Consider the following 54,571-nt stretch of genomic DNA (forward strand, 5'->3'; position numbering starts at 1 on the left):
AACCTAACCAACCTAACCAACCTAACCAACCTAACCAACCTAACCAACCTAACCAACCTAACCAACCTAACCAACCTAACCAACCTAACCAACCTAACCAACCTAACCAACCTAACCAGACCCCACCAACCTTACCAACTACACCGGAAAATTCTGGCGCGTGCGTTCAGGCCGTCACCGTATCGGATGCCAAGAGGGTCTGGGACGCATTCCCGTCGAATATCCGCAAGGTGGGAATGGGAGCGGTGGAGAAATGGTTCACCACCCATAAGCCAGATCAAGAGACCGTTCAATTGATGCTTGAAAAACTGGCCGTACTGGCGCAGAGCGAGCAGTGGCGCAAGGACGGAGGAAGTTTTATCCCGGCTCCCATGACGTGGCTGAATCAGAAGCGATGGAAAGATGAGATTGTCACCGGCGTTCCGCAACTGACCAATCGTCCGAGCGCCCCTCCTCCTCGTACAGATCCGATTGCGAGAGGGCAATGGAAGCAAGTGTATGGAGACCCGAAGAAGTACGGATTCGATTAACGGTCTCGAACGTAGTGAGGAGGGATTGCATGAACAGCACGATTGTTCCACCGGTTCCCGACAGGAAACTCCGTGAGCGAGCGGAGCGGAAACGACCAGATGCCGCTCCGACTGTTCCGGGGCCTGTCACCTGTCCGCTGTGTGAGCACGAATGGAACAGTCCTGATCGTCGATTCATCAAGTTCTGTAAGCGATGTCGGCACAAGTTGCCACATCTTGAATTGAAAAGCCTGACGGAAGACGAGTTTATCTACTGTGAGGGATGGTAATGCGACGATCCGCCACCTCGATGTACGGACGGTTTGCCAATTTCAAGCGGACGATCGTGACGGCTGCCGGCGTCGTCAAAGGCGCGCCTCGACGTGAGCCTGGGAAAATGAATCCCAACGAGGCGCGGTATGCCGACCATCTCACGAACCAACCGAATGTGCGTGAGTGGCATTTCGAATCGTTCAAGGTGCGCCTGGCCGATACCACGTTTATCGATATCGATTTTACAGTGTTTCTCGACGACTACTCCATGGAGTTCCATGAGGTAAAAGTTTTTTGGAAGAACCTGGACAAGGTGCATATCGAGGACGATTCGAGAGTGAAGCTGAAATGGGTGCAGGAGAAATATCCCATTCCGCTTCGGATCATGTTTTTGCATCCTACGACAGGGCTGTGGACGCAACACCCATTTTAATTCGATTGGAAGGACGCACGCTATGGATCAAGTGAGCTCGACGGTCTTGGAGGGGAATCTGACCAGAAACCCAGAGTTGCGGTACACGGATAAAGGGACGCCCGTGTGTTCATTTACCGTCGCGAACAATCGTCAGTGGAAGTCTGGCGACGAGAAGAAGGAAGAGGTTTGCTTTATTGATGTCGTGGTGTTCGGGAAGCACGGAGAGACCTGCGCGCAATATCTCGTCAAGGGTCAAGGCGTGATGCTGGTGAATGCGAGGTTGAAGCAGGAACGCTGGGAGATGGACGGACAGAAGAAGAGCAAGCATGTCCTGCATTGCCAGGAAGTGAAGTTTCGAGGAAAACCAAAAGAGGGACAGGCGGACGGTGGCGCGCCTTCCGGCGAGAACCCAGACGGAGCCGGAGAAGAACAGCCATGGTGCTAAGGCAGGTCGTGCATCGCCTCAGTTGGTTACACATGTGGGACGTGGTCGCGCCAATTGTGCGTCACGCGCCTAAACAGATCCGGTGTCAGCTGACGTTTCAGCATTATCGGGCAAGTATCGAGATGGCCATCATCAACGGAAACAGACGAGCGATGGAGATCTCGTGTACCTGTCTTTACCTGTTCAGCTTGCAGCAAGTGTCACGTGGTGGTGTCAACAAATGGTGGTGAGGAGGGACGGCATGAACGTCGTAGAACCGTATTGGGAAATTTATAACGATGGGGCAGATCCAGATAAGCAGGAAGAATTTACCGAAGTGGACGGGATCAGACTAGTGCGGAAGGTGGAACACTACGCGAGAATTTCTCACCGATCTGAAGAGGCTCAGACCGCGATATCATGGGATAGATTTCTCCGCGCCGTCGTCTTGAATAAAGGCGATTGGTCTGTCGTGGAGCATGCCTCTCTTTCCGTCACGTTCTATGTCGACCGTGGCATCACGCATGAAATTGTTCGACATCGGCTCGCCTCCTATACGCAAGAGTCCACACGCTTTGTGAACTATGCGAAGAAAATGTCACCGAGTTTTATCTATCCGAGACCGCAAGACTTGGAACAGGACCCTGACTGGAAGATTGCGATTGAAGCGTGTGAAGACGGCTACCAGAGATTGATCGCGAAGGGCTGGACCGCACAAGAAGCGAGGTCGGTGTTCCCGAATGCTCTTGGTAGCAAGATCGCGATGACCTGTAATCTTCGAAACTGGCGGCATTATCTCCTGATGCGGAGCACGCGCGAGGCGCATCCGCAAATGCGTCAGGTGATTGATCCGCTCTTGTTGAAACTGAAAGCGACAATTCCAATCTTCTTTGAAGACATTGAAGCGGGTGCGACTCAGGCGGACAACCTGAAAAAGATGCGATAGGTCAGGCCATGTACATCATGACATTTGAAGAGTGGCGGGCTGCGAATCAAGACATTGAGGCAGAGGTTTGCTCGTGGACGCACCTGTCAGGTGTGTCCTATGGGAAGCTGTCAGATCAAGGAATGCCTGGGTACGTCGAGACTGAAATCATGAAACGGTACAACGTGCAGGTGTCGAAAGATTGAGCGGCATTGAAAGCCTGGAATGAGGCGGTGATGGAGGATGGGAAATGTCATGCACAAATTGAAACTCGCTAATGATCTCTCGTTGCCACTTGAAGTCGTGACGCAAACGGTTGCCATCCTCGCCAAACGGAGGGCGGGGAAGAGTTACACCATGCGGCGGCTTGCTGAGCAGCTTTTTAAGGCACATCAGCAGATCGTCATTGTGGATCCGAAAGGCGATCAGTGGGGGATTCGATCCGCATCGAGTGGTATAGGGCCTGGCCTGCCGGTGACCATCGTAGGAGGTGAGCATGGCGATGTGCCGTTGGAGCCGACCAGTGGGGAGATTGTTGCCAAGTTGGTTGTCGAAGAGCGCGTCAGTCTGGTCCTGGACCTTTCCATGTTCCGTAAAAACGAAGTGGCAAAGTTCATGACGGACTTCTTGGAGAACTTGTATCGGATGAAGGCGCGCGAATGTTATCGGACGCCCATGATGCTGGTGATTGATGAGGCGGACGCCATTGCTCCGCAGAAGCCACAGCATGGGGAAGAGCGCATGCTCGGGGCGGCTGAAGACATCGTGCGCCGTGGAGGGCAACGCGGGATTGGCTGTGTGCTCGTCACACAACGGTCGGCGGTGCTGAATAAGAATGTACTGACACAAGCTCAGGTGCTGGTCGCATTGCGCACGATCGCCCCGCAAGATTTGGCGGCGATGAAGGCCTGGATCGATGTCCATGGCACACCGGAGCAATGTAAGACGCTGATGGCCTCGCTTCCCTCCTTGCCGGTCGGTGATGCCTGGATCTGGTCTCCCGGATGGCCGACGATCGAGGGCATCTTTGACCGCGTGCATGTGCTGCCGATCGAGACCTTTGACTCGGGCGCGACGCCGAAGCCCGGCGTCAAGGCGATTGAACCGAAGCAGGTGGCGGACGTTGATCTTGAGGCATTGAAGCGGCAAATGGCCGCGACGATTGAGAAGGCCAAGGCCGACAACCCGAAAGAACTGCGGAAGCAACTGGCGGAGCATGCCAAACAGAACGATGTATTGAGCGCCAAGATCCGGGTGCTCGAAGCAAGGGCGCAACCGACTCAGGTGGAAATAAAAGAGGTGCCGGTCATTACGCCAAAGGATTTGGAGAGGCTTGAAAAAGGTCTCGATCGTCTCGCCAATCAGTATCATCAGTTCGCTGGAGCGCAACAAGTGGTGCTGACCGAGCTTGGCTATTTGAAAGATGTGGTGAAGAGCTCCGGAACCCCTCCACGTCAGAGCCAGGCGAGACCTATACAGACACACGCAGAGGCTCCTCGGCCTCCCACGACAAATGTTCCCAAGATGCCAACTATGCGCATGAATGCGCATGAATCCTCAAGCGAAAGCCTCTCCAAAATGGCGCGCACGATGCTGACCGTCTTGGCCCAGCATCCTGACGGGCTGACCAAGGGGCAAATCCTTATCCATGCGGACTACCGTTCGAGTGGTCCGGTATCCAGCACCTTCGCACAGATGATCTCGCTTGGATGGGTCTCGATGGGTGGTGGCCGGATGATGATTACGAGTGCCGGCCTGCAGGCGCTTGGCGACTATGAACCGCTTCCCACCAAGAGCGCGCTGCTTCATCACCTGCTGAATGGGCACAAGCTCTCCACCATGGAGAAGAAGCTCCTTCGGTGTATTGCCGATGCCTATCCACATGCCGTGACCAAGTCCGCCATTCTGACGGCGACACAGTACGCCTCGAGCGGTCCCGTCTCCTCGGCATTTGGGAAGTTAGTAGCGTTGAACTATGTCCATGCTGCTGGACGATCAGAATTGAGACTCGCCGAAGAACTGGTGGGATAAGGAGATCACGTGGACGAATTGATTATTGATAGTTTCGCGGGTGGAGGAGGGGCCTCTCTCGGTATCACCTGGGCGTTAGGAAGACATCCGGATATTGCAATCAACCATGATGCGGCCGCCATCACCATGCACAAGGCGAATCACCCCACGACGACGCATTACATTGAGGACGTATGGAAGTTGTCCCCACGCGAGGTGACAGGCGGAAAACCGGTTGGGTTGCTCTGGGCCAGTCCTGACTGTAAGCACTTCTCTCGGGCGAAAGGTGGCAAGCCAGTCGAGAAGAAGATCAGAAGCCTGGCCTGGGTGGTCGCGAAGTGGGCGGAGCAATCGAGTCCACGGCTGATCATTCTTGAAAACGTGCGGGAGTTCGAACAGTGGGGACCGCTCGTGCCTCGTTGGCAGTGTCAGGAATGCACGTGGAAAGGCACCGAAGGGCAAGCGACTCTCGCGCGGCAACGTCGAGCCTGTCCCCACTGTGATGCGAGTACCCTCAAGAAAACAGACGATCTGATGCCGGATCCGGATCGGTCTGGACTCACCTTCAAACGCTTCACCGGACGGCTGAGAAACCTGGGCTACGATCTGCAATGGCGAGTCTTGAACGCGGCGGACTATGGCGCGCCGACCCATCGACGGAGACTCTTTCTGATTGCCAGGAGAGATGGCTGTGCAATCGTCTGGCCAAAGCAGACCCATGGTGATCCGAAGAAGGCGCATCAGCATGGCCTGCTTCCATGGCGGACTGCGGCAGAGTGCATTGATTGGTCGCTCCCGTGTCCGTCGATATTTGAACGGAAGAAGCCACTGGCGGATAAAACCATGCGTCGAATCGCGCTTGGGATCAAACGCTATGTGGTCGATAACCCGCGACCATTCATCGTGTGCTGCAATCATGGCTGGAAGCACTTTAGAGGTCAGTCGATCGACAGACCGCTCTGTACGCTCACGGCTGCCAGAGATGCGTATGGGGTGGTCATGCCCGTTCTGGAAAAGTGCAAACGGAAGACCGATGCCATCGCTCCCACGTTAATCCAGACAGGATACGGAGAACGTCCTGGCCAATCTCCACGGCAACTGAATATGTTCAAGCCGATGGGAACGGTCGTGGCCGGTGGTTCGAAGCAAGGACTGATCGCGGCATTCCTCCATCGATACTACGGGGGGAGTGTTGGGCAGACGGTCGACCAGCTGGGTCCATCAGAGTCACAGAACGGACACACCTCTGTGGTAGCCGCCTATCTCGCCAAACATTATGGCGGAGTGGTCGGCGTCAGCGTGGATACACCCTTGCCCACGACGACAGCACGAGGAACGCAGAACCAAGTTGTCACGGCCAATTTGATTCATATGAATCATGGTGCCAAGCAATGGTCTGGAATGGATGAGCCCATGTTTACCGCAACTGCGGGAGGGAATCATGCCTTTCTGGTCTACAGCTTCCTCATCAAGTACTTCGGGACGGCGATCGGCCAATCGATTGAAGAGCCGATGCACACTGCCACGAGTAAGGATCATTTCGGAGTGGTGACGGTCGAGATCGAAGGACAGACCTATGTGATCGTGGATATTGGCATGCGGATGCTGACCCCGCGTGAGTTAGCCAAAGGCCAAGGCTTTCCCGATGACTACATTCTCACTGGATCGAATACCAGCCAGGTTGCCAAAATTGGTAACAGTGTGTCGCCTCCACCGGCGCAGGCATTGGTCTCGGCTAATTGGGCCTCTGAGAGGCTGTCGAGTGAGTGTGTCGCATGATCTCCACGCTGATCAATAGGGAGGTGCAATCATGAATCCACCGGTTGAACCGATGTTTCTTGACTTCAAGGCCTGGCGAAAGCGCAACACGGAACTGGAAGAGCCTTTACGCCCAGAGATCGATACTGAGTGCATGGAATGTGCTGATAAATGGGAACCGAACGAGCACTGCGATGAATGCGACGGCACTGGCGAACGTAACAAATTCAATATTGATGCGGACATGACATACCTGATGAAGCAGATCTACGAACGGTATTTAGAGCGCGATTATCGACTGGCGGTGCAGGCGTTCTACGCGCAGCCTGTGGAGGTGGTGCATGGGTAAGTCTACGGAGAAAGAATTCTTACAACGGGTGGGCGAGCACATCATGACGGTGCTCCGTGACGAGGGTGGATATCGGCATGTGCGGTTTGGGAGACCAGGGACGAGGAACGAACAGTTTGACCTCATCACCTGGCCTGGGCACCTCTGCTACACGGGCGACATGGGTACCTATGTGTTTAGCCGGATCAGGGATATGTTTGAGTTCTTCAGGACGGACCGCTTGCAGCCTCGGAACGGGCAGACCTTATTCATCAATCAAGGGTATTGGGCAGAGAAGGTGTTGGCGTATGACAAGACTGGAAAGATCCAGGAATACGACCGTGATCTGGCCGAGCAGCGATTGCGAGAGGCGTTGAAGGAGATGCGCCGCGACAGTACCAGCGAGGAACGCGCCGAGATTTACGACGAGGTCTCCGGCAGCTTAGACGATGGAGAAGTGGCATTCAAGACTGCGCTGATGGACCATTTCCCTGATTCCTGGGAATGGGATCTGACCGAGTACACCTTCAGCTTCACCTGGTGCTGCTATGCCATTGCTTGGGGCATCCAGCAATATGACGATGCGCTGGTCGGAAAGGAGAACGTACCGGTATGAGTTCGACCACTGCGATTGAGTGGACTGACCGAGTCTGGAACCCTATCAGGGGCTGCTCGATGGTGAGCGCGGGCTGTCAGAACTGTTACGCCATGAAGCAGGCGCACCGGTTCAGCGGTCCAGGTCAGCCCTATGAAGGGTTGACCTATGGGCCTCGATGGACGGGGAAAATCAAGTTGGTCCCAGAGGCGCTCGACGCGCCGCTGCACTGGAAGAAACCGCGACGGATCTTCGTGAACTCGATGAGCGATCTCTTTCATGAGGAGGTGCACGACAAGTTTATTGCGGCGGTGTTCGGCGTGATGGCTGCGGCACCGCAACACACATTTCAAGTGCTAACCAAGCGGCCAGAGCGGATGCGACAGTGGTTTAGATGGATCGAGTCGAAGCGCGGAGGACTGACAACTTCGCTCGTCAAGCATGGCGGCGCCTGGCCGAAGGTGGACGAGTATTCCGCTGAGTCGGTGCTCTGTGCCTATTGTGCCCGCGAAGTCTTAGAGCCTTTGTCTAAAGTTACGTGGGCTCCATGGCCGCTCCCCAACGTCTGGCTCGGTGTCTCCGTCGAAAACCAAGCGACGGCCGATGAGCGGATTCCCTTGTTGCTGGAGACGCCTGCTGCGGTGCGGTTCGTCTCGGCTGAGCCGTTGCTGGGGTCGGTGGATTTTAGTGTTCCCTGGCCTCCAGGTTGGCGTGAGCAGGGCGATCCTCAGAGCGATAGATTTGACGGATTGCGATTTGACGACCGGAATTCCTTCGCGCGGCTAGGACGACTCAATTGGGTCATCGTCGGCGGTGAGAGCGGTCCTGGTGCTCGGCCATGCGATGTGAGCTGGATTCGCTCGATCAGGGATCAGTGCCAGAAGGCGGGCGTGCCGGTGTTTGTGAAGCAGTTGGGAGCGAAGCCGTTTGTCGTTGAAGGCAGCCAGGCAGCACAGGAATGGTCCGCGTCAGGCGCGACGTCCGTGATGGACGACTGTGGCGGTATTCATGTGAAGGACAAGAAGGGCGGCGACATGGCCGAGTGGTCTGAGGATCTGCGTGTCAGAGAATTTCCAGGGAGGAAGCTATGAGCTTCGTTGATGATGTGAAACGGAAAATTGAGATCATCTTGTATGTGCAGTTTGTACTAAAGTTCATTGCCATCGTATTGGCGTCTTATTGGATGGCGAATCTCGATTGGTCGCACGGATTACACGGCGTGTTGCTCTATCTGTGGGAGGGGAAGCTATGACCCAGCAGGAGCATTTACTGACGTGTTTGATTGAAGAGTCATCAGAGGTTATCAAGGCCACATCGAAGGCGCTTCGGTTCGGCATCCATGGTTATTCCCATGCGTGGGATTCAACCGGAAAGTTCAACCGTGAGCAGATTCGCGCCGAGTTGCACGATTTAATGGGCGTCATCGAGATGCTGCACGATGAGGTGTTGTACATTCTGCCGTTTGACAGGAGTCTGATTGAGGCCAAGAAGATAAAGGTGCTGAAGTATATACAGCATGCACGGACGAATGGCTCGATCACGTAAGAAATGTCTGGCTCTATTGCAAGAGGTCCATCCATGACGAAGAAGGCTGGAGTTTATGCCGAAACTATACATCGACTTAACCGAAGATGAGCAGTGGTGGAACGGGAATGAGGCACGTCTATACATTGAGCCGTCAGCCAACGCCTCCATTCAGTTGTTGGGGATAGATGGGAACTATGAAAATATTTGCCAGGGGACATTTACGGGTAAAACGGAGCACGATGTAAAGGCACAGGTGGAATCGTGGGCGGCACTGCAGTATCAACGTATTGCCGATGTGCTCAGGGATAATTTAGCGAAGGAGAATACGAAATGAGTATTGAGCATTATCCAGACGAGGCGAACGAGGCTGCAGCAGATGAAGCGTTGTGCGGAAACGCGACGGGTCCTGAGCCGTGGGCGAAGGAGGTCGAGGCACAACTCAAGGCACTACAAGACGTACTCGTTGAAATCAATCCGAACAACCACGACCAAGAGGACACGGTGCCACGCGGTCGGGCTGGCTATGTCGACAGGCGCAATGCCAAGATATTCTCGACGCGCTGGACGCAATGGCAAAGGGAGGGAAGGGATGAGCGATGGTAGTAACCGTGTAGCGTGGAGCATTGACCTGAACGATATGAGCTGCATTGTGTTCGCTCCAACAAGTGCGAAAGCTCGTTACATTGCGGTGCGTGGATATTGGGATGCGTATGGAAAGCGCAAGGGGGAATGGCCGAGAGCGACAGCAAAGCGGGAGCCTCGATTTGACAAGAGCGCAGTCTTATTTCCGCAGAATATTCCGTATTCACGGGATTACGTAGAAGGGACACGATGAGCGACACACAGCAGGCGGCGATACGGTTGCTGGCAAGTTTACCCATGCCGTATCTGGATAATTTACCTGATGCCGTGGCGAGCACACAGTACGACACGGACCTTGAGATTGCCGTACAATTCCTCACCCAGGCTGAACAGCGCGGCATGGAGCGGGCGGCGGGGATCGTGCGTGAAAAATGTGGTGCGTGTTCTGGTACTGGATATGGCCGAGTGAGCTGGGATGAACACGGTAATTTTGTAGATGGCGATGAGTGCGAACATTGCGGACGACCGGCCCAGGCGATTCGCCAGGCGAAGGAGAAGGCATGAGCGAAATCATCATACCATTCAGACCGTTCTTTAGTAAGCCAATGCGAGAGGGCACGAAGGTGATGACGTGTCGATCAAAGCGAATGGGGAAGCATGGCGATACGTTCCTCGCCTTCGGGGAAAACTTTCTCCTGACGCATGTGTTTCGCTGTCGCCTAGGGTACGTGGTCTCGGATGCGTTCATGCAGGAAGGATGCGCCAATCCCCAAGAACTGATTGAAATATGGAACGGTATTCACCCCACCGTTGGCTATGACCCAGAAGTGATTGTATGGGCACATTGCTTTCACAAGGTGCATCCATGACGAACGCACAGGCCGCATTGAAGCTGTCAGAGAAGCTGAGTGACGCCATTTCCATGCTCATCATCCACGGCATCATCACGGATGGGGAGCGCGACAAAGCACGGAAGCGGCTTGATAAATGGGCAGCAGAGAACGGCTTGCAGCGAAAGGGGACATGATGACGGACACACAGCAGGCGGCGAGGGCATTATGGGCAGAATTGTCTATTAACAAGCCAGGAATCACGTATGCCGATAGGGTTTATACTATTGCCATCGCCCTCACCAAGGCCGAACAGCGCGGAGAACAGAGCGGGATGGAGCGGGCGATACCACTGGCGTGCGAGGATTGCGCACACGGATCGCCCGTGGAGGAAAATTGGGATGGCCTGAGCGGATTTTACCACTCCAGCCTGGAAGAGGGACATTGGCAATGTAAGGCTTCGTCGCTGCGCCAGCAGGCCCAGAGGGACAAGGAGGGGACGTGCGAGACACCATGAAGGAAGCAAACCAATTAGCTCGTAAGTTCTACGCACAGCTGGGTTATGTCGTGCCTGTTGGGTTTCGCTTCGATACGGCCACTCACCCTCAAGAACAGGCATGCTGGCGCATGGCTGAATTAGCCTACGATCACATCGAGGGTACTGAGTTGAGTGAGGCATTGGCGGAACAAGAAGAAGAGGAGGAGTTATGACCAACCAACCGAGTGACGCCAAGGGGCCTGAGACGTGGGTGCGGTATACGATCAATAAGATTATTCGCGAGGGCAATGACGATGAAGATTTCTACCTCGCCTCCCAAGTGGAGCCGTGGGCGAAGGAGGTCAAGGAATGGATCGAGGAATTGCAGGAGACTCGCCCATGAGCCTCGATAGGAAAGTGGTCTTACTGCGAGCCGCCTATGCGCTCATACTCAAATGCCCATCCGCTCAGGAAACCACCGTATTTTATGATGAAGCCGATTGTGACGGGCATTGCCTGATGGAGGATATTCAGACGGAAATAGATATGGAGATGTTGAAGTCGAACGCACACAGCGGTTGATCGAAGAAATAGTAGAGATATGGGTTGCCACATGTACCGACATCGGCTAGAAACTAACACACCGGTTAGTATGAAGAAGGAGTTCATGTCTTCCACGCTCCAACACGCGCCATCAGTACTCATGCATCACACCCTCCGTGCCTGGCAAGTGCAGGCCTTCGAGGCGATCACACAATCTGAATCCATAGACTTCTTAGCGGTGGCCACGCCGGGAGCTGGCAAGACGAAGCTCTCGGTTCGGGTCGTCCGTGAGTGGTTGGATCGGCGGATCATCCAGCGTGTCATTGTGGTGTGTCCCACCAATCACCTCAAAGGCCAATGGGCCAGAGCGGCCTCCGCGTCCCTCAATTTGGACCCCACCTTTTCGAACGATCAAACTGTTGAAGCGCGCGACTATCACGGCATCGTGGTCAGCTATCAACAGGTCTGTATGGCTCCGGCGCTCTATGCGAGGCTGTGCCAAGAGAAGCGCACGGCGGTCGTGTTCGATGAAATCCACCACGCCGGAGACGGCAAGGGATGGGGCGAAGGGCTCAGGATGGCCTTTGCATCGGCGGTCAAACGATTGGCCACGTCCGGGACCCCATTCCGATCGGATGACAATCCCATTCCGTATGTACGCTATGAAGAGCAACGCAGTGTGCCAGACTTTACCTATGGCTATGGAGAGGCGCTGAGAGACGGGGTCTGTCGGCGCATTCTATTCCCTGCCTACGAAGGACAATTGTCCTGGCGTTCCTCAGACGGATACGAAGTCAACGCTGCCACGTTTGGAGATCTGCTCAATCCCGTCCACATGCGTGAGCGGCTCAAGACCGCCATCATGCACCGAGATTGGTTGGGCGTGGTCATCAGCGATGCAGACCGTCAACTCTCGACGATACGAGAGCAAGGGGCACGCGATGCGGGAGGGCTGGTAGTGGCCATGAATCAGGCCCATGCCCATCAAGTTGCGGCCTTGATCCTGGAAAAGACTGGGAGACAGCCGAGGATTGCCATCAGTGATGAACCGGCTGCCTCTCACATCATTAAGCAGTTTGCGAGTAGCGGTGATCGGTGGATGGTCGCCGTCAACATGGTCAGTGAAGGCGTCGATATTCCACGCTTACGGGTGGGTATCTATGCCACCAATGTGATGACGGAGATGTATTTCCGTCAGGTTGTCGGGCGCTTCGTGCGGATGCAAGCGGAGCACGGTCGCCGGCAACAGGCCTATCTCTACATTCCCCATGATCCCACGCTCGTGGAATATGCCATGGCGATCGAGGCTGAGCGGGATCACTACGTGCCCACTCCTGAGGAGGATCCCGGTACGCCGGTCATCTGGATCATGTCGGATGCGAGCCCGAGCGCCTATCTGGCGTTGGCCGGTATCGCTCAGGCGGTGTTTACCATCGGGGTCGATGTACCGCCGTCGCCTCCTGTCCCGTTCCCTGATCCTGCCGAACCCTTGCATGAAGTAAAAGGGCAGTTACGGGAGACGCATCGCCGATTGGTGGGACGAGTCTCCAAGCAATTCGGATTGGACCATCGGGCCGTGAATCTCGAACTGCACAAGCGGACGGGCGGATGGATCGATACGGCCACGATGACGCAATTAAAGAAACGGGTCTCTCAGTTGGAGTCCTGGTTGAAGACGGGGTATGACGGAGCTCGATCATGACCGAAGCCGAGATATTGGAACTGATCAAGGCGCGCTATGCACCGGAGTCGTATGCCGTGCTGCCGCAAGTGCGAAACGGCACGGGTTTCACGCGGTCCGCGCGCACAGCCGATGCGATGGTGATGGGGCTCTGGCCCAGTCGCGGGTTGGAGTTGGAAGGGTTTGAAATCAAGACTTCGCGTGCCGATTGGCTGCGCGAGATGAAGGCCCCGCAGAAGGCGGAGGACATCTTCGCGTATTGCGACCGGTGGTGGGTGGCGGTGGCGGATCGGGATATTGTCAAAGAGGGAGAATTGCCGAAGACCTGGGGCCTGATGGTCACGGGAGCCCGCGGGTTGTTGGTGAAGGTGGCTGCGCCGAAGCTCGAGGCGAAGCCCATGGACCGATTGATGCTCGCGGCGATGCTGCGCAAGGTGCAGGCGTATTCGACGGACAATGCCATCATTGAGAAAGCGAAGGACGCGGCTGACAAGATGGGGTACGAACGCGGGTGCAAAACGGCGGAGGGAGTTCAGAAAAATATCGAGGCCCTCGAAACGATGATTCGCACGTTCGAGCGGGCATCTGGCGTCTCCATTCGTCGGGCGTGGGATATCGAAGAGATCGGCAAAGCCGTACAGATGGTTCGGAATGGGGCGCTGGTCAATGGTCGTGAGACCTTGCGCCATCTGGCCGAGTCCTCGAAACGACTGTCCGTGGAAGCCGAGCGAGAACTAGCGATCATTGATGCCCTGAACCTGGCGAGTCACCCACCGGCATGTCCTGAAGGCAAGGAGGCTGATGCGCATGATAGAAGCCCCTGTTGATGTACAACCCACAATCAGGAACGAGCTTGAGCGAGCCTATCGGAAGTGGCGAGACAGCAACCAGAAGGCCTACGACCTCTATGTGCGCTTTGCCAAAGAGGCGCTGCACTGTGGAAAACGATTCTCCATCAGTCTCTTGACGGAACGCATTCGCTGGGAAGCGAAGATGACCATGGGCAAGGACGAGGAAGGCTATCGCATCAACAACAACTTTCGTGCGTATTTGGCGCGTGATCTCATGGAGCAGTGTCCGGAGCTCATCGGCATCATTGAGACTCGAACCATTCGTGGACGCCAGGGAGCCGTATGAACAACACTCGCATGAGCTTGTTGCGGGCGCGATGGCTGCGTTGGTGGCACGTCTGGCGGTACCAAAACGCCTCTTTGCCGGCAGTGAAAGTCAATGGCTACTGCGGAACGAAGAACGGCACACGAATAGCCCATCTGGCATGTACATGTGGGAAGGTCTTTTATGATGACCGCGAAGGGATAGGCTTGAAACCATGACGCGTGACCAACTGATGAAACTGACTCCAGGACCGGCGACGGATCTCGTAGTGGCAGAAGCGTTGGGAGATCTCGTGGTGCCTGGCGATGTCGCGCAGGCGTTCTCTCGATCCTACGATGCGGCCTGGAGGATCGTCGAACATTTTCGCTCGCGCGGGTGGCTGGTCCGGGTTCAGGAAATGCCGACCGGCATGCCATGGCTCCACAACGACAAGCATGAAGTGCATAAGCGTTCGGTGTGCATTCTGTATCCAATGTGTGTTGGAGAAGATCCTTCGGACACACGCATCAGTGCCTACGCGGATACGAGTTGTATGGCGATTATTCGCGCCTTGTTCATGTGCCAGGCGCTTCACCAGTCGGTTGAGGGACAGCCGACTTATTTACCAGGAGGGACTCATGGCGATGATCGACAAGAAGTACAAGATTCAGGCGGTGCAGGCCATCACGAAGGCGAAGCACACGGAGCAGGACTCCGTGTTGTTCCTCGCGAAGGATAAGGCGTTGCCAGCCACATTGAGATTCTATAGCGAGGAATGCACGAGGCTGGGAGCCGCGAATGATCAACTTCAGGGGATTGAACTGCTGATCGGGCGGGTGGAGGACTATCAAGCCAAGCACGCCAAAAAGGTGAAGGTGGCTGACATTGCGCCGGGGAAAGAAGCGAAGCGGGTATTGCAGTAGACCTCATCGGACGGCGCATGGATGAGAGTCTGTGCGCCGTCAAGACATATAATTTGAATATGTCGAGCGAGACATCGATAAAAGGACGTGCATGAAGGCGAACGAACCTTGGATCACCGTCAAGCAAGCCGCGGAACGATTAGCCATGCACCGGAGCATGATCTATCGGCTGTTGAATCAGAAGGTGCTCCATCGCGTCTGGCTCATCATGCCCAATCCACGGGGTCTGCGATCAAAAGGGCGATTTGGCGTGTCCATGGACTCGATTGCGCAGTACGAACACAGTCTACGAATCGTGAATGAGCGGGAAGCGTCGGAGTTTCAGCACGCGAGGAAGGGATAAGGTCATGAACCGTGAACAGACGAAGTATCTGAAGGATCGGCTGTCGAAGCTGAATAGCCGAAAATACGGTGAGTTGTGCTCTAGGAAGAGCACGCTACCTCAGCCGGTCGCCACTGCCAAGCGGATTGTGAAACAGTGGGAGGCAGAGCAGGCGAAAGAGTGTAGCCGCCGCAATGATCGCCTCAATGAGGCGTACTCGACAGCCATTCAGTCGATCATATTTGGTGAGCCAGGAGACGCACTCAAGGCGCTCAAGGAATTTGAACAGTTTAAGCCATGACGAAGAACCCAGAAGAGGTGCTGTGCCGGAAATGCCGGGAGAAGTTAACCAACCACGTGGGTGTGCATGGCTAGATTAACAGGGATGCAGAAGCTGCTCGCGAACTACGAGCATCCAGACGAAGACCCCGAAAACCTCCCCTATCGTTGGGCACTCATCGACGTGATTCTCATTGCCGGACAGGATTTGACCGGACCGCGAGGGCGGGACATGCGCGAACCCTTTTGGTCGCGGTATGTGGTGCGGGCTATGCTGGATGCCTATCAGTGGTTTTTCGACGGTCTCTCAGAGGAGTTTCCTCTGTCATACGAGTGGTGCTGTGCCAATCTGGGGATGCCGCCAGAGGCCTGCCGTCGCTATCTGCGGAAACGGTATGCGCCGTATCTTTCGCGCATTGAACACACAATCAACATGGAGGCAGTGGATGGTCGCTATCGTACCCGGCTCGGCGTCTGGCAACGGGCTCAGTCTGTTCGAGGTCAGCACGGAGGGCGAGGCGTATTCGCCCGTTTCTATTCGAGACGAGGAACTCGACACCCCTGATGTGCGTCTGGCAGCCTTACACAGTATCAAACGCATCATTCGAACGGCATTGGCCGATCGTTCCCCGTTTCATTTTCTCTCGCTCTCCATGCGCACCCAATCGGTCATGCAACGCTATGGGGTAATCACCTTCGAAGGCTTAGTCTCACGATCACGGGTTGAGCTGTTGTCGATGCGAGGCTGTAGCAAGATCATGGTGCGAGAGATCGAGGAAGAGCTATCGAACTGGGGATTTGCCCTTGCTCCGAGTCCACCATGCAAGCATGCACAGAAAAAGGCATTCTAAATCAATCAGTTATGGCGCATTGGCGTCGAGTAGGGCATTTTGAGGGGGTATATTCGATGAATCTCCTTACAGATCAATCAGTTAAGCCTGTCGTCGGGGCGGCTCCGGACGTAGAGGAAGCGCCACCATGGGAAGAGCCGAAGTCTGAGCCAGAGAAACCAGAGAAACCAATCCTCCCTGAGTACGTGCAACTCTTGGTGCGGCTGGAGGGTACGTCATGTATACGGCTCGATTCATTGGGGGGCGGTAAGATTCAATTAGCCTTCTCGGATGCGCAAACGCAGGAAGCCTTTCAGCTCGGGAAGTATCGCGGCAAGAACCTGATTGCCACATTCATGGTGGCGTCAGGGGCTATCGACAAGACAAAGTAATTCAGGATCACCCATGCAACCAAAGACTCCATCTAAACCTCCTGTATCGGAACCTGCCACGAAGAAAAAAGAGAATCGTGGAGGGAAACGTGTTTCGTATAAGCCCATTTGTGGGGGAATTTCGAGGTCGACCGGCAAGCCGTGTCCACGGGTCGCGGGCTGGGGCACGGACCATAAGGGGAGTGGCCGATGTCGGACGCATGGGGGCAATAATAAGATCAAGCACGGGCTGTACTCCAAAGTCATTCCCGCGGACTATCAAGAAACGTACCAGGACCTACTCAAGGCTCCACATCCCAATTCGTTGATGGATGAATTGGCCTATCTGCGCACCGTGCTCATGCGGCTAGAGAAGAAGCACGGGACCAACGAGGACGGGTCTGAAAAGGGCGCGGTGATGATAGGCGAAACGATGGTCGAGCCCTTGCAGATGATCTCAGACTGCATTGAGCAAATCAGTCGTGTGGCCAAGCGCAAACACGATATGGAAGAGGGGCAGAAGATCACCTTCTCTCTCACCGACCTCACGGACTTTTCTGAGGCCATCATGCAGGCCATTGTCAAACATGTCAGCAATCCAGACACACTTACAGCGATCCGGGGGGAATTGGCAGCGATCTTTACTGGCCAAGCATCTCCTGCAGGCGCTTGATCAGGCGGCACACGTCGCGCAGCCCGTTCCTGCCATCATTCGAGACTTGCCGGACTCCATGTGGGAGTTTGTAAGGAAATTCCCGTTGCAGGCGGATAAGCATCCGCTCGACTTCGAACGACATCCCTACCTCGTCCCGATCTATCAATCGATTACGTTCGACAAGCGCCGCCATCCGCACGGCTACAATTTCACGCTCATGACCGGCGCACAGGTGGGGAAAACGATCACCATCATGGTGGCGCTCATTTTCTCAGCCGCCAAGTTCTGGGGTGAGAAGTTTGGATATTTCCTGCCGGACCGCGACATGGCCGACATCTTCAGCTCCGATCGCTTCCAGCCCATGATTCACAGCAATCCCTCGCTCTCGTCGCTCAGCACAGCGGTCAAAAAAATCAAAGGCATGAAAGCCGAAGACCGCAAGCGTGTACGAACGTTTGGGGAATCGACGATCTTCTTTAGCTACATGGGCGGCAAGACCTCGACCGAAGCCATTCCCATGGGCGGGATCTTCTTCGATGAAGTCCGGCGCATGCTCATGAAGGATATCGAACGCGCCGAAGAGCGGGTGAGTCATGCTTATTATCCGCTTAATTTCAAGATCTCGACGGCGGGCTATCCGGATACGACGATTGACGCCTTTTTCAAGAAGTCCACCATGAACAAGTGGCACAGCATCTGTCGCTGTAAGGGGGGCTTGGTCCTGGCGGATGTCTGGCCCAACTGTGTCGGGGAGTCGAATGGCGAGGTGTTCTATCGCTGTCCGAAGTGTGACTACCGGATTCAGAACCCGCAGCTTGGATCGTTTGTGCCAGAACAGCCGGAGTCGTCCACGGTGGGTTTTGCCGTGTCGCAAATCATCTCACCGGCCATGACGCCGAAACGCATTTGGGAGAAGTGGTTGACGGCGACGGATCGACAAGAGTTCTACAACTCCACCCTCGGACTCCCCTGGGTGGATCCGGAGAACATTCTCGTACCGAAGGAGGTGGCGGAGGCCTGTATCGATCCGTCCTTGCATTGGATGACCAGTGCGACGAACTCCGTCATGGGAATTGACCAGCGTGGAGGCAATAACCATGTCGTGATTGGCGGAGTCGGGGCAGCGGGGAAGTTCGAGATTCGGCATCTATCCATTCTGCAAGGAGATGACCCATTTGCCGGGCTGGCTGAACTGATGCAACGGTTTGACGTGGATGTCTGTGTCTGTGACGCGCTCCCAAGCTACAACGAGAGTACACGGTTCGCCAAAGCCTTCAAGAAGCGGGTGTTCCTCGCCTACTATACCGACAATACGCATATGGTGCGCTGGAGCGATCGTGATGGAGAGCTCAAGTCCTTGCAGCACTCCAAGGCGGAATCCAAGTTCGAGTTCCATGTCATGCTCGATCGGTACAAATCGCTGGAGTTCATGCTCATGCAGTGGGTGTTGCGAAGGATTGCGGTCCCCCACCCCCAAGGATTGGTGCAGGAAGTGACCTCCAAAGGCATGAAGCGCATGAGCTATATCTGCATGGGCAACCCGGATACCGGAGAGGAAGGCCTGTTCTACCATCTGCGCTCACTCGCCAAACATCGCACAAAGGTCATGCGCCGGGATTCGGAAGCGGGGCGGGATATCGAGACGGGAGAGTTTCGCATGGTCTTCGAAAACATCGGCATCGATCCCCACTTCGCGCACGCCCTCAACTATGCGCTGGCCGCGTTCCAGCGACGGAAGAGTACCAACGAGCTGTGGTTCACCACGGGAGGTGATGTGAAACCGAAGACGGTCCCCGATGTGCAGCAAGCCAAGCCGACACTCGATCCACATCAAGCCGCTGTCGAGGCGCAATTCAACGCCCGCATGATCCCGATGGTGCAAGTTCTGCCTGATACCTGCGGGGCATGTGATAATTTCGACAGGGCACGCACGTTCTGCACGGCCAGGCAATTCATCACACATGCCGACACACCCGTAGGAGCCTGCATGGACTTCATGGAGAAGAGGGACGAATGAATTCACAGGAACTCTTGCGGCAGGCGAGCCATTCCACGGCACCGGCTGATGAACGAATCGATGCGCGGGCTGAAGTGCAACGCCTGTATGCGCCAACTCGTTCCGATCTGCCCCCACAGAGCCAGGTGCAGGACCTCGTCCAGACCATGATGCAGACGTATCAGCAAGAGGCCCTCTTGAAGGCCGCGAACTCTGAGACCGCCAATATCTTTCCGAACACCAACCGTCCCTTCGCGCCTCCACAGCCACACGAACCCAAGTCCATTCTGGTCGACGAGAACGGCACATTCGGTGCGGTCCCTGGTGGCTACAAGCAGCGTCCGTCCCAGTTTGGTGCGCCGCACCTTCGCGCCCTCGTGGAGAATACGCCGCTCATCAATGCCATCATCCTGCGCCGGATTCGCACGGTCTCACGATTCTTGAGGCCTGCTGAGTCCAAGCGGGATGTGTACTTTGAGGTGCGGAAGAACGATGCCAGGGGGACCGTCTCGCCGCGCAAGGGGCCAGAGGAAACGGCCCTTGAGCAATTCCTCATCCATTCTGGATGGGAGTCGAATCCCGTCAAGATGCGCAAGATGAAGCGAGACTACCTCAGTGCCTTCATGACGAAGAGCATTCGGGATATTCTCACGCTCGATGCGTGGGCCATTGAAACGGTCCCAACTGCCAACGGGAAGATGATCGACGCCTATCACGCGGTCGATGCTGGCACAATCTATCTCGCCTCAGAAGAAGGCTACATGGGCGATGATGAAGTCATGGCGGTGCAAATCGTCAATGGGATGCCCATGACCCATTACCGCGCCGATGAGCTGGTCTATGCCGTCCAGAATCCTCGCACGGACATCCTGCACTACGGCTATGGGTATGCGCCCCCGGAGATGATCATCAAGATCGTGACGGGCTATCTCAACGCGCTCACGTACAACCTGAAGGGGTTCGACAGTAACGCGATCCCCAAAGGCATGTTAACCCTGTTCGGGACCTATGACGAAAAGCAATTGGCATTCTTCAAAACCCAATGGAATAGCATGGTGCGCGGGGTCAATAACCAATGGTCGTTGCCCGTCATGGCGAGCGAGACGAAGGAAGGCGGCGCGCAGTTCACCAAATTTGGCGTGGACTTCACGGACATGTATTTCTCAAAGTGGATGGTGCTGCTCACCTCCATCGTGTGCTCGGTCTATGGCATGGACCCGTCTGAGGTCTACTCTGAGTCGTTCTCTGCCGGCAAGTCGAGCCTGTCAGGGTCAGACCGTGCGGAGCGGATGGCCGACTCTCGGGATACGGGCCTTGAACCGCTCATGACGTTTTTCCAGGACACCCTCACGAACTATATCCTCCATCGTATCACCCCTGATTATGTGCTGAAGTTCGTCGGGATTCAGCCCGGAGATGCGGACAAGGCGCATGAAGTCGATAAGCTCACGCTCACGGCAAACGAGATGCGTGAGAAACATGGGACGGAACCGACCGACCAGCCATGGGGCGAGATGCCACTCAATCCCGCCTTGCAGCAAGCGGCGATGGCCGGTCAACAGCCTGGAGAGTGGGCACCTGGTGACGCAAGCGAGGAGAAACCAGACGACGAGGATACGGACGCACAGGTGATTGAGTCAGGCGATCGAGACGGCACGAAGCCGAAACAGATCGAGGCGAAGAAGGTTGACGGAGGGGATCGGGAGTCTCGCGAAGTCGGGGAGCCTGGGAAGACGGTCAACAATCCTGAGCAGGAGGAACGCGACAAGGACCTCTCCAGCATGGCCCATAAATCGGTGGACGAAGAAATTGTAATCGTAGGCTAAATATGGGTTGCCACATGTACCGACATCGGCTAGAAACTAACACACCGGTTAGTTATTTCAACCACTCAGAGGGAGGATTGTATGGAAGAGGGACAGAACGGAGTTGCAGAAGAGACGGTGCCGACGAAGGAGCCAGTTGTCGGTGAGGGCGAGAGCACGCATGATCTCGCGGGTGCATCCGCTGAAAGCCAGGGCGGTCTCGGTGCTGCGGAAGACGCCGAACGTCCGGTAGTCTCACCGGATGCTGTGGAATCCGCTCCCGCGCCAGTCGAAGCCTAAGGCATCGTTATTTCCTGCCATGAAAGGAACGGGCGAGGGGATGCCAATTCTCTCGCCCGTCAGTCCTCACAGACGATCGTGTTCGGTGGAATCATATAGGAGTTACCGGCATGCTTGTTATCGCCCTGCAAGGCCACATCGGTTCAGGGAAGTCGACGGCGGCTCAGATTCTCGTCCACAAGTTTGGATTTGTGGAGATGAAGTTCGCGAGATGGCTCAAGGACATGATGCGGGCCATTGGGCTGACCGAGGCCGAGATCGAAGGGCCCTTGAAAGAAGTGCCGAACCCCATCCTCTGCGGAAAGAGCCCACGTCAGGCCATGCAATCCCTGGGGACCGAGTGGGGACGGAACATGATCGGCTCGGACTTTTGGGCCAATTTTGCCGTACAGGCCGTGAAGAATAGTGGTCTCCAGCGTATTGTGTTCTCGGATTGTCGATATCCCAATGAGGCGACGGCGATCAAGCGTGAGCTCAATGGCTTGGTCTGGCGGATACACAGGCCAGGCACGCCGGTAGGGACGCATAGCTCTGAGAGCTCTCAAGCTCTCGTGACGCCCGACATGACCATTGAGAACCATGGCACGCCTGAAGATCTCGAAGAAGCCATCAGCATGGTCATGTTGACGCGCGTGCATGGGCAGAAATGGTCATGAAGAACCACCTGCCGACAGGAGCGCATTATTCCGAGGCCTCTATTCTGATATGGACCTGTGTGGCCATGCTGGGATTATGCCTGCTTGTGTTGTTCGTGGTGGCGATAAAGGTGTGCAGATGAGTGAGCTGAGCCTGTCCAGGTGCGCATACCTCAAGCTGTGGCGAGAGACGCATCGGGCGCTGGGGCTCTGCAGTCGATGCAACGAGCCCGCGGTGGTGGGACGTGCCAAGTGTCAGCGACATCTCGACAAAGATCTGGGGCACTACTACGCCAAGCAGGGGCGTCGGCCTGTGTCCGTGCGTGAGGTGATCACGAAAGCGATATTGCTGGATGATCTGAAGGCGGTGGCGGCGCGTCTTGGATGGCGGCGGATCACCTGGACCACGTACCAGCGCGAGGGGTCATTTTCGCCGTCCACGAAGCTGATGAAGCGTGTCGGGATGCCATGGTCAGCCGTCTGCGTGGAGGCTGGCTTGCTGCCCACGGCTCCGGGATGCAAGGGGATTGATCAGCGCCCGTGTCGGCGATGCCAGAAGGTCTGTAATTATTACGGCCCAGAAACCGCGTGGTGCAAGCAATGTCGGCGTACCGTGAGGCGGAGAACACAGGAACCCATGGCCAACTGGTCGCTGACCACGACGTTGCAGTAAGGGATATTGCGGGGTGGAGCAGTTGGTAGCTCGCCTGGCCCATAACCAGGAGGTCGTTGGTTCGAATCCAGCCCCCGCAACCAGAATTCTATGATGTGTCCCAAATGTCAAAGCGCGAACCTGATGGACGCGACGGCGGAACTCGACGAGACCTTCAATGACGGCCAATTAGCATGGCTCAAATGTTTGTGTGGATGGCGTGGAAAATTGGACGCGCCCGTGAAGCAGGAGGAACAGACGATGGGGAAATGGTCGGAAGAGGCTCGGCTTGCCTTTCATGCACGAAAGGCCGCAGCCAAGCATGAAGAAGATTCGACGAGGTCGGTGGTGCCGGTGACGTGCCAATCTATTCCATCTCGATCTTCCAGTTCAGTCACCGTGGACGGAAGTGCCCTCACGATTCTGGATGCCACGCTCGAAAAGCTGAGCGAGGATGTCACGACGCTGATACGCGCGAAAGAGATCGTGGAGCGATATCAGGCATGACGCCCTTCTCCGAACACCCAGGCGTGACCCTCTATCACGGAGACTGCTTTGAAGTGATGGCAGGGATGGAGGCGGAGAGTGTGGAGAGCATCGTCACCGATCCACCCTATGGGATTCGGTTTATGGGCAAGGCGTGGGACGGGGAAGACATTGAGGAGAGGATGCAGAAGCGTCGGACCTATCATCACGATGACGACCCACGCGCGGGCATCAACGGCGGACACAATAGTCGGGCTGCAGAAGCGGGAAAATACGATCGCACGCCTCACGCGAATCGTGCGTTTCAGGAGTGGTGTGAGATGTGGGCGAGTGAAGCCCTTCGTGTGGCCAAGCCAGGGGCGCATCTCCTGGTCTTCGGTGGCACGCGCACTTTTCATCGCTTGGCCTCTGCGATCGAAGACGCGGGATGGGAGATTCGAGACACGATCATGTGGGTGTTTGGCTCGGGATATCCGAAATCGTTGAACGTGGGTAAGGCGATGAAAAGCCAGGAAGACGCGGGAAAATGGAAGGAGTGGGGTACTGGCCTCAAGCCAGCCTGGGAACCGATTATCGTCGCTCGTAAGCCACTGATCGGGACCGTGGTGGAGAATGTGTTGACGCATGGCACCGGCGCGCTGAACATCGATCGATGCCGAGTCGAGACCGGTGAGTCCCTGCATGGGAGAGGGTCTCCTCCTCTGCCGTTCAACGGGCAGAACCATCGTCCGTTCCATGAGTGTGACGCCTCGGTCGTCACCGGCAATAATGGCCTGGGCAGATGGCCGGCGAATCTCATCCACGATGGCAGCGATGAGGTGCTGGCACAATTCCCGGACTCCCCAGGACAATTGGCCGACGCAAGCACCAACAGCGAACAGCGGGAAACCCAGTCCGTCTATGGCGCGATGCGAATGGGACGCGGCGAGGAATCGAGCGCACAAAGTGAGAACAGAGGCGCGGTGGGTTTCAAGAAGCCAGGCGAGCGACGGCTCGACTCAGGCAGTGCCGCCAGATTTTTCTACTGTTCGAAGGCGAGTCGAGAAGACCGGAACAAAGGATGCGAAGAGCTCTCTAAGGAGCCCTTGCTCTGGAGCAATGGCACGAAGAATCCTGGAAGTTTTCAGAGTGACGGCACCAAGCGTTCTGCCAAGAACCATCATCCCACGGTGAAACCCACTGATCTGATGCGCTATCTCTGTAGGCTCGTCACGCCTCCAGGTGGCCTCGTATTGGACCCCTTCATGGGATCAGGCAGTACGGGCAAGGCGGCGCAGGCGGAGGGGTTTCGCTTCGTGGGGATCGAGCAAGATGAATCGTATTGCAATATCGCCGACAGACGCATGGCACAAGGTGTGCTGTTATGAAGGTGACCACGGACAAGAAAGACTTCTCTGTCAAGCTCACTAGGCTGAAGATCAAGCCTGGGGATGTCTTGGTTCTCCGCATAGATCAACGCGACAAGCCAGCGATGGACATTGTGATGAGCATCAATCACTGGTTGAAAACCAACAAGATCAAGTTTGTCGGCATCATGCTGTTACAGACCGATGAATCCGTTGAAACACTCAGCGAGCAACGTATGCGTGAAATGGGATGGATACGGCCGTATGAGGTGATTAAGTGAGCGAGGGGATACGTTGAACGTAGAATCTCCAGGCGTTATTCAACTCAATCCACAAAGCTCTCCTGAATTCAGGGCCAGAAATAAAGCCAAGCTCGTCAAGTGGCTGATGGACCTGTCACAACATCTGTCAAACGGAGGCATGGTCACCGATGCGCATGCGGTGCTCGTGGCCTTCATTGGTCCGGATGGACCAGAGGTGTTATGGAACGGCGTGGCCAATACTGAGCAGCTCAAGGAAGTCGGATTTGCGCTCGGGGATCTCCTTCAGGATTCTCGCTATGCCATCCATAAGGAGAGCACCGTTGAACGTGTGCGTAAAAATAAACAGGCAGATAAAGAGCGAGAGCGAAAGTATCTCGAGGATCATCCATGGCTCTGTACGGGTGATCGATGCACGAGACGTTTCAAGACAGAACGCGGAGCGGAAATTCATGAACGGACGTGTTGGCGCATGAAGAAGCGAGGCGGCTATGCCGGAAGCCAACAAGACTGATTCGAAGAAGCCGCAACGCAAGATCGTTCCTGGAGATCAGGTGATTTGGCAGCCCATGGATACATGCACGGGAGAATTGTGCGGCCCGGCGACGGTGATAGATCGATTCGATGACAATGGCAAGCCATGGCTGTTATTGGGTGAGAATCCACGAGGCACGTTCGCCATTGCGCTCTCATTGGTGCGGAAAGTGAAGCCGAAAGAGGATTGGGGTCCTGCACAGGGTTGTCTCGTGCAACACAATGGTCGATGGATTCCTGCTGATAATTTTCGGGAGATGCCGTGAGAATGTTGGCCTATTGCGCAATGCTGCTTTTTGACTTCTCCGTGATGGCGGGCACTGTCTATCTGATCGAATGGCGCGGATGGTCTGTGTGGTGTCTGCTGTTGGCTTTCATACTGGTTCAGGCATCGAATCCCAAGATATTCCTGGAATGACAGTAATCGAATGAAAGTCGATTTCACACACATGATGCAGCAGAAGGGAGAAGCATGAAGCCGATACACTATCACGAGTGCCTGTCACGATTAGGTGAGTCCTCCTCGATCTTTGGACCTAAGCCCTGCTGTTGCACGATGATACGGGCATCACGAGAAGGATGGGCCAAGGCCGGACGGGAGAATAAAAAGCAGCGGGCCTTGCAGTTCGCGTCATGCACCTATCCGACCCTGCACTCGATTCAACAGCATGTCGATGCACGGGCACGGGCTCGCCAGGCGAAGCAGTGGAGTGAGGCAGACCAACACACGCGATGGCTCATGGATCATTCCGTGACCCTGTATGACCGTCCACACCAACCGACACAATGGCGTTGGGCGCTTCGCTACCATGGCCAATCGGCCAGCATGCTGGCAACCGCGTCATGAAAGTCGACCTCTCGAACATCGGTCCATCCCAGACCAATGAGGCGATTGAACTCCTCTGTAAGTCAGTCGAGGACTCGCTGATTTGGAACGATCACCCCACCGATCGACTCCTGAACGCGGTTGAACGATCGACGGAGAAGGCGGTTAGCGACCCCATTCATATCTTACATGTGGCCATGCAACAGCTTTTCAAACCCCTTCTACGTAAGGCAAAGGGCGATGAAGACGAGAAGGGGCATTGTCGGGAGCTCGATCAGCGCATCCGGTCCGCCCCAGCAGGATCGCTGTCCATGACGGATTATCTCGATATCATCGATTGCCTCATGCAGCGGTATATGCCGGTGGACTTCCTGGCGAACCGCGTGAAGCGCCAATCGGTCAAGCAGTACATGGCTGGGTACATTCGGCATGACGTGAAGGACCTGGCCTCCATCACAGCGGGCAAAGCGGACACGATGGTGAACATGTTGCCGGAGACCATCACCGAAGCCAAGCGGATCTATCAGATCTCCTCGATCGATGAGGCACGCATTCGAGTGGCGCAAGCGTCCGGGTCTCGCCTGGTCTCCACTCTCGCGGCGAGCACGCGATCGGCCATGCAGAAGATCATTGTCGATGCAGAGAAGAGCCGGATTAACCGTCAGGGACCCGTCTATGACGTACATAGTCTGCAACAGTCTCTCAGCGATAATTTCGCCACGTTGAATTTGGACTGGCGGAGAATTGCCGTGACCGAAACGGCGATCAATGCCGCTGATGGATTTCTAATGGCCTGTGCTGTTGGAGAGGTCTTGCGCTGGGCCTCGCATCCTGGGGCCTGTCAGTATTGTCAGAGTCAGAACGGCCTGTTGTTTACGGTGGTCTCAGCCTCGGCCCCACACAAGGACCCCGCCACGCAAGTCTGGCCTGGCAAGCATCTCATGAATATCGGACGGTCTATTGCAAAGATGAAGCGCACCGAGAACGGAATGGAGCCCAGGACCGACGACGAACGGCTAGTGCCTGCGATCCCAGCGCATCCCGTCTGTCAATGTTCGTGGGTTAAACATGTCGAACTCACCGACGATCAGAAGAAGCGGATTGGACGCGCATGAGCGTATGTACCCATGGGTGCTGGAATCCATCTCAATGCCTGACGTGCGTGTGCGACAGGCTGGTAGAACGGCTAGAAGCCATCACACGGGAAGCCGTCGACAAGCTGCTCGCTCAGGTGACGCCTTCACCATTGGTGTCCGCTCCCGCGGCTATTCCGTTCTCGAATGCCCCCATCACGAAGGCTGAGTTTCTGTTTCTGAGTGGTAATGATGCCATCAGGATATCCGATGGGAGACTCTATACCTCGGCCTTTGGACGGTTGGTGATGACGCAATGAACAAGTTCAGCGTTCTAACTAACTGGTGTGTTTATGATGGGCATATTGAGGGGCAGTGGTCCCCACTCATCTACACGGAGGGATGCTATGCGCACGTTCAGTAAACTCATGGGTGCCGTTATCTTGGTGGCCTTGATCTCGCTGCTGTCCATATCCGACAGAGACCCACTCTTTGGCAGTGTGTCTGCATTGGCACAAGAGGTCGCTCCGGGAGCGGCTTCTGGGCCTGATTCGATTACCAGTGTGCCTCCCGTTGTGGCGGAACCATCGACGGTGGCGGCTGTCATCGATATCGTGGACCCTGCGAAGCAATCGTTTGCCGATCGGCTGATTGCGGGCCTGCTTGGCGTCTTTCCCGTGGCACTGAGCTTCTTTGGCTCCTATATCACTCAGGCCATCCAAGCGTTGATGGGGAAGTTGAGCGCCCCGGTGGCCGCAAGTATTTCCACGTTTATGGGTGGACTCTTGGCAATCATCGTGGCCGCGCTCTTCCCAGGCCTTTTGCCGCCTGACGTAGCTGCAGCCCTTGGGGCCGGTGGGGGAGCGAGCGGACACCTACTGACTCAAAAGGCTCCACTAGCGACGACAGTATCGAGGAGCTAATACGCGATGGAGGCGGCTGGACTCGTCGCACTGATTACGGCGTTCGTGGGTCTGATCACCTATGCGTGGAAGGCTCGAGATGAATCCAAGGCGGCGAACGAACCAGCCAAGAAGGCAAAGGAGATTGATCATGCGTTCACGACGCACGATGCCGTGGTGGAGGGTGGCGTCATGCAGTCTACTGCTGATCGCCTCCAACGGATGCAGATCGACAACGACCGCACCGGTAGTCCTCCACGATAGCAATATCCCGGTCGTGGAGGTCTACGACAAGGAGGGGCGTCTCATCGTGGGCTATCAGGGCTATGCAGACGGCTTTGTGGCGAACACGCTCAAGGTCTGTAACGCGATGATGGACAAGGCGGGAGTGCATTGACGCATTGCGCAACTTGTACGTGTCAGCAGGTCAAGCAGTCGTCTCACGTTCCATGTCCTGGTTGTGGGCATCTCACAGGTCGTGAGCTCCTGGAGAACATCGAGAATGGGCAGTGTGAATTGTGCAATATGGCCGCGAAACGAAAGGAAAAAGATGATGAAAAGCGTATTGAGAAATCTCTTCGCAGTGGCAATGGTTCTGCTGGCCTTCGCCGGATTGGCTGAGGCGCAGACCGCGCCCACGTATATCGGAGCGAACTGCCAGCTCGCCTGGTTGCCAAACAGTGAACCGGATCTCGCTGGGTATCGCGCTTTTGCGGTGCAGTCATCCACGACGCTCCCCATGGTCACGATTCCGAAAACCGCGACCAGCCACCCAACGAGTACGACCTGTGCGGCGCTGGGGATTGTGGCGGACGGGGCCTATCGACTCAATGTCCTGGCGTACGATCTTGCAGGGAACGCGAGCAACCCCGCGTATATCGATGGGGTGAAGGATACGTTAGCTCCTATCTCGCCACGACAGCTCCAACTCACCACCTCTGCGCAGCCTGTCGCCATGAGCGTGACGCCGAACCCCTCTGTCCAGCAAGCGACGATCGCATGGGTTCCAGGCACCTGTCAGGGTGAATTTATTGTGTCTCGTCTGGTCAGCTCGCGCTGGGTGGAAATTGGGCGCACATACGACCATTGGCTCGATGTGCCACTGGTCAACGCGGTGAATCAGCCATACGGCGTGTCTGCGGTGTGCGAGGGGTAGGTCTAGTCCATGCCAACCCTCTACGTCAACGTGGCCACCGGAAATGATGCGCGCAGCTATGTGACGGCGCAGAATCCTGCTACGCCATGGGCTACCATCGGTCGTGCCTCACGAGGATCCGCGGTATACGCCGCGAACGCCGCAGCCGCCGCGCAGCCAGGAGATACGGTTGAAGTGGCTGCTGGTGTGTACTGGGAAACAGGCTCTCCAACTGGAGGCCGTTGGGATGTGGCGCTGAGTCCTGCTAACAGTGGCACCATTGGCAGTCCCATTCGGTTTCTCGGCATCGGCAGCGTGTATGTGCGCCTGGTGGCGAACGTGTTTGGCCCGTCAGTGGGGAGCAACGGACGAGACAATATCATCTGGGAAAATTTTATCGTCGATGACCACTACGGCGGGAGCAAAGAAGATACCGGACCTGTGGTGCTGTACAATGCCAGCTATTGTCAACTGCTGCGCTGCGAGGTGCAGGGCATGGGCAATGCGCCGGGCTATCACAACTATCAGCATCCGCAAGAAGGCCACATCGATATTGCGACAAATGGAAATGTGACGCCGACCGCTGGATGGGCGACGTTCTTTTTGTATTATGCCATGCAGGGCCGCACCATTGTGGCGGGCGGTATCACGTATACTATCACCGCTGATGCCACGTCACACTCGCTGATGAATGTCACTCCGCATCCTGGTTCACCGTTGACCAACTTGACCTTCACCGCGAGCGCCTTTGGTGGAAATTATCGGTTGGTTGGACTCGAACAGATCGATCATTGCACGATCAAGAACAACCGCATTCACGGTTCGAAGCTCAATGCCGGTGGCATCCTCGCCTATGATGCGAGCGACAACATCATTGAGCACAACGAAGTGTATGATGTGTCACTAGGTATTTATCTGAAGGGACGACATGACGGGTTTACCATGTCGAACAACATCATCCGCTACAACTACGTCCACGATAATCGGCAGATCGGCATTCGCACCGAGTCGACTAAGATCACCCTGGTCCATCAGAATATCGTGCATGGGTGTCCATCGGGGTACTACCTCGGAGCCTTTGGTCCTGATCGTACACGGGTCATCAACAATCTCGCCTATAATTGTTCTGAGTCCGCGTTTGAGTTGGTTGAAGCGGCTCCCGCAAATTGGTCGGCATCCACGGCCTACGTGTTGGAAGATCGCCGCTACAACGGAGTTAATATCTATGTCTGTACGACCGCAGGCATCTCTGCTGCCAGCGGCGGGCCGACTGGCACCGGCACGGGCATCACGGACGGCTCGGTGGTCTGGGATTATTCTCCATACAAGATCATCTTGAATTGTGAGTTCAAGAACAACATCTCACAGCTCTGTGGCATTGGCTATTCTAGTTGGACAGCGGGGAGTCCCGCCGAACAGCAGTTCACGGCCAATTACAACATGTATCGAGACATCAACGGCAGTCCGGCTGTGGCGGCGAATTTCCATGGCTATGCCACAGGCAACTTCGCCGCGTGGCGTGCGCTCGGGTTGGATGTCAATTATAGCACGGCAGATCCGCTGCTGGTGAATCCCGGTGCGTTTGATTTCCATCTACAAGGGGGATCGCCCGCACGGAACTTTGGCATTGGTGTCTATGGTGTGGGCGGGAATGATGGCGGTGCGGTGCATGCAGGCCCGTATATCACGGGCAATGAGGTCATTGGCATCGAAGAGACCATTATAGTTCCTGCACCGTTGCCAGTGCGACAATTGCGCATGCGGTAGGACAAGGAGACGAGAATGGCGATCTCATTTTACTCTCGATTGAATGGACTGACGCTCTCCGCGGTGGACGATCTACCTGGGACCAATCCTGTCGGCACGCTGAATGGTGCGGCGGTGATCAATGCCACCGCCGCACTGGCCGGCAGCAACGGACTCCAGGTTCTCGGGGCTGGCGATGCGTTCAAGCTAGATGCAGAAACGGCCATCATTAACCCGTTGGTGGGATCATTGGGCTTTCTGTTCCGCGTACAGACGTGGGCCGCTGGCGCAACCATGCTCCGTATCAGAGGCAGTAGTTATCTGTACAATATGGGAATTTATATGATCGGCGCGTCCGGATCTGGCAATTTGCGTTTACGGATCAATGAGGAGGATGCCAGTCAGATCGACTTGGACGGGGCGTACGCTGGCATCCAGCTCAACACCACCTATTATTGCGATGCGTCATGGGATCAGCCGAACAACGACAGGCGCATCCGCCTCTATGACGCGAGCGGCGTATCGCTCAATGTCGTGGAGAATACGTCCGTGGCATTCACCGCGCCGGTCGATCTCACGCATCCGAATGGGTTCAGCATCGGTGAAGCGGCTGGCATGGGAACCCCTGCGATCTACATCGACAACGCGTTTCTTGGGAAGGCCTACGCTGATGCCAATGATTTCCTCTCGAACCGCAATATCACCAGCTACACGCAGTATTCCGTCGCGAGTTCACAGCATGATCCATTCGTGAAGGTGTTATTTAAGGCGGCATAACACGGGAGACAGAGGGTTGCGCACGTCCATACGTATACTAACTGGTTAGTTTGTTCATTCATCACAAGGAGGATTCGAGCATGTACACTACAGCGTTTCGTGATCTCTGCCTCGGGCAATTGGGCGGATTTGTGGGGCTCCTGACGGCCATTAGCGACTGGCGGGCTGGCACCGTGACCGAGGCCAACTATACCGGCTACGGCACTCGTCCAGCCATTACTTATGGTGCGGCGGGGAACACGACTCCTGCCGGAGGACGACAGAAGGCCAACTCTGCGGCCGTCACGTTCCCGCAGAATACGGGATCGAATCAGGACATGATTGGATGGGGCGTGTATTCCGCGTCGTCGGCTGGGGTCCTGCATGCCATCGGGCTGCTGGATACCGATCCCCCAATCTTTGGAACCGGACTGGTCAATGACACGATTGAGGCCTTTGCGCACGGGCTGCAAACGGATCAGCGTGTGTTTGTCTTGGCCGCACCGGGCGCTCCTCTTCCCACTGGCCTTGCCGAAAATACGGCCTACTTCGTGCTGGCTGCTGGCCTGACGGCGGACGTGTTTTCTCTCTCACTGACCTCTGGGGGTGCTGCGGTGAACATCACCGTGGGTGGCTGTGCGCTGTTCATGCCCTACAAAGCGGTCACGATTGCCACGAACGCCACACCAGAATTCGCCATCGGGGCTCTGGTCGTCCAGCAGTAATGGATCAGGTCCACGCATATCAGCGGCTTCTCAACGGTTCGCTGATATGCGTGGAGCGCCTGCGCATACTTCTTGTAGGGTATCGTTGTTATGGCCCTTGAAGGGACGACCCGTTCTCATGCTCGCACGCGAGTATCTGGCCTGTCGCTGGTCTCATCGGCTAAGCCCTCACGCGCCTGCTCAAGGATGCGAGGGGCCGCGCTCGGCTTCATCCTCAATGCGTCCTATTCTGGGTATATCAGAGGTACATCGAGGGCTATTTCGACAGGAATCTCCGTCGCCTCTCGCGCGACCCCTTCACGCGGCTCTGCGCGCATGCGAGGGGCCACGATTACCTTTGCCAGCATCCTCCCGATAGCGGGGAAGAGCCGAGGCAGCGCCAGGATCACGGGAAGGGTTGCGACGGTGCATGCGGTGGCTCCTGCCTATGTCTCGTCACGTCTGCGTGGAGCCATACTGAGGTTTGGCTCGACGGTGTTCCTGGAGGGATCGAGCCGGTCAGTGACGAGGGCCTTGGCAACAGGCCTATCGGTGTCCTCTCGCGCGACCCCTTCACGCGGCTCTGCGCGCATGCGAGGGGCCACGATTACCTTCCTATCCATCCTCCCGCTGACGGGTCGGAGTCGAAGTAGTGGGCGACTGACGGGGAGGATTGAGACGGTGCATGCCGTTGCTCCGAGTGGTGCGTCGTCGCGTCTGCTTGGGGCCATACTGAGGTCTGGGCCTACGGTTCATCTCACGGGAGTCAGCCGATCGGTCGCCAGAGTGCGCGGAACGGGGCTATCGGTTGCGTCTTCGGCTGCGTCCAGTCGGTCATGCGCTCGTCTCAGGGGAGCCGTCCTCTCAACCTCGCTCCCTGCGGTCATGTTCTATGGGTCGATCCGAGGCAGCGCCAGACTTATCGGTCGACTACGTACCATCCACGCGGCGGCGGCGATCTGTGGCATGTCTCGGGTGCGTGGGGCGACACTGAGGTCTGGGTCCACCGCATTGCTTGCTGGATCCTGTGTGTCATCGGCACGGGTACGCGGAACAGGGATCTCCACTGCGTCATCGGCTGTCCCTTGTCGGTCGACATCAATCCTGTTATGCGCGACAGTCAGCTTCACGTTCCTTGCCCCGCTAGCTGGGAAGGTTAGAGGCCACACAAGACTGATCGGGTATCTGCGCACTATTCACGCGGCGGAGAAGACTCGTGCGACCTCACGGGTTCTTGGGGCCACGCTGAGCTCAGGGTCTGTGCAGATCGCCGGAACCAGCCGAAGTGTGGCGCGTGTGGCTGGGGCCACCATCCGCGGGGCCTCCGCCATCGCCGGAGTCACTCGCGCAACGGGACGTAGTGTAGGGGCACTCCTACGAAGTCGGCTCCCACTGATCGGCACGGTGTGTAGTCCAGCGCGTTTGCGTGGAGCCACAATTTCAAGTCGAACGCTGTTAGTCGGCATATCGAAGGGCCATGCACGAGTCCCAGGGGCTGCGCTCTTGAGCAAGGCCCCACTGGCCGGAACCGTGCGTGCCACGGCACGAATCGTAGGTGGGACCGTCTCGAACCGCTTACCGATGACGGGCACCATCCGCTCTAGCTCTAGGACGCGGATGCTGTCGATCAAAGTCATCATGCCATTGGGTGGCACAGGACGCGGAAATCAACGGCTGTACGGGTCCATGGTGCGCGTGGTCGGGAATGGTCTGCTCATCACGGGGGAGACGTTGCACCAATCCAGCATTTCCGATGCAGGGTTAAGCCGATGACCAGTGATATAATTGCGAATCAAGACAGAAGACGCGAATCCGCGTATAGTTACTAACTGGTTAGTGTAAGCATGGCCAACAGACCGACCTATCAGATTGATGAACGCGAAACGCCGGACTACTCGTTTACGTTGCGCGACAGTGCCGGGATTGTCGTTCCGGCCTCGCTGATCGACAGCGCCACGTTGACCGTGCAAGTGGTTCATACCGGTGCCATCGTGAACGCGCGCAGTGCGCAAAATGTGAAGAATGCCAACAATGTGACGATCTCCGAAGAGGGGAGAATCACCTGGTCCATGCAGCCTCTCGACGCGGCGATAGCCGATGACACCAAGCTCATCGAAGTGCATCGTGCGCTGTTTCGATTCGTCTGGAACGGCACGCGAGAGAAGCCGTATGAAGTCGATTTCGAGATTCGGAATCTCAGCAAGATGCCGTGACGTGCGAGAGAACATTGACCCCTTTATCGAGAGGTAAATTATGGCGCTGACAGCAACTCGGGCGGGCGATGTGGTAACCGTGACCCTGTTCGGACCGGGGTTTGTGTTACTCGACGATCACTATATTGATCAGGTGGAGTGGGACAATCCCACGACCGCCGCGCATCGGTTCGTCATCGCAGATGGCAACGATGGGAACTTTCTGCAAGGGCGTGTCAACGCGCAAACTATTGGGCAATTGATCAACTTCGATGTGAAGAGGGTCTGTTTGAAAGGCCTGAAAGTGCCGACGCTGGATTCCGGTACGCTCACGATCTATTTGGCAAAGAAGCCGAGATAACGGGAACGATATCGAGGGACCATGACGCTGATATTTGGGAAAGCTTTGGTGAAGGGGCCTCGTCACACTGATGCGAGAGATCACAACGTCTCTCTGACGCCGTCTCATACACGGACATCGGTTCACGTGCCTAGAGGGATCACGCACAAGAGAATGCCTTCGCCTCACGAACCTGTGAGCCTGTTCAAATCTCTCCAATCGAATCTCGCGATGTGGTTTGGCCGTATCTTCAGCAAGTCTCACGTCAAGACCTATACGCGGTCAGATGGCACCATTGTGCGTGAGCATAACGATAAGCGCGCCAAGGCTGGGCCTGAGGAGAAGCATCCGCGTGGACCGGCCAAGGAGACCCCGAAGAAGGGGAGCAAGAAGGGCACGCAAGACGAGACGCCACGACCCGAGACCACCGAACAGCCGAAACCGCAGAAGGTCACGCCGGCTGAAGAGGGGCAGCTCGCGGCATGGATCGAACAGATCATGCAAGAGCCGGACATTAAAGCGGCGATGGAAGAAGTCGATGCCGGGACGCCAACCGACAGGCTCTACAAGATGGCGAGTGGCGAGTACCAGCCGGTGCGGGCGCGGTTGCATGAACGCATTGTCGCATCGCTCCTCAATCCACGAGCTGTACCGGAGGAGGGTCAGCGCCCGCATGCGGTGATTTTCATGGGCCGTCCAGCGTCAGGAAAGACGACGGCGCTCGGGCCTGCGGCCAAGGAGTTAGGGGTGGAGTTCACCATCATCAACGCCGATGATGTGAAGGAGAAGCTGCCGGAATATAACAAGCGCAATGCCGGTGTGTTGCATGAAGAGTCCAGTGACATCGCGGAAGGGCAATTGCTCCCACAGGCACTCGATGCCGGCCATCATCTCCTGCTCGATATGACTGGGGCCAATGTGGGCAAGGTCAGTCAGCTTGTCGAGACCTTCCACCAGTTAGGGTATGAAATCTCAGTGATGCTGGCGGATCTGCCGATCGAGAAGGCCTGTGCGCGTGCAGTAGATCGGTTCAGAAATCCTGACAATGGCCGGTTCGTCCCGCCACGGTACATCTTCGAGAATGTTGACCATAAGCCGGAAAAGACCTATGATGTGATGAAGCGCGATCCACGGGTGGCGCATTGGAGGAGGTATAACAACGATGTTGAAGAAGGCGAACAAGCTGATCTTCGGGACCAAGGCCGAAAAGACGTTGCCGGGAACCCGTTCAACAAGAGCGGACCGTTCGACGCCATTGGGGCTCTCGCTCGACCAGAAGGTGTGCAATCGCTTCGAAGAGATGGAGGAGAGTCGGATGGATCGTATGCAGGTCGCACTCGACAATCATCTCAAGAAGTCCCGAATCGCGAACACCTCTCAGTAAGCCCCGTCATTCTGCGGGCCTACGAGCTTCGCGACACCCTCACTAAATCCATTCATTACTACGACATTGACCTCGCCTCTCCAGACCTATCGTCCGATGTGCGCGGGACGATCTTGGCGGGACGCCATCACCAGAGCACACGCCTGCATCAACTGAATGACCTGCTTGAGAAGGCGGAAGCATGACTCTCGTGAAGCGTCTGCGACTCTTCTTCAAAACCAAGGTCTCTGGCTATCTGACGCGAGATGGACGGTGGGTCGATCTGCATTTCGATAAGCGTCCCACACGAAAACCCACGATCGCTCATGGTCCATCAGCAGTGCCGGCTGAATCGACCACCGACTCCGGACTGGCCGTGCCCCAGGAACGCTCGCAACTCAACCTTTTGTCCGTGCTCGATCTTCCGTCGAGGAAGCGCAAACTGTTCAAGAAACCAGAGACCGCGTCCACACGTCCTGATACTGACATACCGGTTAGTCAGTCAGATGGGCCTGAGCAAGAGACCCAGGCCGCTGAAGACGCGAGCACGAGACTGGACTACGGACGTTCGTGGGATAAGGTGTCCAAGGCCCTACCCAAGTTCGGTGCGCAAGAGACCTGGACGCCCAGTCAGCGGAAGAAGGCCAATGAGGCAGCGAAGGAGATCCTTGAATGCGTCGATGTGACGACGGGAAAAGATAACCGCCCACTGACAGCGAAGGAACAACGGAGCCGGTTAGAACGGCTGACGAAGTCGGACAAGGTCCCCAAGAATTGGCGGACCAAGTTGGCTGCCTATTCAGGTCAGGGTGGCATAGGGGACAGTCTGAACGAGTACTACACCCCTCCAAACGTCGCTGCAGCGATGTGGAACCTGCTCTCCAGGATGGGATTACAGACGGGCCATGTGCTCGAACCCAGTGCGGGAACCGGCGTGTTCCAAGAAACCAAGCCGCATGGCGTGAAGATGACGGCGGTAGAGTGGGATAAGACGGCCTCCACGGTGAATGCGCTTCTGCACCCAGATGATGACGTAGTCCACTCGTCCCTTGAGGATTTCGTGACGGCGGACATGAAGAAGTATGACGCGGTGATCGGGAATGTCCCGTTCGGCGTGCGCGGCGCGATTGCGGTCAGCGACAAGCCGGAACTGTCTACGGCTGAACAATACTTTCTCGATACGGCACTGGATAAGACCAAGGATGGGGGCGTGGTCAGCCTGATTGTGCCGCACGGGATTGCCACCAACCAAACCACACGGGTCTTTCGTCAACGCGTGATGGCCAAGGCCGAAATTCTCGCGGTGCATCGCATGCCCAATACGGCCTTTGCCCATTCCGGAACGGGCGTGGTGACCGATATTCTCGTGTTGCGCAAACGTCCCCAAGAGGTGGCTGGCGCACTTGGGATACTGGAGAAGAAGGATCTGCAGGCACTTGGTGCATGGGACGGTCCGTGGATGGATGCGGCGATCCTCGACGATCCTGCGAGAGGGTTCCTCCATGGGACGGCACAAACCAATTGGCGCGGTGGGGTCGATGTGGGCGGGTCCATGGACGGCATCCCGTCGAAGATCGCGCAGACTCCCATTACCAGCCAACCGCTCTCGCTCTCGCTGGAGATGATTCAGCAACAAGTGCAGGATCGCCCAGATCTCCTCAAAAAAGCCAATTGGGCCGCGAAAAAGAACCCCTATCCTGAGCTGGCGAATGGGACGACCAGACTGATCAACGGGGTTCTCTATGTACTCCAAGGTGAGCCGCGACGGTGGCATAAAGCGGATGAGATCGGTCCAGGTGTGCAATACACCAAGGACAGCAAAGAGGGCTTGGCGCTCGAATTGGGCCAGCGACTCAAATATATGGCCGATGGGTATGCGAGCGGATCGGACTTCTCGAAGCTGGATATCGCGGCCTTGCGTGGAGCCGTCCTGGGCTATGTGTCCGCGCACGGCAATCCATCGGGTGACACGGTGCTCGCGGAGATGGCTGCACGCGATCCTCGCTTCTATCCTCTTCTAGTTGCGGTCGACGCGGACGGACAGCCCTCCTCATTACTACGCGGAGAGATGAGTGGCCGGGCTCTGGGAGTGACGAATACGAAAGACTTCGATGAGGTCATGCGGATCCTGTTGAACGGTGATGGCCGGAACGTGAGCCTCCAGGATATCGCGGTCAATTGGACTGGGGGCACTGACTCAGACGAAGAGAACCATGAAGAGATCGTCAAGAAGCTCTATGGATCAGATCGATACGCCATGAATTTGGATGGCACGATGTGGGGCACGCGGGACGATCTGCTCTCTGGAGATCTGTACCCCAAGCGCGATGCTATGTCGATCGCCATCTCCGCCATGCCGGACTCGCCGGTGCGTCACAAGCTGGAGCAACAACTCGCATGGCTGGATGACAGCCTGGCACCGAAGAGCATGGAAGAGTTTGAGGTCTCCTTGCGGTCTGGCTGGATGCCGCCTGAGATATTGGGAGAGTTTCTGACCAGTAAGGCCTATGCCTATGGAGAAAAAAATAAGTCTGATATCCGCTACGTGGTGGACTTCAATGATGGCGTCTACAACATTACCAACGTAGGTCAAGGTCAGGGGTATCTGAACGGAATCTACCACGACTATCTGAATCGTTTGTCGATGAAGGAAAAAGAGTGGAATCAGATTGTCGATCTCGAGAAAGAGTTTCAGACATGGCTGGCCACTAGTCCGCATCGATCCACGATCGAGGATCTGTATAATCGTCTCTATAACGGGTACCGTCCGAAACGGTACGGTATGCAAGAGGTGCCGTTGCCGGGATGGAATCCTGAACGTACGCTGAATGCCTATCAGCACCCAGCTCTACGTTGGGCGATCGAAGAAGGCAAGGGGATCATTTCCTACGATGTAGGCCTTGGCAAGACCCCAATGGCCATCGCGCTGGTCAAAGCCCTCAAATCGCAAGGAAAGGTGCAGCGACCGTTGATCGTGGTGCCGAAGTCGCTCACGGCGAATTGGGCGGCGGAGATTGAAGCCTTTGCACCCGGCAGCTCGGTCTTGATCATTGGGGAGACGCATACGCGAGACAAAGACGGCAAATTGAAGGCCCGAGCGGATAGTCCAGAGGATCGCCATAAGAAGTGGCATCAGATGATGCAGGGGTCCTATGACTACGTGCTGGTCACGGCTCCAGCCTTCGAAGAGATCGATGTCGATCCCATCACCAAAGGCGAGTACGTCAATCAGGACTTCTGGGTCAAGCGCAGCAAGAAGCTGGACAAAGCCACCCCTCGGCATGTGCGGGAGATTCAGGAACGCTATCAACAAGCGATGGCCAATAAGGATTTCCAGAAGCGCACGAACGCCGTGTACTTTAACGACCTGGGCATCGACTGTCTCATCGGGGATGAATTCCACGCCTACAAGAACCTGTTCGAAGCGCATAACCGCTTTGGAGAGAAGCCAAAATTCCTTGGGGGATCAGGCTTTGCCAAGCGATCCCTCGACATGCAGCACAAGTGTAAGTGGGTGCGTGATCACAACGGCAATCGTGGTGTGTTCGAACTGACCGCGACACCCACCAAGAACAGTCCGCTTGAAATCTATTCCATGCTGAGCCACATCGCACCGGAGCTCTTCGAACAACGCGGGATTCGCAACCAGGAAGAGTTTATCGATCGCTACTGCGAGATCGAGAAGCGACAGATCCTCAATTCTCTTGGAGGGATTGAGGAGATGCCGGTCGTCACGGGGTTCAAGAATATGAACGAGCTCAGGACGATCATGGGACGCTACATCTACCGCAAGACCGCCGTGGACGTGGGTCTGCAAATTCCAGAGAAGGATGAGCACAGTCATTATGTCGCCATGACGCCTGAACAAGAGTCGGTGTACAGCGATTTGCGAGCCCTGGGCATGAATCAGAAGGCGAAGGACTCAGGTGAAGCCCATATCTTCTCGCTGATGGACAAGATGTCCAAAGCGTCGATGGACTTGAGCCTCCTCGATCCTGAAAAGTATGCCAAGGCTGACAGTCCGAAATATGCCTCAATCGTGAAGCATGTGAAGGAAGGCGTGGCCGAAGGTGGCCAGGTCATCTTTGCCGATCAGGTCGACGTGCATCAGAAGTTGAAAGCACAACTCATAAAGTCCGGTATTAAAGAGGATCAGATTGGCATCATCAACGCCCAGGTCTGCAAGGACTCGGCCAAGCGTCAAAACGTGGCGGATGATTTTGTCTCTGGCAAGCTCAAGGTGGTGATCGGGAACACGGCCACCATGGGCGAAGGAGTGAACCTGCAAAAGTTCACCACGGATATTCACCATGCCGATCAGCCATGGGAACCGGCCTCGATTCAACAGCGGAATGGGCGCGGGATACGCCAGGGGAACAAGCTCAAGTCTGTCCGGGTGCATAACTACTTCGCCAAGAAGTCATTCGACGGATACCGATATCAGACGGTGGCCGGCAAGCGCGATTGGATGGACCAGCTCTGGCATGGAGCGGACCGTCTCGAAAACCTATCCGCCAAGGGTCTCAATATCAGCCGAGACGATTTCACGATCATGATGGCCGACGATCCCGATAAGGCCAGGGTCGAATTGGCGAAGAATAAGGACGCACAGCTTGAAAAGTACAAGGCCGTCAAACAGGATGAGGCGATCAGTAAATTCCGTATGCTCATGCACTTGAAGCGGAATCATGCTGCCTTGGAGAACAAGGAGACGAAGAGCGCGGCCATGTTGCACTACCGGGTGCAAAAGATGACGGACGAACTCAAGAGCGATGCGCATTTCCTGCATAAGGACCTCTTGAACGAGTCACGCCCGATCCTCATGACGAAGACCAGTCTGCCGATCTTCCAGGGCGGAATTTACGAGATGAGCGCCAAGGACGATGCGCCGGCCAAAATGGGCAAGCATGCCATGTGGCGGGTCACTGCCGTTGATCTGGACAAGCAGGAAGTCACGATGCGGCCGGTCGGACACATCTCGATCAGCGTGCATGCCAACGATGACTACACCTGTAAGGTCGACGAGTTGTCCACTGGGATGAAGATGGGCAAGGCGGTGACGCAACACGAAGAATTGAAGATGGCCATTGCGTCGATGCGCCATCCTAGCGGGTTGGCCTCTTATCCAGAGGCGTTGATTGCAGACATGGAGCCAGAGATTCAGGAGCGGTTGCGGACCATGATGGCGGCTCCTAAAGAACAAGACTACTCCAAGCCGTATGGGGAACAACGCAAGGAACTGTGGACGATCAGCGCCAGTGGGACGATGCAGAAGTTATTCCCAGGCCATAAGGAAGATGCTGAGGCTGCCACCTTCATCCTACCCACCTCGAAGTATATGCCGAATCTGGTCAAGCGCGTCGTCGAAGAGAAAGACGATGCGCTTCGATATGGCGGTAGCTATGGAGGACGACGCAAGCATTCCAGCGCATCGAGCTATTATGCGAACGCCTTAAATGAGATTGTGGGATGGGAGAAAGCGCATGCCTTGGTCGTAGAGTACCGCAAGCAAGCCAAGCAGTCGCGTGAATCCGGCAAGGTGTTTACGCCACAGGATTTCAAGTCACAAATCGTGCTGTCCAAGGCGCGGGTGACGCTGAAATTCAAGGAGTCCGCCAATGGCTGAGGAACGGATTGAGCCCGTCGCAGATATCGCGACGACCCTTGAGGCCATCGTGCGGATGTTACAGGCGGAGCCGAAGAGGTTCTTGCTATTTGGCTGTTACTGGTGGGCCATAAAAAGAATTTTGAAGCAACACGGGTATACCCGCGACAACCTGTATTTGCTTGGGCCCTATACCGACCCCGAAGCAGAAGGCCACTTGCCGGCAGAGCCCGATGCGTATTTGTTGGCGCTGGCGATTGCAGAACAGACACGGAACGCCTTCCATAACTGGGGATCTGCGGATGTCTACTTTCCTGACACGAATGAACCGTATCATCTGTTCGATGAAGATGTTGCCTTTAGTGCATGATCGTCTCCAGAATATGGTTTACATGTGACTAACTAACAAGTAAGTGTATGCGTTGTACGGGACATTGCTGCAAAGAGTTTCGATTGCCTCACTATCGAGAAATGATTCGTCGGTTCTTGCAAGATCGTCGAGGTCAAAAGTTCTAGGATGATATCGAGATCATTCTCCCGATGTTGATTCCGTTAAGATCAGGTACACCATATGAAGCGGAGCAGAACTCAACGGGTGTCATGTTGGAGGCGTACGTCTATACCTGTCGACATCTGCAACTGAACGGAGATTGTGGGATCTATGAGGATCGTCCTGCAATGTGCCGAGATTATCCGTATGGTCAAGTGTGTGAGTTCCCCAATTGATCAATGAAGGAGGCCGAACCATGCGCTGTGCATGTGGCAATGAAATGAAGGCGGGGCTTCGATCTACTGTGCTGGTCCAGAAAGCGAAGGGCATGGTGTTATGCGATGCCGACCGGGATCAGGTCAAGAGCGGCGATACTTATGTCTGTTTGGTCTGTATTGATCGAGGTAACCACTCCGCACCTGGAGCGCATTCATGATGATATCCCTGCACATTGTCTGCGACCGCTGCAAGCAGGTCGTGAAAGACGCGGGTAAGGAATGCGGGGGCTGTACGGCTGGCTATTACGAAGTGCAGCATGGGTCCTGGCGCAAGTATGCGAATGCGGGAGAAGTCTATGTTTGTGACGCCTGCATGCACATAGATCCTCGCTACAAGAACGACTATCCGCTATGAAAATTCCTCTCATCTTCCGCAAGGCACTCGAACGGATGGGGCTTTCAAGGCAAGTCACGAAGTCGCATGTGCATTCCTACGTGAAGAAGGACGGAACGTTCGTTAGGGAGCACGAGGATAGCAGGTCTGCTCATCAGACACAGACATTTAGGCAGTGGTTTGGGAACTCGAAGGCCAAGAATGCGGATGGGACGCCGACCGTGTTCTATCACGGCACGAATGCCGAGTTTACGAGGTTCAAGAAGGGGAAACGGCGCGGAGGGTTTTACTTTCACCCAGAAGAGCAGTGGGCGAGGCAGTATGGTCAGCGCGTCATGGCCGTACACTTAAAAGCCGAACACACCTTCGATTATGAAAATAAAGAGCACCTGAAGCTCGCCATGGACGCCCTGAAATCAACGAAGGGGTTTCATTCGTGGATGATCAAAGACATGAAAGACGGAGACTGGGAAATGGTCGAGCTCCCAGAAGTGCAGGCCGCGATCAAGGGGGCTGGGTTTGACTCCTATTATGTCAACGACCATCCAGGGAAGGCGATTGCCGTCTATCATCCCACGCAGATTAAGTCGGCCACGGACAATAATGGAGACTATAGCCCTCGCAGTCCACACTTCAACAAAGGCATTCATGGGGGCGGGCATCCACTCGACTATAAGACCACATTCCAAGGGCTGGATATCAGCATCGAGAACCAGGTTGGGAGTATCAGGCGCTGGACAAACCGCAAGGGTGAGAGTGGCCAGATCAAGATGAAGCATGCCTACGGATATATTCGCCAGACACAGGGTGTGGACGGCGATCATGTGGACTGTTTCATTGGTCCGAATCCTGATGCCACACACGCCTACGTGGTACATGCGATGGCCGTTCCAGACTTCACACAATACGATGAAGACAAATGCATGCTGGGGTTCGACTCGGCAGAGGAAGCAAAGCGCGCCTTCCTCGACAACTATAGTGATGCTCGCTTCTTCGGCTCGATGCATAGCTTTCCCATGGCGACGTTCATCCGCAAGGTGCTGGCGACGAAAGACCATCCGACCATGATCAAGGCTCTCTCTCCGGCTCGACAAGCCGAGTATGAGCAGGAAACGGAGGACATACGTGAGCGGTCAAAGACGGCTGAAGCGAGGAAACCACATGCTTTCGACGCGGCGGAGTGGACCCATAAGAACGGGCATCCTCGCTGCCTCGTGTGCGGTGACGAGGAGCCGGTCGGCGGGCGCTGTGCCGGCAAGACGATAACCAAGTCCTCTGCGCCATCTAGGCTCACGCTCACGTTCGGCACGTCCTCGTTATTCGGCAAGTCCTCGTGTGGACCAGGAGAAAACTGTCGCTGGATCACGATCCATCCGCACGGATCCGGAGAGGGACAGCCCATTCGTATCCGCGAGTCGAAAACGGCTCCAGGTACCTACCATGTCATTGGTGGGGCTGGCGGAAAGCTCAATTACCTCAAGCTCACCGATGTGAAGTCGAAAGAGGAATATGCTCAGCAGTCCAAGGTGAAGGCGAAGGACAAGCGAGCCAAGGCCAAAGAGCAAACGAAAGCGGACAAGGAAGCCGGCACCTATACACCGAAGAAACAGGCACTGGATGCCCTCAGGTCTGATAAGGAGAAGACCGAACGACAATTGGTTGACCATGTCGCCGGCATCATGGGTTGGGAGGATTACAGCCTCAAACCTGAACAGCTCGAAGGCCTGAGCGACGGCGCGAAAAACATCGCCATTCTGAGGCACCATCGACAATTGGTGAAGGATGCCATGGAGGTCGTGACTCGCACGAGAGACCGCCTCCTCCTTGACCATGAAGCACGAGCTGAGGCCAATCTCGGAGAGCTCTCGATCTATCGCAATGAACCCGATGTCTTGGGTCTACATGACCTTGAACCGGACAGGATTGAAAGCGGTCTTGGATTTACGCCTCAATATGGGACGCGCGCTGCAGCGGCTGGATTGACAGAGAAGGAGCTTGCTGAAGAAGCCGAAGAGATCGACGCGCAACATAAGCAGGAGCTCTCTCCTGAGAAGGTCAAGGCTGGGACTCACCTGAAAGAAGCCGTGGCCCGCATGCAGGTGGAAGTCCAGGCACGGGCGGAGTCTGGTCAGTTATCGACAGGGGAGCGACCAATCAAGAACGCCGCGCCTTCAGAGGCCATCAAATTATTGGCCATGGCGAAGCACGTCAAGGACGCGCTGGCACAGGCGAAAGACAAGTCTGCCGCCATTCAGGCCGGCAAGGTCGAACCGATGGGGAAGGCCCTGGTGATTGAATCGGAGCCCGTCACCTCCGCCGAGATCCTGGCCCAGCTCGAAACAGACGCGAAAGAACGGGATCGGCAGGAACTGTCCAGGTCATTCCTTCACATGGTCGAACAGCCTGACGAAGGCCGCACGGTCGCACAACAGGGCCAGGCACTTCAGCGTCATATCGCGCTCGGGGCCAGCACGGCGCTGACGAAATCCTCGCAGGTCCTGACCGGGCAAGATGTGCTCCCGCGAGAAGTGATCGATGTGCTGGGGACCGCTGGGGCCGCTCAGGCGCTGGCCCATGCCATCCATACGAACTTTGTCCCTGATGATGTCAAGAAATTCTCCGATTCCGTGACGCAGTACCACTCACAACACCATGAAGAAGCCGCGCAAGAGGCCATGGCTCAAGCCCATGAACTCCTCACGCAAGCCAAAGAAATTCAACTGGGTTCAGTCGAGAATCCCACCGAGCTATCCATCGCGCACGAAATGAACGAGCGACGAATCGAAAAGTTACGCGAGGCACGATCCGTTCTGGGGAACACACTCGGAGAACTGGAAGCGATCGCCGCCTTAGAGTTTGCGTTGAAAGCTGCTCCGGTCCAATCGATTCAAGTCTCGCTCGGTCCGATCTCGACCGTCGCGGCCATCCAGCAAATGAGGGCGCTGGGTCTCGACAAAGGTGACTATGCGATTACCTCTGACGGAACCAACCAGTTTGTCACGATTGCGAAAAGTGGACTACCCAAACTCACGAAAAAGCCAGATCCTGAGCTTGCGCGCCGCGTGAAAGAGACGCATTCCATCATGAGCGGGGAACAGGATCAGGAGAACTGGTTGCCCAAGGGCTTCGCCAGACGGCCCATGTCCACCTATACAGACCCCAACATCCAAGCCGTGAGCTTTGCACAGCAGTTCTCAACGCAGCCAGGCGGAGTCTTGGAAGATGATCTGAAATCCTATATCGGAAGTCGCATGGCCGATGGTGAGCCGGTCCATTCGATCTATCAATCGCTCCTCTCGCAAGAGGTGTTGCAATCCGTCTCCGACGAGAAGCGACAAGGGTATTTTGAGGCGATGGACCGCATTGCTCCATTGCGCGATGAGACAGGCAAGGCACAACGGGCCGAGGTGCATACCGAGACATTCAAGCGGCTGGCCGAATCCTATGTGAAAGACAAGTATGGTGCGAATGCCGCACCACTCCATCAGCAAAACATTGATATGCAATCGCCAAAGACCATTGAATCCCTCCATCGGGTGCTGGCCGAAGACCCACGCAGAATGATGGCGTTTAAGCCTGTCGGGGAGTTGACGGGACACGATCAGTATGCGTTGAGAGACTTCTTTGAATCCCGGTTTGCCAAGGGTGAGAACGAGCAGAAGGAGAAAGACTCACTGGCTGAAATGGGGCCTGAGCCTGAGAAAGAGTCAGAAGGACTATTCGGCACGCAAGAGAATCCTCTCTGGCATGAATGGTCGTCGAAACGACACGAGATTATGTCGCAGGCCAGAGAGCAAGGATTGACCTGGGACAAGTACATTGCCATGCACGGTAGCCGGCAGCGTGCCTATCAGGCCATGCAGGACCTGCTGAAGAGCGATACGAGCCGCGCCTTTGCTGATGCCTACGGCAAGGTGAATAAGACGGCGCTCAAAGTCGGACGGACGGTGATTGCCGGGAACCTGGCGCACTTGGACGCCGTGGACCCTCAGGCACGCGAATCACGACTTGCCACACAGAAGGCGTTTGTGGATAGGCTTAGGAATCGGGTGGAAGGGAAGTATGCGGCCGGCAGCGTCAAAGACAAGATGGACCGCGCGCGCGAGCTCGCGGAGATCGCCGACCAGAACCAGGTGAATATGTTCTTGGCACAGCCAGAAGACCTGATGAAACCCACGCTGGCCTCCGATGAGCGATGGACCTTGGGAGAGCAGGCGGAGACACAGCTACAGTCCATTCTCCCGCAAGTATCGAGAAACTTTGATCCGCTCAGGCCTGTCACACTCATTCCTGATGTGCGGATGGACGGTAAATATGTTCGCCAACAGCGGGCCGTGAAATTGATCGAATCCAACAAGCGGATGGTCATGGCGCTCGGCACAGGATCAGGAAAGACCGCCATCGGATTGGGAGCCTTCACGCATCTCCACGATCAAGGCAAGGTCACGCGCGGCATCTTTGCGGTACCCAGTATCGTACAAGAGCAATTCGGCGGAGAGGCCAACAACCTATTGGAGCCTGGCAAGTATCATTGGTGGGCGGAAGGTGGCCAGACCAGGGACCAGCGCATTGCGGCCTATAAGAATCCTGAGCATCAGTTCGTGGTCACTACCCATCAATCGCTCCGCGATGATCTGGTCCATCTAATGGCCAAAGAACGGGGCATCCCAGACGAGTCGATGGGTGAACAATTTAATGAGATGAATGAACGCGAACGCCAGGCTACGCTCAGACAGACCATGGAGAAGGAAGGCATTGCCTGGCAATACCTCAATATCGACGAAGGCCACGACATGCTCAACCGCAAGGGGAAAACCAACTCGCTTTTGGCGAACGTCATGGATGCGTTGAGCGCCCAGACCCCCTACTACGTATCGGCTAGTGCAGACCCAATCAAGAACGATGTATCTGAACTCTTCGATCAGCTCCATAAGGTGGATCCAGTGCGCTACAAGGATCGTGAGGGGTTTCTGGCAAAATACGGACTCAATACGAATGCGGCCGCAGATGCGCTCAAACGAGAAGTCATGCCCTATATATTTGCGGGCCGTGTCGATCCTGGCGTGAAGGCCAATCGGCAGGACATTCCTGTTGCACTGACCCCCTACCAGCGTACGCAATACGATGCGGTCATGGGACAATATCGGAAGGCGAAGATTGCGATGAGTGAAGGCAAGACGGATCTCGCCTCACTCAAGTCCCTCAGCCCATCTAGCTTCGAAGGTAAGGATGCGTCAGAGCATGACGCGATCGCCAAGCACTTGTCTGCCAGCATGGGCATGATTCGAGACATGGCCTTGGATCGAGTGATTCATCAGGCTCCGTTGGAGCATAACGCCAGCATGCAAGAGGTGGTGAAGCGGGCCAATGCGTATCGCGAGCAGGGCAAGCCCGGAGTGATCTTTGCCCATAATCTGTCCTCTGTGGCTTCGCTGTCAAAAGTACTCCGTGATGCCGGGCATCGTGTCGTGACGATCACCGGAGGAGATAGCTCAAAGGAGAAGGGGAAGAAGATTAAGCAGTTCCGTCCTGGAGGCAACAAGCAGGCCGAGGCGGATATCATGGTGGTCTCCGATGCCGGAGCAACCGGCATGAATGCCCAACGAGGGAAATGGGTTATCCAATATGATTTGCCAAAAACCGCCAAAACTTTTTGGCAACGCATCGGTCGTATTCATCGGTTGGGACAGACAGATGATGTCGACGCACTCACGCTCAATACCGATACGATACTTGATCAGAAGAATCATTCCAGACTTGAACGCAAGTCAGGCTTGCGTGAAATGCTCACCTCTCCCTATGAAAGCATGGACGAAACCGGATTGGGCGCGATCTTAGCGGCACAGACCGACTCGCCAGAGCATGAGGCTGCCTAATGTCACAGAATTCTAGACGGGCAATTCTTCAACCATTGGCCGAAGTCGAAGCGGCCTTGCAACAAGCCGAGGCATCGCGATCGATGATCGGACAGGCGGCTACGGCGCTCAGGAAGGATTCCCATAACCGGATGGAGAAGGTGGAGCGCAAGGGGATTCATACGCCGGCAGCGCAGCAAGAGATGAAGGATGCATTACTCGATCGTCGCCGATGTGATTTGGTATCAGGAATGACCGAACAACCACAAAAGGAGTAGGGACATGGAAAAAGGGAACGTGATGCCGTTTACGAGAAAGAAGCCATTCAATATGTCACCCACAAAACAACGGCTCTTCATGGGTGTGTCAATGGCACAACAGCAGAACATGGCTCTGGCGGAGGCTTTTGACAAAGAAATGATTGCGGTGCGCACGCAGATAGAAGAAATGGGCCTCCAACTGGCACGGGTCATCGTACGCGGCATGGTGACCGAACAGCTCCTCAAGGAGAAACTCGGCCTGACCAAAGAGGACATCGATCAGGCCGTGAATATCGTTGCGCCACGACCTACCGAGCCGCCTTGACAACCTTCTTCTGAGAACGTTGCCGCGGCTGATTCCAGTACGCCGACTTGCAATTCTCCCCAGGACAGCGTTTTGGAACAAATCCTGGAACCTTCGGCCACCATGTGTGGCCACAGCGAAGACAGACCAGTGGGGCAAACTTGTGACCGCATTTTGGACACTGTAGTTTCTGTAGAACCAGTTTCACCCTAACCTCCTAACAGCTATAAACCGAGTTTCTTCTTGATATCCGAGAGGGGCGTCGTGCCCCTCTTCTTCGCCTCGGTGAGTGCGGCGCGGCTATCTGACACGTCCATATGTGTTTCTCTGTGCCAAACCCAAAGAGCGAAAGGCCACGCTAGAAGAACAAGCGGCTTTATCCATCCTCTTGGAGCATCACAGTACCACTTATAAAATCGTCCATCTTCCTCGTCGATCGCTGCCCATACACCCGCGCCAATTAAACAATTGAGAAGAAGCACACCAATAATCCACCATAATATCGTGGCAATCCAATCCATATCGATACTCCTTAGCTACGATCTGCTTCACCGTGGCACTCCTACTCGTTCATCGCATGACCGCAATATGTCAGCGATCTTCTGCAATTTCATTTTCGTAACAGTATCCATCACGGTCGTCTTGATGGCATGATCTATTTCCATGGCATACCATAGCGCATTATCGCCTCGTATGAATATGCCCGTCCAGTCTCCGTCAAAACACAATGGTCCAGTTTCGATACGAGGCTCCTGAGACGGCAATTGACGAACAGTGTTCATGGTATCCGTTCCTCTATAGATCGTAATCGCTCACAGATCCTCAGGAAATTCGAGGACAGTCCTCGCTTGTCCTGCCATTCTATGGAACCAGCACAGATCAATCCAGTTCCGTCGATCTGTTCTCCATCATCGTCATGCTCGACGGTTTTATGGCAATAAAAGTGCTGCTGGCTAAGGAGGGCGTTCGTGATCTCTTTCCACCTCCCAGGAGGCAGGGACTGTCTTAACCGCAGTCCTTCTCCGGATGAATGGAATGGGCAATTGCTGCACTTCTCATTGGTACGGTATGGCCTCATGATCTTCTATCATCTGAATAGGTCAATCGCTTCTGATTCACACATGGCAGGGGGGGGGTCATGTCATGGACTAAGATGCGAGGCCTATTCTTGAACAGAAACTCCCGCATTCGTTCAGCCGAAGAAATAGGCGTCATGGGGAGTGGTCCGATGCCCTTGGCCCCAGCAATCGTGATGCGATGGATATATCCCTCACCATCGTGATCAATGGTGACCGTGGCTCCTTTGAGTCGCATTGCTCCGGCCAATCCTTCGAGTTCTTTTCGGTCGGTCATCTCGTCGCCTCCTTCTTGCCGCGAATCGCATCATAGACAATCCCGGATAAACCTTTTCCTAGCGCATGCCTCTCGTCTGGGCGAAGGTGAACGAATCTATTCACGATCTTCACGTCATCGTTGAGAACTTTTTGCGCAGCCTCTTGGATAGCCTCTACGGTGATGTTTGATGCGCTTGTCATCTTTAAGGCTACTCGATCAAAGAAAAGCTTCTCTTGTGTGGTCAGTTCACCCATAACTCTCCTTCCATTCTTGCCTTCTCCACACCGGCATAGTTCGTCGTGTGAAGGGCGTTGATTCGCTCCTTGGTCTCCTTGGTCAGATCGTAGACTGGTATCAGCAACTCCGTGGCCTTGTTTCTGAAAATGGCATAACGGGCATTAACGATCCCCATGGGAGGCGTCCACCCCGCAAACTCTCCCCTGGTGAATCGGACCGTCTTCTTGAATGGGAATACTCTCGGGTCAACGCTGTTGTAGGTGTATTTGGCCATGTTCATCTCCTTCCCTTTCTCTCTCTTGGTCTCTCTCATCACACTCTCTAGATAGCACTATATAGAGAGTGTGTCAAGGTGGCCTGTCAAATAATTATGCCCTCACCAGTGCCACATAGAACGGTCGCCCCATGCCCCTATAGATGTACCATCGTTCAGGCATCATCTTGACCTTCGTGTCGGCTTGCGTTCGGTTTGCATACCTGATGGGGCACAGCTCTCCCTTGTAGAGTTTGGCCAATACGGCAACACCGTTTCTCAGTGTCACAGTGGGGTGATCGGTCGTCATGGTTTCGTTCCCTTCTTTCGCAGCTCAAAGCTGGCATTACCGTGAATCCTGAACGTATAGGTCCCATCTCGATTCTCGACGGCGTAGCCCGTCTTAGTTTTGAAATCTGACGGATAGAAGGTGATGGTCCCTTCATAGAAGGTGTTGTCGTCCGTCTTGATCCTGGCCCGCATCCAGTCCGTGTGTCCGTTGTCGTCCATCGGGAATCCGTCCGTGAATGCGAAGGTGCATCGCGCCTCACAGGGCGTCTCGTCGAACCGTTCGAATCATATTCATCGCGTCCTCCCTCAGTTATCATCTCGGTTAGCGATCCGGTGAGCCAATTGCGCTCGAAGTTCTGCACTAGCGTCCCTCCCTGCCGGGGATACCTGGAAGATAGGGGTCGCAAAGGTCAGACAAATGCGCCTCGGACTCACAGGCGGAGCCGCCCGCATGCCAGATGGCGTAGAGGGCAGCAGTGAGGAGGATCAGGCTGAGCGCCAGCATGATCCATTTCCACCAGCGAGGGATGGTGAGGGGGTGGGTGTTCATGTCTAGGCCCTCCCTTCGGCGTTGGCGATGGACTTTTCTAGCCGTGTAATGGCCGATTCAAACGCTTTCCGCTCGGCGTCCCGTTCAGGGGTGTGCCCTGTGCCATAGATCGCCCGCCATTCCTCATAGTCATACTTCGTAGATTCCAGCAACTTCTCCAAGTTGGTCATGGTCTAGCCCATCCCTTCGACGTTGTCTCGCGTTTCGTGCTTCCAAAGAGAGGCGCGGCCCTCCTCGCCTTCAGAATCATCAGGTACGATGAGCACATCTTCAGGGACTATGGATGGTGAGGTGTGCTCGCGGAGCCAGCTCACCAGCAGGTCCGCAATCTCGATGGCTTTGGCTTCTGTTCTCACATCTACACGTACATGATAGCCCATGATTTATGCCTCCCTTTGGCTGGTGATGGTGTCCGCTTCATCCTCGATGGGGGAAAGATCCACTCCAATAGAGGAGGTCATCTGTTGTGTTCATGATTGAGTTCCCTTCTTTCTTTGTCTGGCACCACGTGTTCTCGTAGCATCTATTCACATAGCACTATCATAATAGACAGTCAAGGGCCTGGAGAATAAAATCCTGGCAGCCTTGACATCTATTGCAATAGTACTATATAGATAGTTGCATGATGGATGGACATGGGCAAGGGGACGGAAACGGTGGGGCAAGAAAGGAGGGCGGCACATGATCATGATGTACGTGTTGGCGATATTGATTCGATGGTTTGCGATTGACCCTTATAAAGGATTGGAGGTGACGGCATGAGAACGATTGTGAAGTGGGTGGCGATTGGGATTGGGGTTGCAGTCGTGGTCGCGTTCTTGCTGTTCGCGTTCGCGGTCGTGGCTATGTATTGCTGTGTTCCGCTTGAATAGGAGATGGCCATGTCAATGAAACATGCCAAATTCCTCGTCGTTGCAGTCGTGGTCGTGGCGATAGCGGTCTGTCTCGGGCTGGTGGGCCTTGCGATCAGATCGGTGTATGTCTTTTTTCAAGGAGGATTCTAGCGATGCACACAACATGAAGGGGAGCCATGGGGGTGACAACACCTGCGACAAAACTCGAAGCAGCGACTGCCACCCATGCGTTGAACGGATTTATCGGCACACGCCAACTACAAGCCCTTGATCAACTGTGCAGAGGAGAAGAAAGACAATTCTTCTTCGACATGCTGAAGGGTCTTGCCCAGCGAGTCTGTGCAATGCCAACAGTCTATGAGCAAGATGGCAAAGGCGAACACGCCATGGTCTACCTGCACTATTTCGTCGGCAATCAAGACTGGTACATCATGGAGAAGGATGCAGAGCCGATCCAACATCAGGCTTTTGGATTGGCTGACTTGAGCTATGGAGGAGAGCTCGGGTACATCAGTATTCATGAGCTTATCACCTACAATATCGAACTCGATTTATACTGGGAACCGAAGACACTCGAAGCCGTGAAGACGAAATGAGCGCAATAACCATGCAGAATACAGCGGGATTATCGTTGCATCGCAGACGAAGGATGCGAGTAGACCCGCGCACCCTGGACCATCGTGAAGGTACACGCCGGTGTTCGATACCGCTGCACCATATCGTAGCCATCACAGGTGTAACGACGGCCCCTCTCGGTCTGTTCGAACGGCAGCGGTGACGACGACCATGTGACCGGAAGGTAGTCGTTCACCGTGGCTTCCCTCGTTGCGAGTGTCACGCTGGATCCGCCCATCGCATCACCCATAGACCAGAAAAACGCAACGGTGGAGCGTACGAACAACACGACGGTATTCTTCGGGAAGGACAGCACGTCATCCGCCCATTCAAGGAACGTCGATTCTTTCGCATCCTCATCAGGATCCTCCGTCATATCTTCAAGCATCACGGCTGTCGACACGCCGGCCTGGATGGGTGATAGTGGCGTGCATCCAGGCATGATGGTCATGACCATAAGATAGAGGATTGAATAGATCGTTGAGCGCATGCTGATCATGGATGTTTCGACGATTGCAGGATTAACGCCTGCCGTGTGAGCCGATCCCGCACTTCCGGTCGGTCGAGACATTCGATCTCAGACACGGAAGGGACGGACCTATTGATACCTGACGGGACAGTGCGGACAGACGTAGATCCCATGATGCGGCCAACACAGAAAACCAATGATGGGAGCGTTGGCGCATTAGGCCAGAAGATGATCTGGGTCGTTTGCACTGGCCAGGTTCCTGGCACGTTGATTGAGATGTGATATGCCGTTGCCATCTTCCCTCGCACAGTCACATGCTCAACGTCTACTAGCTGTCCAGCAATCAGCACCTTCTTGTTAATCATGGTTACAGGATCGTGCAACATCTCTCTGACCACGTTCGCGTCTTTCACATCCGCATCCAGGTGATGTTGTTG

Annotated in this window: 74 protein-coding genes and 1 tRNA gene (1 of these 75 cut by a window edge); 64 read left to right on the top strand and 11 right to left on the bottom strand. The window is 55.5% G+C overall.

From position 1 onward, the window contains the following. Positions 1-230 precede the first annotated feature (230 nt). The 62 genes from Q7U76_12655 (at position 231) to Q7U76_12960 (ending at position 49,551) form a co-directional block, all read left to right on the top strand. On the top strand, positions 231-530 hold the full coding sequence (locus tag Q7U76_12655) for a hypothetical protein (GenBank protein MDO8357233.1): 300 nt from the start codon (positions 231-233) through the stop codon (positions 528-530). Between the two features lie 29 nt (positions 531-559). Then, complete coding sequence (locus Q7U76_12660) at positions 560-799, top strand: hypothetical protein (GenBank protein ID MDO8357234.1); 240 nt, start codon at positions 560-562, stop codon at positions 797-799. Continuing rightward, positions 799-1,215 (top strand): hypothetical protein, encoded by a 417-nt coding sequence (locus Q7U76_12665; protein ID MDO8357235.1) that lies wholly within the window; start codon positions 799-801, stop codon positions 1,213-1,215. The genes Q7U76_12660 and Q7U76_12665 overlap by 1 nt, the downstream gene beginning before the upstream one ends. Positions 1,216-1,237: 22 nt before the next feature. Further along, a complete protein-coding gene (gene ssb, locus Q7U76_12670; GenBank protein MDO8357236.1) occupies positions 1,238-1,642 on the top strand; it encodes a single-stranded DNA-binding protein in 405 nt (134 codons plus the stop codon). Positions 1,643-1,883: 241 nt separating this feature from the next. After that, the gene (thyX, locus tag Q7U76_12675; protein ID MDO8357237.1) at positions 1,884-2,567 is read left to right on the top strand and encodes an FAD-dependent thymidylate synthase; all 684 of its coding nucleotides are present in this window, start codon (positions 1,884-1,886) and stop codon (positions 2,565-2,567) included. A gap of 234 nt (positions 2,568-2,801) precedes the next feature. Beyond that, positions 2,802-4,577, top strand: a complete 1,776-nt coding sequence (locus tag Q7U76_12680; protein MDO8357238.1) for a DUF853 family protein — start codon at positions 2,802-2,804, stop codon at positions 4,575-4,577. Between the two features lie 9 nt (positions 4,578-4,586). Then, positions 4,587-6,335, top strand: coding sequence for a DNA cytosine methyltransferase (locus Q7U76_12685; protein ID MDO8357239.1), 1,749 nt, complete (start codon positions 4,587-4,589; stop codon positions 6,333-6,335). A gap of 31 nt (positions 6,336-6,366) precedes the next feature. Beyond that, on the top strand, positions 6,367-6,663 hold the full coding sequence (locus Q7U76_12690) for a hypothetical protein (GenBank protein ID MDO8357240.1): 297 nt from the start codon (positions 6,367-6,369) through the stop codon (positions 6,661-6,663). Continuing rightward, positions 6,656-7,258, top strand: coding sequence for a hypothetical protein (locus Q7U76_12695; GenBank protein MDO8357241.1), 603 nt, complete (start codon positions 6,656-6,658; stop codon positions 7,256-7,258). Before Q7U76_12690 ends, Q7U76_12695 begins: the two co-directional genes overlap by 8 nt. After that, a complete protein-coding gene (locus Q7U76_12700) occupies positions 7,255-8,328 on the top strand; it encodes a phage Gp37/Gp68 family protein (protein ID MDO8357242.1) in 1,074 nt (357 codons plus the stop codon). Before Q7U76_12695 ends, Q7U76_12700 begins: the two co-directional genes overlap by 4 nt. Then, positions 8,325-8,489: a hypothetical protein gene (locus tag Q7U76_12705; protein ID MDO8357243.1), complete on the top strand. Its 165-nt coding sequence runs from the start codon at positions 8,325-8,327 to the stop codon at positions 8,487-8,489. The genes Q7U76_12700 and Q7U76_12705 overlap by 4 nt, the downstream gene beginning before the upstream one ends. Then, the gene (locus Q7U76_12710; protein ID MDO8357244.1) at positions 8,486-8,782 is read left to right on the top strand and encodes a hypothetical protein; all 297 of its coding nucleotides are present in this window, start codon (positions 8,486-8,488) and stop codon (positions 8,780-8,782) included. Before Q7U76_12705 ends, Q7U76_12710 begins: the two co-directional genes overlap by 4 nt. Positions 8,783-8,837: 55 nt before the next feature. After that, positions 8,838-9,098 (top strand): hypothetical protein, encoded by a 261-nt coding sequence (locus Q7U76_12715; protein MDO8357245.1) that lies wholly within the window; start codon positions 8,838-8,840, stop codon positions 9,096-9,098. Further along, positions 9,095-9,367: a hypothetical protein gene (locus Q7U76_12720; protein ID MDO8357246.1), complete on the top strand. Its 273-nt coding sequence runs from the start codon at positions 9,095-9,097 to the stop codon at positions 9,365-9,367. The genes Q7U76_12715 and Q7U76_12720 overlap by 4 nt, the downstream gene beginning before the upstream one ends. Before the next feature lie 228 nt (positions 9,368-9,595). Continuing rightward, a complete protein-coding gene (locus Q7U76_12725; protein MDO8357247.1) occupies positions 9,596-9,910 on the top strand; it encodes a hypothetical protein in 315 nt (104 codons plus the stop codon). A 62-nt stretch (positions 9,911-9,972) separates the two neighbouring features. After that, positions 9,973-10,215, top strand: coding sequence for a hypothetical protein (locus Q7U76_12730; GenBank protein MDO8357248.1), 243 nt, complete (start codon positions 9,973-9,975; stop codon positions 10,213-10,215). After that, positions 10,212-10,373, top strand: a complete 162-nt coding sequence (locus Q7U76_12735) for a hypothetical protein (GenBank protein ID MDO8357249.1) — start codon at positions 10,212-10,214, stop codon at positions 10,371-10,373. Before Q7U76_12730 ends, Q7U76_12735 begins: the two co-directional genes overlap by 4 nt. Next, complete coding sequence (locus tag Q7U76_12740) at positions 10,373-10,693, top strand: hypothetical protein (protein ID MDO8357250.1); 321 nt, start codon at positions 10,373-10,375, stop codon at positions 10,691-10,693. Before Q7U76_12735 ends, Q7U76_12740 begins: the two co-directional genes overlap by 1 nt. Beyond that, positions 10,678-10,887, top strand: a complete 210-nt coding sequence (locus tag Q7U76_12745; protein ID MDO8357251.1) for a hypothetical protein — start codon at positions 10,678-10,680, stop codon at positions 10,885-10,887. Before Q7U76_12740 ends, Q7U76_12745 begins: the two co-directional genes overlap by 16 nt. After that, complete coding sequence (locus tag Q7U76_12750; GenBank protein MDO8357252.1) at positions 10,884-11,057, top strand: hypothetical protein; 174 nt, start codon at positions 10,884-10,886, stop codon at positions 11,055-11,057. Before Q7U76_12745 ends, Q7U76_12750 begins: the two co-directional genes overlap by 4 nt. Further along, positions 11,054-11,236 carry a hypothetical protein gene (locus Q7U76_12755; protein ID MDO8357253.1) on the top strand — a complete coding sequence of 61 codons (183 nt, stop codon included), beginning with the start codon at positions 11,054-11,056 and terminating at the stop codon, positions 11,234-11,236. Before Q7U76_12750 ends, Q7U76_12755 begins: the two co-directional genes overlap by 4 nt. Before the next feature lie 85 nt (positions 11,237-11,321). Then, a complete protein-coding gene (locus Q7U76_12760) occupies positions 11,322-12,899 on the top strand; it encodes a DEAD/DEAH box helicase family protein (GenBank protein MDO8357254.1) in 1,578 nt (525 codons plus the stop codon). After that, positions 12,896-13,705, top strand: a complete 810-nt coding sequence (locus Q7U76_12765) for a hypothetical protein (protein MDO8357255.1) — start codon at positions 12,896-12,898, stop codon at positions 13,703-13,705. The genes Q7U76_12760 and Q7U76_12765 overlap by 4 nt, the downstream gene beginning before the upstream one ends. Continuing rightward, the gene (locus Q7U76_12770) at positions 13,686-14,015 is read left to right on the top strand and encodes a hypothetical protein (GenBank protein MDO8357256.1); all 330 of its coding nucleotides are present in this window, start codon (positions 13,686-13,688) and stop codon (positions 14,013-14,015) included. Before Q7U76_12765 ends, Q7U76_12770 begins: the two co-directional genes overlap by 20 nt. 596 nt (positions 14,016-14,611) lie before the next feature. Then, complete coding sequence (locus tag Q7U76_12775) at positions 14,612-14,896, top strand: hypothetical protein (protein MDO8357257.1); 285 nt, start codon at positions 14,612-14,614, stop codon at positions 14,894-14,896. Between the two features lie 91 nt (positions 14,897-14,987). Then, positions 14,988-15,239: a hypothetical protein gene (locus Q7U76_12780; protein MDO8357258.1), complete on the top strand. Its 252-nt coding sequence runs from the start codon at positions 14,988-14,990 to the stop codon at positions 15,237-15,239. Positions 15,240-15,243: 4 nt separating this feature from the next. Next, the gene (locus Q7U76_12785; protein MDO8357259.1) at positions 15,244-15,519 is read left to right on the top strand and encodes a hypothetical protein; all 276 of its coding nucleotides are present in this window, start codon (positions 15,244-15,246) and stop codon (positions 15,517-15,519) included. Positions 15,520-15,585: 66 nt separating this feature from the next. Continuing rightward, positions 15,586-16,062: a hypothetical protein gene (locus Q7U76_12790; GenBank protein MDO8357260.1), complete on the top strand. Its 477-nt coding sequence runs from the start codon at positions 15,586-15,588 to the stop codon at positions 16,060-16,062. Position 16,063: 1 nt separating this feature from the next. After that, positions 16,064-16,348: a hypothetical protein gene (locus tag Q7U76_12795; protein ID MDO8357261.1), complete on the top strand. Its 285-nt coding sequence runs from the start codon at positions 16,064-16,066 to the stop codon at positions 16,346-16,348. A gap of 56 nt (positions 16,349-16,404) precedes the next feature. After that, positions 16,405-16,719 (top strand): hypothetical protein, encoded by a 315-nt coding sequence (locus Q7U76_12800; GenBank protein MDO8357262.1) that lies wholly within the window; start codon positions 16,405-16,407, stop codon positions 16,717-16,719. A 13-nt stretch (positions 16,720-16,732) separates the two neighbouring features. Next, a complete protein-coding gene (locus tag Q7U76_12805) occupies positions 16,733-17,371 on the top strand; it encodes a hypothetical protein (GenBank protein MDO8357263.1) in 639 nt (212 codons plus the stop codon). Further along, positions 17,286-19,370 carry a phage terminase large subunit family protein gene (locus tag Q7U76_12810; GenBank protein ID MDO8357264.1) on the top strand — a complete coding sequence of 695 codons (2,085 nt, stop codon included), beginning with the start codon at positions 17,286-17,288 and terminating at the stop codon, positions 19,368-19,370. Before Q7U76_12805 ends, Q7U76_12810 begins: the two co-directional genes overlap by 86 nt. Then, entirely contained in the window at positions 19,367-21,175 is a 1,809-nt protein-coding gene (locus Q7U76_12815) for a phage portal protein (protein MDO8357265.1), read from the top strand. The genes Q7U76_12810 and Q7U76_12815 overlap by 4 nt, the downstream gene beginning before the upstream one ends. 81 nt (positions 21,176-21,256) lie before the next feature. Further along, positions 21,257-21,454: a hypothetical protein gene (locus Q7U76_12820; GenBank protein MDO8357266.1), complete on the top strand. Its 198-nt coding sequence runs from the start codon at positions 21,257-21,259 to the stop codon at positions 21,452-21,454. Between the two features lie 110 nt (positions 21,455-21,564). After that, a complete protein-coding gene (locus tag Q7U76_12825; protein MDO8357267.1) occupies positions 21,565-22,110 on the top strand; it encodes a deoxynucleotide monophosphate kinase in 546 nt (181 codons plus the stop codon). 118 nt (positions 22,111-22,228) lie between these two features. After that, entirely contained in the window at positions 22,229-22,762 is a 534-nt protein-coding gene (locus Q7U76_12830) for a hypothetical protein (GenBank protein ID MDO8357268.1), read from the top strand. 7 nt (positions 22,763-22,769) lie between these two features. Beyond that, positions 22,770-22,845, top strand: a tRNA-Met gene (locus Q7U76_12835). 7 nt (positions 22,846-22,852) lie between these two features. After that, positions 22,853-23,248: a hypothetical protein gene (locus Q7U76_12840; GenBank protein ID MDO8357269.1), complete on the top strand. Its 396-nt coding sequence runs from the start codon at positions 22,853-22,855 to the stop codon at positions 23,246-23,248. Then, positions 23,245-24,594 (top strand): site-specific DNA-methyltransferase, encoded by a 1,350-nt coding sequence (locus Q7U76_12845; protein ID MDO8357270.1) that lies wholly within the window; start codon positions 23,245-23,247, stop codon positions 24,592-24,594. The genes Q7U76_12840 and Q7U76_12845 overlap by 4 nt, the downstream gene beginning before the upstream one ends. Next, complete coding sequence (locus tag Q7U76_12850; protein MDO8357271.1) at positions 24,591-24,854, top strand: hypothetical protein; 264 nt, start codon at positions 24,591-24,593, stop codon at positions 24,852-24,854. The genes Q7U76_12845 and Q7U76_12850 overlap by 4 nt, the downstream gene beginning before the upstream one ends. A gap of 106 nt (positions 24,855-24,960) precedes the next feature. Next, positions 24,961-25,347: a hypothetical protein gene (locus Q7U76_12855; protein ID MDO8357272.1), complete on the top strand. Its 387-nt coding sequence runs from the start codon at positions 24,961-24,963 to the stop codon at positions 25,345-25,347. After that, positions 25,325-25,633 carry a hypothetical protein gene (locus tag Q7U76_12860; protein MDO8357273.1) on the top strand — a complete coding sequence of 103 codons (309 nt, stop codon included), beginning with the start codon at positions 25,325-25,327 and terminating at the stop codon, positions 25,631-25,633. Before Q7U76_12855 ends, Q7U76_12860 begins: the two co-directional genes overlap by 23 nt. Positions 25,634-25,839: 206 nt before the next feature. After that, positions 25,840-26,214: a hypothetical protein gene (locus tag Q7U76_12865; GenBank protein MDO8357274.1), complete on the top strand. Its 375-nt coding sequence runs from the start codon at positions 25,840-25,842 to the stop codon at positions 26,212-26,214. Further along, positions 26,211-27,308, top strand: a complete 1,098-nt coding sequence (locus Q7U76_12870) for a hypothetical protein (protein ID MDO8357275.1) — start codon at positions 26,211-26,213, stop codon at positions 27,306-27,308. Before Q7U76_12865 ends, Q7U76_12870 begins: the two co-directional genes overlap by 4 nt. Before the next feature lie 47 nt (positions 27,309-27,355). Next, positions 27,356-27,586, top strand: a complete 231-nt coding sequence (locus tag Q7U76_12875; protein ID MDO8357276.1) for a hypothetical protein — start codon at positions 27,356-27,358, stop codon at positions 27,584-27,586. 87 nt (positions 27,587-27,673) lie between these two features. Then, positions 27,674-28,189 carry a hypothetical protein gene (locus tag Q7U76_12880; GenBank protein MDO8357277.1) on the top strand — a complete coding sequence of 172 codons (516 nt, stop codon included), beginning with the start codon at positions 27,674-27,676 and terminating at the stop codon, positions 28,187-28,189. Between the two features lie 6 nt (positions 28,190-28,195). Next, entirely contained in the window at positions 28,196-28,432 is a 237-nt protein-coding gene (locus Q7U76_12885; GenBank protein ID MDO8357278.1) for a hypothetical protein, read from the top strand. A 289-nt stretch (positions 28,433-28,721) separates the two neighbouring features. Continuing rightward, positions 28,722-29,324, top strand: coding sequence for a hypothetical protein (locus Q7U76_12890; GenBank protein ID MDO8357279.1), 603 nt, complete (start codon positions 28,722-28,724; stop codon positions 29,322-29,324). Between the two features lie 9 nt (positions 29,325-29,333). Next, entirely contained in the window at positions 29,334-31,070 is a 1,737-nt protein-coding gene (locus Q7U76_12895; GenBank protein MDO8357280.1) for a right-handed parallel beta-helix repeat-containing protein, read from the top strand. A gap of 15 nt (positions 31,071-31,085) precedes the next feature. Continuing rightward, positions 31,086-31,826 (top strand): hypothetical protein, encoded by a 741-nt coding sequence (locus Q7U76_12900; protein MDO8357281.1) that lies wholly within the window; start codon positions 31,086-31,088, stop codon positions 31,824-31,826. 80 nt (positions 31,827-31,906) lie between these two features. Continuing rightward, a complete protein-coding gene (locus tag Q7U76_12905; protein ID MDO8357282.1) occupies positions 31,907-32,530 on the top strand; it encodes a hypothetical protein in 624 nt (207 codons plus the stop codon). Positions 32,531-33,769: 1,239 nt separating this feature from the next. Beyond that, the gene (locus tag Q7U76_12910; GenBank protein MDO8357283.1) at positions 33,770-34,282 is read left to right on the top strand and encodes a hypothetical protein; all 513 of its coding nucleotides are present in this window, start codon (positions 33,770-33,772) and stop codon (positions 34,280-34,282) included. Positions 34,283-34,353: 71 nt separating this feature from the next. After that, on the top strand, positions 34,354-34,722 hold the full coding sequence (locus Q7U76_12915; GenBank protein ID MDO8357284.1) for a hypothetical protein: 369 nt from the start codon (positions 34,354-34,356) through the stop codon (positions 34,720-34,722). 40 nt (positions 34,723-34,762) lie between these two features. Next, positions 34,763-35,062, top strand: coding sequence for a hypothetical protein (locus Q7U76_12920; protein MDO8357285.1), 300 nt, complete (start codon positions 34,763-34,765; stop codon positions 35,060-35,062). A 210-nt stretch (positions 35,063-35,272) separates the two neighbouring features. Beyond that, the gene (locus tag Q7U76_12925; GenBank protein MDO8357286.1) at positions 35,273-36,610 is read left to right on the top strand and encodes a zeta toxin family protein; all 1,338 of its coding nucleotides are present in this window, start codon (positions 35,273-35,275) and stop codon (positions 36,608-36,610) included. Continuing rightward, a complete protein-coding gene (locus Q7U76_12930) occupies positions 36,607-42,030 on the top strand; it encodes an SNF2-related protein (protein ID MDO8357287.1) in 5,424 nt (1,807 codons plus the stop codon). Before Q7U76_12925 ends, Q7U76_12930 begins: the two co-directional genes overlap by 4 nt. Next, on the top strand, positions 42,023-42,379 hold the full coding sequence (locus Q7U76_12935; protein MDO8357288.1) for a hypothetical protein: 357 nt from the start codon (positions 42,023-42,025) through the stop codon (positions 42,377-42,379). The genes Q7U76_12930 and Q7U76_12935 overlap by 8 nt, the downstream gene beginning before the upstream one ends. 376 nt (positions 42,380-42,755) lie before the next feature. Further along, positions 42,756-42,935 carry a hypothetical protein gene (locus tag Q7U76_12940; GenBank protein ID MDO8357289.1) on the top strand — a complete coding sequence of 60 codons (180 nt, stop codon included), beginning with the start codon at positions 42,756-42,758 and terminating at the stop codon, positions 42,933-42,935. Continuing rightward, entirely contained in the window at positions 42,932-43,132 is a 201-nt protein-coding gene (locus Q7U76_12945; GenBank protein MDO8357290.1) for a hypothetical protein, read from the top strand. The genes Q7U76_12940 and Q7U76_12945 overlap by 4 nt, the downstream gene beginning before the upstream one ends. Continuing rightward, positions 43,129-48,987, top strand: a complete 5,859-nt coding sequence (locus tag Q7U76_12950; GenBank protein ID MDO8357291.1) for a helicase-related protein — start codon at positions 43,129-43,131, stop codon at positions 48,985-48,987. The genes Q7U76_12945 and Q7U76_12950 overlap by 4 nt, the downstream gene beginning before the upstream one ends. Then, positions 48,987-49,244, top strand: coding sequence for a hypothetical protein (locus Q7U76_12955; protein MDO8357292.1), 258 nt, complete (start codon positions 48,987-48,989; stop codon positions 49,242-49,244). The genes Q7U76_12950 and Q7U76_12955 overlap by 1 nt, the downstream gene beginning before the upstream one ends. A 4-nt stretch (positions 49,245-49,248) precedes the next feature. Continuing rightward, complete coding sequence (locus tag Q7U76_12960) at positions 49,249-49,551, top strand: hypothetical protein (GenBank protein MDO8357293.1); 303 nt, start codon at positions 49,249-49,251, stop codon at positions 49,549-49,551. 203 nt (positions 49,552-49,754) lie between these two features. On the opposite strand, the gene Q7U76_12965 is transcribed toward Q7U76_12960, so the two are convergent. The 9 genes from Q7U76_12965 to Q7U76_13005 form a co-directional block, all read right to left on the bottom strand. Beyond that, the gene (locus Q7U76_12965; GenBank protein ID MDO8357294.1) at positions 49,755-50,051 is read right to left on the bottom strand and encodes a hypothetical protein; all 297 of its coding nucleotides are present in this window, start codon (positions 50,049-50,051) and stop codon (positions 49,755-49,757) included. A gap of 553 nt (positions 50,052-50,604) precedes the next feature. Further along, positions 50,605-50,883 (bottom strand): hypothetical protein, encoded by a 279-nt coding sequence (locus Q7U76_12970; GenBank protein ID MDO8357295.1) that lies wholly within the window; start codon positions 50,881-50,883, stop codon positions 50,605-50,607. Continuing rightward, on the bottom strand, positions 50,880-51,119 hold the full coding sequence (locus Q7U76_12975) for a hypothetical protein (GenBank protein ID MDO8357296.1): 240 nt from the start codon (positions 51,117-51,119) through the stop codon (positions 50,880-50,882). Before Q7U76_12975 ends, Q7U76_12970 begins: the two co-directional genes overlap by 4 nt. Next, the gene (locus Q7U76_12980) at positions 51,107-51,376 is read right to left on the bottom strand and encodes a hypothetical protein (GenBank protein ID MDO8357297.1); all 270 of its coding nucleotides are present in this window, start codon (positions 51,374-51,376) and stop codon (positions 51,107-51,109) included. The genes Q7U76_12975 and Q7U76_12980 overlap by 13 nt, the downstream gene beginning before the upstream one ends. Before the next feature lie 94 nt (positions 51,377-51,470). Then, complete coding sequence (locus tag Q7U76_12985; protein MDO8357298.1) at positions 51,471-51,665, bottom strand: hypothetical protein; 195 nt, start codon at positions 51,663-51,665, stop codon at positions 51,471-51,473. Further along, a complete protein-coding gene (locus tag Q7U76_12990) occupies positions 51,662-51,865 on the bottom strand; it encodes a hypothetical protein (GenBank protein ID MDO8357299.1) in 204 nt (67 codons plus the stop codon). The genes Q7U76_12985 and Q7U76_12990 overlap by 4 nt, the downstream gene beginning before the upstream one ends. Before the next feature lie 142 nt (positions 51,866-52,007). Further along, positions 52,008-52,196 (bottom strand): hypothetical protein, encoded by a 189-nt coding sequence (locus Q7U76_12995; protein MDO8357300.1) that lies wholly within the window; start codon positions 52,194-52,196, stop codon positions 52,008-52,010. Positions 52,197-52,198: 2 nt separating this feature from the next. Continuing rightward, the gene (locus tag Q7U76_13000) at positions 52,199-52,366 is read right to left on the bottom strand and encodes a hypothetical protein (GenBank protein MDO8357301.1); all 168 of its coding nucleotides are present in this window, start codon (positions 52,364-52,366) and stop codon (positions 52,199-52,201) included. Between the two features lie 3 nt (positions 52,367-52,369). Then, positions 52,370-52,576, bottom strand: a complete 207-nt coding sequence (locus Q7U76_13005; GenBank protein MDO8357302.1) for a hypothetical protein — start codon at positions 52,574-52,576, stop codon at positions 52,370-52,372. A gap of 501 nt (positions 52,577-53,077) precedes the next feature. On the opposite strand from Q7U76_13005, the gene Q7U76_13010 reads away from it, so the two are divergent. Together Q7U76_13010 and Q7U76_13015 are read left to right on the top strand one after the other, a co-directional pair. Next, a complete protein-coding gene (locus tag Q7U76_13010) occupies positions 53,078-53,200 on the top strand; it encodes a hypothetical protein (GenBank protein MDO8357303.1) in 123 nt (40 codons plus the stop codon). 26 nt (positions 53,201-53,226) lie between these two features. After that, the gene (locus Q7U76_13015) at positions 53,227-53,646 is read left to right on the top strand and encodes a hypothetical protein (protein ID MDO8357304.1); all 420 of its coding nucleotides are present in this window, start codon (positions 53,227-53,229) and stop codon (positions 53,644-53,646) included. A 29-nt stretch (positions 53,647-53,675) separates the two neighbouring features. Here the strand turns inward: Q7U76_13015 and Q7U76_13020 are convergent, their stop codons facing one another. Further along, on the bottom strand, positions 53,676-54,164 hold the full coding sequence (locus Q7U76_13020) for a hypothetical protein (protein MDO8357305.1): 489 nt from the start codon (positions 54,162-54,164) through the stop codon (positions 53,676-53,678). After that, a protein-coding gene (locus Q7U76_13025; protein ID MDO8357306.1) for a hypothetical protein crosses the window boundary here: on the bottom strand, positions 54,161-54,571 show its 3' portion. The gene runs 15 nt beyond the window's last position; the window shows 411 of its 426 coding nt (coding positions 16-426); its start codon lies off the right edge, out of view; the stop codon is at positions 54,161-54,163. Before Q7U76_13025 ends, Q7U76_13020 begins: the two co-directional genes overlap by 4 nt.

Source organism: Nitrospirota bacterium, from assembly GCA_030645475.1.
Taxonomy (GTDB): Bacteria; Nitrospirota; Nitrospiria; order Nitrospirales; family Nitrospiraceae; genus Palsa-1315.

Excerpts from the sequence above, each read along its gene's own strand:
- Q7U76_13015 (MDO8357304.1), top strand. The coding sequence starts at position 53,227 with ATGGGGGTGACAACACCTGCGACAAAACTCGAAGCAGCGACTGCCACC.
- Q7U76_12940 (MDO8357289.1), top strand. The coding sequence starts at position 42,756 with ATGCGCTGTGCATGTGGCAATGAAATGAAGGCGGGGCTTCGATCTACT.
- Q7U76_12855 (MDO8357272.1), top strand. The coding sequence starts at position 24,961 with ATGGACCTGTCACAACATCTGTCAAACGGAGGCATGGTCACCGATGCG.
- Q7U76_12895 (MDO8357280.1), top strand. The coding sequence starts at position 29,334 with ATGCCAACCCTCTACGTCAACGTGGCCACCGGAAATGATGCGCGCAGC.
- Q7U76_12945 (MDO8357290.1), top strand. The coding sequence starts at position 42,932 with ATGATGATATCCCTGCACATTGTCTGCGACCGCTGCAAGCAGGTCGTG.
- Q7U76_12725 (MDO8357247.1), top strand. The coding sequence starts at position 9,596 with ATGAGCGACACACAGCAGGCGGCGATACGGTTGCTGGCAAGTTTACCC.
- Q7U76_12775 (MDO8357257.1), top strand. The coding sequence starts at position 14,612 with ATGGCGATGATCGACAAGAAGTACAAGATTCAGGCGGTGCAGGCCATC.
- Q7U76_13010 (MDO8357303.1), top strand. The coding sequence starts at position 53,078 with ATGTCAATGAAACATGCCAAATTCCTCGTCGTTGCAGTCGTGGTCGTG.
- Q7U76_12960 (MDO8357293.1), top strand. The coding sequence starts at position 49,249 with ATGGAAAAAGGGAACGTGATGCCGTTTACGAGAAAGAAGCCATTCAAT.
- Q7U76_12810 (MDO8357264.1), top strand. The coding sequence starts at position 17,286 with ATGTCAGCAATCCAGACACACTTACAGCGATCCGGGGGGAATTGGCAG.
- Q7U76_12830 (MDO8357268.1), top strand. The coding sequence starts at position 22,229 with ATGAGTGAGCTGAGCCTGTCCAGGTGCGCATACCTCAAGCTGTGGCGA.
- Q7U76_12770 (MDO8357256.1), top strand. The coding sequence starts at position 13,686 with ATGATAGAAGCCCCTGTTGATGTACAACCCACAATCAGGAACGAGCTT.
- Q7U76_12950 (MDO8357291.1), top strand. The coding sequence starts at position 43,129 with ATGAAAATTCCTCTCATCTTCCGCAAGGCACTCGAACGGATGGGGCTT.
- Q7U76_12935 (MDO8357288.1), top strand. The coding sequence starts at position 42,023 with ATGGCTGAGGAACGGATTGAGCCCGTCGCAGATATCGCGACGACCCTT.
- Q7U76_12885 (MDO8357278.1), top strand. The coding sequence starts at position 28,196 with ATGGAGGCGGCTGGACTCGTCGCACTGATTACGGCGTTCGTGGGTCTG.
- Q7U76_12980 (MDO8357297.1), bottom strand. The coding sequence starts at position 51,376 with ATGGCCAAATACACCTACAACAGCGTTGACCCGAGAGTATTCCCATTC.
- Q7U76_12780 (MDO8357258.1), top strand. The coding sequence starts at position 14,988 with ATGAAGGCGAACGAACCTTGGATCACCGTCAAGCAAGCCGCGGAACGA.
- Q7U76_12695 (MDO8357241.1), top strand. The coding sequence starts at position 6,656 with ATGGGTAAGTCTACGGAGAAAGAATTCTTACAACGGGTGGGCGAGCAC.
- Q7U76_12870 (MDO8357275.1), top strand. The coding sequence starts at position 26,211 with ATGAAAGTCGACCTCTCGAACATCGGTCCATCCCAGACCAATGAGGCG.
- Q7U76_12985 (MDO8357298.1), bottom strand. The coding sequence starts at position 51,665 with ATGACGACCGATCACCCCACTGTGACACTGAGAAACGGTGTTGCCGTA.
- Q7U76_12715 (MDO8357245.1), top strand. The coding sequence starts at position 8,838 with ATGCCGAAACTATACATCGACTTAACCGAAGATGAGCAGTGGTGGAAC.
- Q7U76_12660 (MDO8357234.1), top strand. The coding sequence starts at position 560 with ATGAACAGCACGATTGTTCCACCGGTTCCCGACAGGAAACTCCGTGAG.
- Q7U76_13005 (MDO8357302.1), bottom strand. The coding sequence starts at position 52,576 with ATGGGCTATCATGTACGTGTAGATGTGAGAACAGAAGCCAAAGCCATC.
- Q7U76_12975 (MDO8357296.1), bottom strand. The coding sequence starts at position 51,119 with ATGGGTGAACTGACCACACAAGAGAAGCTTTTCTTTGATCGAGTAGCC.
- Q7U76_12930 (MDO8357287.1), top strand. The coding sequence starts at position 36,607 with ATGACTCTCGTGAAGCGTCTGCGACTCTTCTTCAAAACCAAGGTCTCT.
- Q7U76_12740 (MDO8357250.1), top strand. The coding sequence starts at position 10,373 with ATGACGGACACACAGCAGGCGGCGAGGGCATTATGGGCAGAATTGTCT.
- ssb (MDO8357236.1), top strand. The coding sequence starts at position 1,238 with ATGGATCAAGTGAGCTCGACGGTCTTGGAGGGGAATCTGACCAGAAAC.
- Q7U76_12845 (MDO8357270.1), top strand. The coding sequence starts at position 23,245 with ATGACGCCCTTCTCCGAACACCCAGGCGTGACCCTCTATCACGGAGAC.
- Q7U76_12990 (MDO8357299.1), bottom strand. The coding sequence starts at position 51,865 with ATGGACGACAACGGACACACGGACTGGATGCGGGCCAGGATCAAGACG.
- Q7U76_12705 (MDO8357243.1), top strand. The coding sequence starts at position 8,325 with ATGAGCTTCGTTGATGATGTGAAACGGAAAATTGAGATCATCTTGTAT.
- Q7U76_12865 (MDO8357274.1), top strand. The coding sequence starts at position 25,840 with ATGAAGCCGATACACTATCACGAGTGCCTGTCACGATTAGGTGAGTCC.
- Q7U76_12850 (MDO8357271.1), top strand. The coding sequence starts at position 24,591 with ATGAAGGTGACCACGGACAAGAAAGACTTCTCTGTCAAGCTCACTAGG.
- Q7U76_12970 (MDO8357295.1), bottom strand. The coding sequence starts at position 50,883 with ATGACCGACCGAAAAGAACTCGAAGGATTGGCCGGAGCAATGCGACTC.
- Q7U76_12760 (MDO8357254.1), top strand. The coding sequence starts at position 11,322 with ATGTCTTCCACGCTCCAACACGCGCCATCAGTACTCATGCATCACACC.
- Q7U76_12710 (MDO8357244.1), top strand. The coding sequence starts at position 8,486 with ATGACCCAGCAGGAGCATTTACTGACGTGTTTGATTGAAGAGTCATCA.
- Q7U76_12765 (MDO8357255.1), top strand. The coding sequence starts at position 12,896 with ATGACCGAAGCCGAGATATTGGAACTGATCAAGGCGCGCTATGCACCG.
- Q7U76_12880 (MDO8357277.1), top strand. The coding sequence starts at position 27,674 with ATGCGCACGTTCAGTAAACTCATGGGTGCCGTTATCTTGGTGGCCTTG.
- Q7U76_12915 (MDO8357284.1), top strand. The coding sequence starts at position 34,354 with ATGGCCAACAGACCGACCTATCAGATTGATGAACGCGAAACGCCGGAC.
- Q7U76_12680 (MDO8357238.1), top strand. The coding sequence starts at position 2,802 with ATGCACAAATTGAAACTCGCTAATGATCTCTCGTTGCCACTTGAAGTC.
- Q7U76_12900 (MDO8357281.1), top strand. The coding sequence starts at position 31,086 with ATGGCGATCTCATTTTACTCTCGATTGAATGGACTGACGCTCTCCGCG.
- Q7U76_12840 (MDO8357269.1), top strand. The coding sequence starts at position 22,853 with ATGATGTGTCCCAAATGTCAAAGCGCGAACCTGATGGACGCGACGGCG.
- Q7U76_13020 (MDO8357305.1), bottom strand. The coding sequence starts at position 54,164 with ATGATCAGCATGCGCTCAACGATCTATTCAATCCTCTATCTTATGGTC.
- Q7U76_12750 (MDO8357252.1), top strand. The coding sequence starts at position 10,884 with ATGACCAACCAACCGAGTGACGCCAAGGGGCCTGAGACGTGGGTGCGG.
- Q7U76_12920 (MDO8357285.1), top strand. The coding sequence starts at position 34,763 with ATGGCGCTGACAGCAACTCGGGCGGGCGATGTGGTAACCGTGACCCTG.
- Q7U76_12995 (MDO8357300.1), bottom strand. The coding sequence starts at position 52,196 with ATGAACACCCACCCCCTCACCATCCCTCGCTGGTGGAAATGGATCATG.
- Q7U76_12860 (MDO8357273.1), top strand. The coding sequence starts at position 25,325 with ATGCCGGAAGCCAACAAGACTGATTCGAAGAAGCCGCAACGCAAGATC.
- Q7U76_12735 (MDO8357249.1), top strand. The coding sequence starts at position 10,212 with ATGACGAACGCACAGGCCGCATTGAAGCTGTCAGAGAAGCTGAGTGAC.
- Q7U76_12805 (MDO8357263.1), top strand. The coding sequence starts at position 16,733 with ATGCAACCAAAGACTCCATCTAAACCTCCTGTATCGGAACCTGCCACG.
- Q7U76_12825 (MDO8357267.1), top strand. The coding sequence starts at position 21,565 with ATGCTTGTTATCGCCCTGCAAGGCCACATCGGTTCAGGGAAGTCGACG.
- Q7U76_12925 (MDO8357286.1), top strand. The coding sequence starts at position 35,273 with ATGTGGTTTGGCCGTATCTTCAGCAAGTCTCACGTCAAGACCTATACG.
- Q7U76_12700 (MDO8357242.1), top strand. The coding sequence starts at position 7,255 with ATGAGTTCGACCACTGCGATTGAGTGGACTGACCGAGTCTGGAACCCT.
- Q7U76_12690 (MDO8357240.1), top strand. The coding sequence starts at position 6,367 with ATGAATCCACCGGTTGAACCGATGTTTCTTGACTTCAAGGCCTGGCGA.
- Q7U76_12755 (MDO8357253.1), top strand. The coding sequence starts at position 11,054 with ATGAGCCTCGATAGGAAAGTGGTCTTACTGCGAGCCGCCTATGCGCTC.
- Q7U76_12730 (MDO8357248.1), top strand. The coding sequence starts at position 9,973 with ATGACGTGTCGATCAAAGCGAATGGGGAAGCATGGCGATACGTTCCTC.
- Q7U76_12785 (MDO8357259.1), top strand. The coding sequence starts at position 15,244 with ATGAACCGTGAACAGACGAAGTATCTGAAGGATCGGCTGTCGAAGCTG.
- Q7U76_12820 (MDO8357266.1), top strand. The coding sequence starts at position 21,257 with ATGGAAGAGGGACAGAACGGAGTTGCAGAAGAGACGGTGCCGACGAAG.
- Q7U76_13000 (MDO8357301.1), bottom strand. The coding sequence starts at position 52,366 with ATGACCAACTTGGAGAAGTTGCTGGAATCTACGAAGTATGACTATGAG.
- Q7U76_12800 (MDO8357262.1), top strand. The coding sequence starts at position 16,405 with ATGAATCTCCTTACAGATCAATCAGTTAAGCCTGTCGTCGGGGCGGCT.
- Q7U76_12790 (MDO8357260.1), top strand. The coding sequence starts at position 15,586 with ATGGCTAGATTAACAGGGATGCAGAAGCTGCTCGCGAACTACGAGCAT.
- Q7U76_12965 (MDO8357294.1), bottom strand. The coding sequence starts at position 50,051 with ATGGATTGGATTGCCACGATATTATGGTGGATTATTGGTGTGCTTCTT.
- Q7U76_12955 (MDO8357292.1), top strand. The coding sequence starts at position 48,987 with ATGTCACAGAATTCTAGACGGGCAATTCTTCAACCATTGGCCGAAGTC.
- Q7U76_12815 (MDO8357265.1), top strand. The coding sequence starts at position 19,367 with ATGAATTCACAGGAACTCTTGCGGCAGGCGAGCCATTCCACGGCACCG.
- thyX (MDO8357237.1), top strand. The coding sequence starts at position 1,884 with ATGAACGTCGTAGAACCGTATTGGGAAATTTATAACGATGGGGCAGAT.
- Q7U76_12890 (MDO8357279.1), top strand. The coding sequence starts at position 28,722 with ATGAAAAGCGTATTGAGAAATCTCTTCGCAGTGGCAATGGTTCTGCTG.
- Q7U76_12665 (MDO8357235.1), top strand. The coding sequence starts at position 799 with ATGCGACGATCCGCCACCTCGATGTACGGACGGTTTGCCAATTTCAAG.
- Q7U76_12720 (MDO8357246.1), top strand. The coding sequence starts at position 9,095 with ATGAGTATTGAGCATTATCCAGACGAGGCGAACGAGGCTGCAGCAGAT.
- Q7U76_12905 (MDO8357282.1), top strand. The coding sequence starts at position 31,907 with ATGTACACTACAGCGTTTCGTGATCTCTGCCTCGGGCAATTGGGCGGA.